56 protein-coding genes, 1 tRNA gene, 1 pseudogene and 1 riboswitch (2 of these 59 only partly in view) are annotated in these 54,698 nt (G+C 69.1%); of the genes and pseudogenes, 30 read left to right on the top strand and 28 right to left on the bottom strand.

The genetic code is table 11. The features are described 5' to 3' along the window. Positions 1-841 carry the beginning of a MinD/ParA family ATP-binding protein gene (locus tag OHA25_RS06105; protein WP_327586618.1) on the bottom strand. It extends 1,154 nt beyond the left edge of the window, so 841 of the gene's 1,995 nt are visible here — the first part of the coding sequence; the start codon lies at positions 839-841; its stop codon lies off the left edge, out of view. Between the two features lie 114 nt (positions 842-955). Between OHA25_RS06105 and OHA25_RS06110 the strand changes: the two genes are divergently transcribed. Further along, entirely contained in the window at positions 956-1,912 is a 957-nt protein-coding gene (locus OHA25_RS06110) for an NAD(P)H-quinone oxidoreductase (RefSeq protein WP_327586619.1), read from the top strand. Positions 1,913-1,917: 5 nt separating this feature from the next. Then, positions 1,918-2,433: a bacterial proteasome activator family protein gene (locus tag OHA25_RS06115; protein ID WP_305914068.1), complete on the top strand. Its 516-nt coding sequence runs from the start codon at positions 1,918-1,920 to the stop codon at positions 2,431-2,433. Here the strand turns inward: OHA25_RS06115 and OHA25_RS06120 are convergent. Beyond that, positions 2,430-3,200 (bottom strand): HAD family hydrolase, encoded by a 771-nt coding sequence (locus OHA25_RS06120; protein WP_327586620.1) that lies wholly within the window; start codon positions 3,198-3,200, stop codon positions 2,430-2,432. The genes OHA25_RS06115 and OHA25_RS06120 overlap by 4 nt on opposite strands. Before the next feature lie 250 nt (positions 3,201-3,450). Between OHA25_RS06120 and OHA25_RS06125 the strand changes: the two genes are divergently transcribed. Together OHA25_RS06125 and OHA25_RS06130 are read left to right on the top strand one after the other, a co-directional pair. Next, complete coding sequence (locus OHA25_RS06125) at positions 3,451-3,654, top strand: cold-shock protein (protein ID WP_127938141.1); 204 nt, start codon at positions 3,451-3,453, stop codon at positions 3,652-3,654. Positions 3,655-3,819: 165 nt separating this feature from the next. Beyond that, the gene (locus OHA25_RS06130) at positions 3,820-5,202 is read left to right on the top strand and encodes a hypothetical protein (protein ID WP_327586621.1); all 1,383 of its coding nucleotides are present in this window, start codon (positions 3,820-3,822) and stop codon (positions 5,200-5,202) included. Between the two features lie 39 nt (positions 5,203-5,241). Here the strand turns inward: OHA25_RS06130 and serS are convergent, their stop codons facing one another. The 4 genes from serS to OHA25_RS06150 form a co-directional block, all read right to left on the bottom strand. Then, on the bottom strand, positions 5,242-6,504 hold the full coding sequence (gene serS / locus OHA25_RS06135) for a serine--tRNA ligase (protein WP_327586622.1): 1,263 nt from the start codon (positions 6,502-6,504) through the stop codon (positions 5,242-5,244). Positions 6,505-6,864: 360 nt separating this feature from the next. After that, a complete protein-coding gene (pheA, locus tag OHA25_RS06140) occupies positions 6,865-7,785 on the bottom strand; it encodes a prephenate dehydratase (RefSeq protein WP_327586623.1) in 921 nt (306 codons plus the stop codon). 191 nt (positions 7,786-7,976) lie between these two features. Then, the gene (locus OHA25_RS06145; protein WP_305914063.1) at positions 7,977-8,396 is read right to left on the bottom strand and encodes a DUF4446 family protein; all 420 of its coding nucleotides are present in this window, start codon (positions 8,394-8,396) and stop codon (positions 7,977-7,979) included. Between the two features lie 18 nt (positions 8,397-8,414). Next, positions 8,415-9,623, bottom strand: coding sequence for a glycosyltransferase 87 family protein (locus OHA25_RS06150; RefSeq protein WP_327586624.1), 1,209 nt, complete (start codon positions 9,621-9,623; stop codon positions 8,415-8,417). Between the two features lie 99 nt (positions 9,624-9,722). On the opposite strand from OHA25_RS06150, the gene OHA25_RS61130 reads away from it, so the two are divergent. Then, complete coding sequence (locus tag OHA25_RS61130) at positions 9,723-12,053, top strand: hypothetical protein (protein WP_442942064.1); 2,331 nt, start codon at positions 9,723-9,725, stop codon at positions 12,051-12,053. A 130-nt stretch (positions 12,054-12,183) separates the two neighbouring features. Here OHA25_RS61130 and mptB read toward each other — a convergent pair. From mptB to OHA25_RS06165, 3 genes and pseudogenes are all read right to left on the bottom strand, one after another. Next, positions 12,184-13,158, bottom strand: a pseudogene (mptB, locus tag OHA25_RS61135) (polyprenol phosphomannose-dependent alpha 1,6 mannosyltransferase MptB); the annotation flags it as partial. A gap of 453 nt (positions 13,159-13,611) precedes the next feature. After that, positions 13,612-14,340, bottom strand: coding sequence for a glycosyltransferase family 2 protein (locus tag OHA25_RS06160; RefSeq protein ID WP_327586626.1), 729 nt, complete (start codon positions 14,338-14,340; stop codon positions 13,612-13,614). 215 nt (positions 14,341-14,555) lie between these two features. Next, on the bottom strand, positions 14,556-14,903 hold the full coding sequence (locus tag OHA25_RS06165) for an STAS domain-containing protein (protein WP_305914059.1): 348 nt from the start codon (positions 14,901-14,903) through the stop codon (positions 14,556-14,558). Positions 14,904-15,075: 172 nt separating this feature from the next. Between OHA25_RS06165 and OHA25_RS06170 the strand changes: the two genes are divergently transcribed. Beyond that, positions 15,076-15,519, top strand: a complete 444-nt coding sequence (locus tag OHA25_RS06170) for a hypothetical protein (protein ID WP_327586627.1) — start codon at positions 15,076-15,078, stop codon at positions 15,517-15,519. Here the strand turns inward: OHA25_RS06170 and OHA25_RS06175 are convergent. Beyond that, entirely contained in the window at positions 15,509-16,603 is a 1,095-nt protein-coding gene (locus OHA25_RS06175; protein ID WP_327586628.1) for a sensor histidine kinase, read from the bottom strand. The genes OHA25_RS06170 and OHA25_RS06175 overlap by 11 nt on opposite strands. Beyond that, complete coding sequence (locus OHA25_RS06180) at positions 16,600-17,298, bottom strand: response regulator transcription factor (RefSeq protein WP_327586629.1); 699 nt, start codon at positions 17,296-17,298, stop codon at positions 16,600-16,602. Before OHA25_RS06180 ends, OHA25_RS06175 begins: the two co-directional genes overlap by 4 nt. 94 nt (positions 17,299-17,392) lie before the next feature. On the opposite strand from OHA25_RS06180, the gene OHA25_RS06185 reads away from it, so the two are divergent. The 3 genes from OHA25_RS06185 to OHA25_RS06195 all read left to right on the top strand — a co-directional run bounded on the left by OHA25_RS06185 (position 17,393) and on the right by OHA25_RS06195 (position 18,482). Then, positions 17,393-17,566 (top strand): hypothetical protein, encoded by a 174-nt coding sequence (locus OHA25_RS06185; protein ID WP_327586630.1) that lies wholly within the window; start codon positions 17,393-17,395, stop codon positions 17,564-17,566. Next, entirely contained in the window at positions 17,563-17,763 is a 201-nt protein-coding gene (locus tag OHA25_RS06190; protein WP_327586631.1) for a DUF6412 domain-containing protein, read from the top strand. Before OHA25_RS06185 ends, OHA25_RS06190 begins: the two co-directional genes overlap by 4 nt. A gap of 77 nt (positions 17,764-17,840) precedes the next feature. Further along, on the top strand, positions 17,841-18,482 hold the full coding sequence (locus OHA25_RS06195) for a YidC/Oxa1 family membrane protein insertase (protein ID WP_327586632.1): 642 nt from the start codon (positions 17,841-17,843) through the stop codon (positions 18,480-18,482). Here OHA25_RS06195 and OHA25_RS06200 read toward each other — a convergent pair. Together OHA25_RS06200 and OHA25_RS06205 are read right to left on the bottom strand one after the other, a co-directional pair. Then, positions 18,466-18,897 carry an ATP-binding protein gene (locus tag OHA25_RS06200; RefSeq protein ID WP_305914052.1) on the bottom strand — a complete coding sequence of 144 codons (432 nt, stop codon included), beginning with the start codon at positions 18,895-18,897 and terminating at the stop codon, positions 18,466-18,468. The two genes, OHA25_RS06195 and OHA25_RS06200, sit on opposite strands and share 17 nt — an antisense overlap. Positions 18,898-19,039: 142 nt before the next feature. Further along, positions 19,040-20,908 carry a sensor histidine kinase gene (locus OHA25_RS06205; RefSeq protein WP_327586633.1) on the bottom strand — a complete coding sequence of 623 codons (1,869 nt, stop codon included), beginning with the start codon at positions 20,906-20,908 and terminating at the stop codon, positions 19,040-19,042. Positions 20,909-21,004: 96 nt separating this feature from the next. Here OHA25_RS06205 and OHA25_RS06210 point away from each other — a divergent pair, with 96 nt between their 5' ends. Further along, complete coding sequence (locus OHA25_RS06210; RefSeq protein WP_305914050.1) at positions 21,005-21,580, top strand: methylated-DNA--[protein]-cysteine S-methyltransferase; 576 nt, start codon at positions 21,005-21,007, stop codon at positions 21,578-21,580. Here the strand turns inward: OHA25_RS06210 and OHA25_RS06215 are convergent. The 3 genes from OHA25_RS06215 to OHA25_RS06225 form a co-directional block, all read right to left on the bottom strand. Further along, positions 21,543-22,877, bottom strand: coding sequence for a purine-cytosine permease family protein (locus OHA25_RS06215; protein ID WP_327586634.1), 1,335 nt, complete (start codon positions 22,875-22,877; stop codon positions 21,543-21,545). The genes OHA25_RS06210 and OHA25_RS06215 overlap by 38 nt on opposite strands. Continuing rightward, a riboswitch (TPP riboswitch) is annotated at positions 22,868-22,981 on the bottom strand. Its footprint overlaps the gene before it by 10 nt. A 40-nt stretch (positions 22,982-23,021) precedes the next feature. Continuing rightward, on the bottom strand, positions 23,022-23,345 hold the full coding sequence (locus OHA25_RS06220; RefSeq protein WP_327586635.1) for a rhodanese-like domain-containing protein: 324 nt from the start codon (positions 23,343-23,345) through the stop codon (positions 23,022-23,024). After that, positions 23,342-23,782 (bottom strand): winged helix-turn-helix transcriptional regulator, encoded by a 441-nt coding sequence (locus OHA25_RS06225; RefSeq protein ID WP_327586636.1) that lies wholly within the window; start codon positions 23,780-23,782, stop codon positions 23,342-23,344. The genes OHA25_RS06220 and OHA25_RS06225 overlap by 4 nt, the downstream gene beginning before the upstream one ends. Before the next feature lie 75 nt (positions 23,783-23,857). Here OHA25_RS06225 and OHA25_RS06230 point away from each other — a divergent pair, with 75 nt between their 5' ends. Next, the gene (locus tag OHA25_RS06230) at positions 23,858-25,258 is read left to right on the top strand and encodes an MFS transporter (RefSeq protein WP_327586637.1); all 1,401 of its coding nucleotides are present in this window, start codon (positions 23,858-23,860) and stop codon (positions 25,256-25,258) included. Between the two features lie 268 nt (positions 25,259-25,526). On the opposite strand, the gene OHA25_RS06235 is transcribed toward OHA25_RS06230, so the two are convergent. Both OHA25_RS06235 and OHA25_RS06240 read right to left on the bottom strand, forming a co-directional pair. After that, positions 25,527-26,405: an Fpg/Nei family DNA glycosylase gene (locus OHA25_RS06235; protein ID WP_327586638.1), complete on the bottom strand. Its 879-nt coding sequence runs from the start codon at positions 26,403-26,405 to the stop codon at positions 25,527-25,529. A 46-nt stretch (positions 26,406-26,451) separates the two neighbouring features. After that, positions 26,452-27,057, bottom strand: coding sequence for a TenA family protein (locus tag OHA25_RS06240; protein WP_327586639.1), 606 nt, complete (start codon positions 27,055-27,057; stop codon positions 26,452-26,454). Positions 27,058-27,080: 23 nt separating this feature from the next. Between OHA25_RS06240 and OHA25_RS06245 the strand changes: the two genes are divergently transcribed. Then, on the top strand, positions 27,081-27,731 hold the full coding sequence (locus OHA25_RS06245; RefSeq protein ID WP_327586640.1) for a GOLPH3/VPS74 family protein: 651 nt from the start codon (positions 27,081-27,083) through the stop codon (positions 27,729-27,731). Positions 27,732-27,745: 14 nt separating this feature from the next. Here OHA25_RS06245 and OHA25_RS06250 read toward each other — a convergent pair whose 3' ends face one another. Continuing rightward, positions 27,746-29,008 carry an LCP family protein gene (locus OHA25_RS06250; RefSeq protein WP_327586641.1) on the bottom strand — a complete coding sequence of 421 codons (1,263 nt, stop codon included), beginning with the start codon at positions 29,006-29,008 and terminating at the stop codon, positions 27,746-27,748. Positions 29,009-29,271: 263 nt separating this feature from the next. Between OHA25_RS06250 and OHA25_RS06255 the strand changes: the two genes are divergently transcribed. Together OHA25_RS06255 and OHA25_RS06260 are read left to right on the top strand one after the other, a co-directional pair. Further along, positions 29,272-30,627, top strand: coding sequence for a hemolysin family protein (locus OHA25_RS06255; RefSeq protein WP_327586642.1), 1,356 nt, complete (start codon positions 29,272-29,274; stop codon positions 30,625-30,627). Continuing rightward, positions 30,624-31,631: a hemolysin family protein gene (locus OHA25_RS06260; RefSeq protein WP_327586643.1), complete on the top strand. Its 1,008-nt coding sequence runs from the start codon at positions 30,624-30,626 to the stop codon at positions 31,629-31,631. The genes OHA25_RS06255 and OHA25_RS06260 overlap by 4 nt, the downstream gene beginning before the upstream one ends. Before the next feature lie 432 nt (positions 31,632-32,063). Here the strand turns inward: OHA25_RS06260 and OHA25_RS06265 are convergent. Then, a tRNA-Leu gene (locus OHA25_RS06265) sits at positions 32,064-32,146 on the bottom strand. A 201-nt stretch (positions 32,147-32,347) separates the two neighbouring features. Between OHA25_RS06265 and OHA25_RS06270 the strand changes: the two genes are divergently transcribed. The 7 genes from OHA25_RS06270 to pknB all read left to right on the top strand — a co-directional run bounded on the left by OHA25_RS06270 (position 32,348) and on the right by pknB (position 41,025). After that, positions 32,348-33,088 (top strand): FhaA domain-containing protein, encoded by a 741-nt coding sequence (locus OHA25_RS06270; RefSeq protein WP_127938101.1) that lies wholly within the window; start codon positions 32,348-32,350, stop codon positions 33,086-33,088. A gap of 17 nt (positions 33,089-33,105) precedes the next feature. After that, entirely contained in the window at positions 33,106-33,576 is a 471-nt protein-coding gene (locus tag OHA25_RS06275) for an FHA domain-containing protein FhaB/FipA (protein WP_305917726.1), read from the top strand. Next, entirely contained in the window at positions 33,573-34,865 is a 1,293-nt protein-coding gene (locus OHA25_RS06280) for a Stp1/IreP family PP2C-type Ser/Thr phosphatase (RefSeq protein ID WP_327586644.1), read from the top strand. Before OHA25_RS06275 ends, OHA25_RS06280 begins: the two co-directional genes overlap by 4 nt. After that, positions 34,866-36,248: an FtsW/RodA/SpoVE family cell cycle protein gene (locus OHA25_RS06285; RefSeq protein WP_327586645.1), complete on the top strand. Its 1,383-nt coding sequence runs from the start codon at positions 34,866-34,868 to the stop codon at positions 36,246-36,248. Beyond that, positions 36,245-37,705 (top strand): peptidoglycan D,D-transpeptidase FtsI family protein, encoded by a 1,461-nt coding sequence (locus OHA25_RS06290; protein ID WP_327586646.1) that lies wholly within the window; start codon positions 36,245-36,247, stop codon positions 37,703-37,705. Before OHA25_RS06285 ends, OHA25_RS06290 begins: the two co-directional genes overlap by 4 nt. A gap of 21 nt (positions 37,706-37,726) precedes the next feature. Continuing rightward, positions 37,727-39,091, top strand: a complete 1,365-nt coding sequence (locus OHA25_RS06295; RefSeq protein ID WP_327586647.1) for a protein kinase domain-containing protein — start codon at positions 37,727-37,729, stop codon at positions 39,089-39,091. A gap of 83 nt (positions 39,092-39,174) precedes the next feature. Beyond that, positions 39,175-41,025, top strand: a complete 1,851-nt coding sequence (pknB, locus tag OHA25_RS06300) for a Stk1 family PASTA domain-containing Ser/Thr kinase (protein ID WP_327586648.1) — start codon at positions 39,175-39,177, stop codon at positions 41,023-41,025. 145 nt (positions 41,026-41,170) lie between these two features. Here the strand turns inward: pknB and OHA25_RS06305 are convergent, their stop codons facing one another. Next, positions 41,171-41,743 (bottom strand): anthranilate synthase component II, encoded by a 573-nt coding sequence (locus OHA25_RS06305; RefSeq protein WP_327586649.1) that lies wholly within the window; start codon positions 41,741-41,743, stop codon positions 41,171-41,173. Between the two features lie 267 nt (positions 41,744-42,010). Between OHA25_RS06305 and OHA25_RS06310 the strand changes: the two genes are divergently transcribed. Continuing rightward, complete coding sequence (locus OHA25_RS06310) at positions 42,011-42,256, top strand: cell division protein CrgA (RefSeq protein WP_127938089.1); 246 nt, start codon at positions 42,011-42,013, stop codon at positions 42,254-42,256. Between the two features lie 35 nt (positions 42,257-42,291). Here OHA25_RS06310 and OHA25_RS06315 read toward each other — a convergent pair whose 3' ends face one another. Next, positions 42,292-43,170, bottom strand: a complete 879-nt coding sequence (locus tag OHA25_RS06315) for a rhomboid family intramembrane serine protease (RefSeq protein WP_327586650.1) — start codon at positions 43,168-43,170, stop codon at positions 42,292-42,294. A 345-nt stretch (positions 43,171-43,515) separates the two neighbouring features. Continuing rightward, the gene (locus OHA25_RS06320) at positions 43,516-44,052 is read right to left on the bottom strand and encodes a peptidylprolyl isomerase (RefSeq protein ID WP_327586651.1); all 537 of its coding nucleotides are present in this window, start codon (positions 44,050-44,052) and stop codon (positions 43,516-43,518) included. A gap of 254 nt (positions 44,053-44,306) precedes the next feature. On the opposite strand from OHA25_RS06320, the gene OHA25_RS06325 reads away from it, so the two are divergent. Together OHA25_RS06325 and OHA25_RS06330 are read left to right on the top strand one after the other, a co-directional pair. Continuing rightward, complete coding sequence (locus tag OHA25_RS06325; RefSeq protein WP_327586652.1) at positions 44,307-44,711, top strand: hypothetical protein; 405 nt, start codon at positions 44,307-44,309, stop codon at positions 44,709-44,711. A 92-nt stretch (positions 44,712-44,803) separates the two neighbouring features. Beyond that, positions 44,804-45,880, top strand: coding sequence for a hypothetical protein (locus OHA25_RS06330; RefSeq protein ID WP_327586653.1), 1,077 nt, complete (start codon positions 44,804-44,806; stop codon positions 45,878-45,880). On the opposite strand, the gene OHA25_RS06335 is transcribed toward OHA25_RS06330, so the two are convergent. Further along, positions 45,881-46,339, bottom strand: a complete 459-nt coding sequence (locus tag OHA25_RS06335; RefSeq protein WP_327586654.1) for a hypothetical protein — start codon at positions 46,337-46,339, stop codon at positions 45,881-45,883. It abuts the gene before it with no gap. Positions 46,340-46,462: 123 nt separating this feature from the next. Between OHA25_RS06335 and OHA25_RS06340 the strand changes: the two genes are divergently transcribed. From OHA25_RS06340 to OHA25_RS06350, 3 genes are read left to right on the top strand one after another with little or no spacing between them, the layout of a single operon-like run. Beyond that, entirely contained in the window at positions 46,463-47,134 is a 672-nt protein-coding gene (locus OHA25_RS06340) for a response regulator transcription factor (RefSeq protein ID WP_305917713.1), read from the top strand. Next, positions 47,131-48,441, top strand: a complete 1,311-nt coding sequence (locus OHA25_RS06345; RefSeq protein WP_327586655.1) for a sensor histidine kinase — start codon at positions 47,131-47,133, stop codon at positions 48,439-48,441. The genes OHA25_RS06340 and OHA25_RS06345 overlap by 4 nt, the downstream gene beginning before the upstream one ends. 45 nt (positions 48,442-48,486) lie before the next feature. Further along, a complete protein-coding gene (locus OHA25_RS06350) occupies positions 48,487-48,861 on the top strand; it encodes a QcrA and Rieske domain-containing protein (RefSeq protein ID WP_327586656.1) in 375 nt (124 codons plus the stop codon). 10 nt (positions 48,862-48,871) lie between these two features. Here the strand turns inward: OHA25_RS06350 and OHA25_RS06355 are convergent, their stop codons facing one another. The 4 genes from OHA25_RS06355 to OHA25_RS06370 form a co-directional block, all read right to left on the bottom strand. After that, positions 48,872-49,219 (bottom strand): hypothetical protein, encoded by a 348-nt coding sequence (locus OHA25_RS06355; protein WP_327586657.1) that lies wholly within the window; start codon positions 49,217-49,219, stop codon positions 48,872-48,874. A 156-nt stretch (positions 49,220-49,375) separates the two neighbouring features. Next, positions 49,376-49,939, bottom strand: coding sequence for a PadR family transcriptional regulator (locus OHA25_RS06360; RefSeq protein WP_327586658.1), 564 nt, complete (start codon positions 49,937-49,939; stop codon positions 49,376-49,378). Between the two features lie 46 nt (positions 49,940-49,985). Further along, positions 49,986-50,783: an MBL fold metallo-hydrolase gene (locus OHA25_RS06365; protein ID WP_327586659.1), complete on the bottom strand. Its 798-nt coding sequence runs from the start codon at positions 50,781-50,783 to the stop codon at positions 49,986-49,988. A gap of 19 nt (positions 50,784-50,802) precedes the next feature. After that, positions 50,803-52,584 carry a flavin-containing monooxygenase gene (locus tag OHA25_RS06370; RefSeq protein WP_327586660.1) on the bottom strand — a complete coding sequence of 594 codons (1,782 nt, stop codon included), beginning with the start codon at positions 52,582-52,584 and terminating at the stop codon, positions 50,803-50,805. Between the two features lie 152 nt (positions 52,585-52,736). Between OHA25_RS06370 and OHA25_RS06375 the strand changes: the two genes are divergently transcribed. The 3 genes from OHA25_RS06375 to OHA25_RS06385 all read left to right on the top strand — a co-directional run. Continuing rightward, positions 52,737-54,083, top strand: a complete 1,347-nt coding sequence (locus OHA25_RS06375) for a hypothetical protein (protein WP_327586661.1) — start codon at positions 52,737-52,739, stop codon at positions 54,081-54,083. A 70-nt stretch (positions 54,084-54,153) separates the two neighbouring features. Next, positions 54,154-54,495, top strand: a complete 342-nt coding sequence (locus tag OHA25_RS06380) for an ArsR/SmtB family transcription factor (protein WP_327586662.1) — start codon at positions 54,154-54,156, stop codon at positions 54,493-54,495. After that, positions 54,495-54,698: the 5' portion of a hypothetical protein gene (locus OHA25_RS06385; protein WP_327586663.1), read on the top strand. It continues 63 nt past the right edge of the window; only the first 204 of its 267 coding nucleotides appear in the window; it begins with the start codon at positions 54,495-54,497; its stop codon lies beyond the right edge, outside the window. The genes OHA25_RS06380 and OHA25_RS06385 overlap by 1 nt, the downstream gene beginning before the upstream one ends.

Here is a 54,698-nt window from a genome sequence, read left to right on the forward strand (position 1 = left end):
CGGGACGCCGTTCCAGCGGCTCGGCTCGCTGCTGGGGCGGGTCGGGACGCGGCTCCACCGGCTCGGGACGCTGCTGGGCCGGATCAGGACGCCGCTCCACCGCCTCGGGACGGAGCTGGAGCGGATCGGGACGCCGTTCCAGCGGCTCGGCTCGCTCCTGAAGCGGCTCGGCTCGCTGCTGGAGCGGCTCAGAGTCCTGGGGAGGCACGTCCTTGAGCGGCGGGTCCGTCCACTGCGGGCGCTCGTTCCTGGGGAGGGTCTCCTCCCAGGCCTCGTCGTCGTCATCCGCCTCAGCGGGGCCGGGCTTGTCGCCCTCGGACTGCTTGGGCTGCTCGGCGGCCGGCGACTCCTCGGCCGGGCGTGACCAGTCGGCCGGCGGCCACGAGGCGTCCTTAGCCTCCTCCGCCACCTGCTCGGGCGTGCTGGTCTCCAGGGGCGGCGTGAACGACAACCTGAACGTGTCGGTGTCGTCCGGGCGCGGCAGCGGCTTGAGCGGGGCGTGGAACGGGTCGTCCGCACTCGGGCCGGCCGGGCTCGCGGGCTCCTCCCTGGTGGTCGCCTTGCCGAGCCACTCCCCGGCCTCGCTCTCGGCCTCGGGCAGATCCTCGGCCGCCGAGTGGCCGTAAACCGAGTCGACGGCGGCCCTGAACAGCGGCGGTGTCGGCGTCTCGTGCTGCGTCGGGACGAGCAGCCACGGGTCCTTGGGGTACGGCGAGGCGATGGGCTCGTCGGCAGAAGCACTCGAGGCGCTGACCGCGACCGGAGCTTCTTCCGTCTCCTTGATCGCGTCCAGCCAGGCGAGCTGTTCCTCGAGCGATTCTTCTCGATCGTGTCTTGCCACCGTGTTCCCCCTCGGGTGGGTCTAAAGGGGCAGCAAATATCTTGCAGGGTAACGCCACGCGTTGCCGTGCAGCCCGGCAACCCACAACTTCTTTGCCCGGCTACCGTGGTTCGCATGCGAGCCATTGAGATCACCGAGCCCGGCGGCCCTGAGGTGCTGGAGTGGCGCGAGGTGCCGGAGCCACGTGTCGAGCGCGGAGACGTGCTCATCGACGTGGCGGCCTCGGCGGTGAACCGCGCCGACGTCCTGCAACGCAACGGATTCTATGACCCACCGCCCGGCACGCCGCCTTACCCGGGGCTCGAAGTCGCCGGCGTTGTGGCCGAGGTCGGCGCGGATGTGGAGCAGTTCCAGGTCGGGGACGAGGTGTGCGCACTGCTCGGCGGCGGCGGTTACGCCGAGCGCGTAGCCGTGCCCTGGCAGCATGTGATGCCGGTGCCGGACGGCGTGCCCCTGACGGTCGCGGCGGCGCTGCCGGAGGCGGCCTGCACGGTCTGGTCCAACGTGTTCATGGTCGGGCGGCTGCGCCGCGGCGAGACACTGCTGGTGCACGGCGGCGCCAGCGGCGTGGGCACGTTCGCCGTCCAGCTGGCCAAGGCGCTCGGCTCGCACGTGATCGCGACCGTCGGCACCGCGGAGAAGGCCGAGCAGGTCCTGCGCCTGGGCGCCGACGAGGTCGTCAACTACCGCGAGGAGGACTTCGCGGAAAAGATCAAGGCGGACGTGATCCTCGACATCATGGGCGCCAAATACCTCGCGGGCAACGTTCGGGCGTTGCGCACCGGCGGCCGGCTGGTGATCATCGGGATGCAGGGCGGCCGCAAGGCCGAGCTCGACATCGGCGCCCTCATGGCCAAGCGCGCCGCCGTCCACGGCACCACGCTGCGCTCGCGGCCGGTGGAGGAGAAGGGCGTCATCGTCCGGAGCGTCGTGGACAACGTCTGGCCGCTGGTGGCCGCGGGTGCGGTGCGTCCGGTGGTCTACGCCGAAGTTCCCCTGTCCGAGGCGGCCGAAGCACACCGTATGTTGGATTCGGGACAGCACGTCGGCAAGATCCTCCTAGTACGGTGAGTCATATGAATGCTGAGGACAACAACACCCCCCACATCGTGGTGGTGGGCCCGGACTTCCAAGGTCAGGGCGATAGCGGCGACGAGGACCGCTCGGTCACGCAGCTGGTCGAGCAGCCCGCCAAGGTGATGCGTATCGGCAGCATGATCAGGCAGCTCCTGGAGGAGGTCCGCGCCGCTCCCCTCGACGAGGCCAGCCGCAAGCGCTTGAAGGAGATCCACGCGTCCTCCATCAAGGAGCTCGAGGACGGTCTGGCGCCGGAGCTGGTCGACGAGCTGGAGCGGTTGTCGCTGCCGTTCACCGACGACAACGGCACGCCGCCGAGCGAGGCCGAGCTGCGCATCGCGCACGCTCAGCTGGTCGGCTGGCTCGAGGGGTTGTTCCACGGCATCCAGACCACGCTGTTCGCGCAGCAGATGGCGGCGCGCGCCCAGCTGGAGCAGATGCGCAGGGCGTTGCCCGGCGTGCCGCACGACGAGCCGGGGCATCGGCCGCCCGGCGGCTCGGGGCCCTACCTCTAGAACAGCTTCTCCAGGACCTGCGCGACCCCATCGTCGTCGTTCGCGGCGGTCACGTGATCGACCGCCGCGATCACGTCGGGGTGCGCGTTCGCGACCGCGTACGACGTGCCTGCCCAGCTCAGCATGGGCAGGTCGTTCGGCATGTCACCGAACGCGATGACCTGCGACGGCTTGATCTCGAGCTGCGCCGCGAGCGCCGCCAGGGCGGTCGCCTTCGTCACGCCCTGCGCGCTCATCTCGATCAGGCCCCTGCCGCTGGAGTGGGTGGCGGTCACCAGGTGCCCGACCAACTCGTGCACGACGGCCTGCAGCTCGTCCGGGCCCATGTGCGGGTGCAGGGCCAGCAGCTTGGCGCAAGGGTGGGCCGTCACCGACTCGGCACGAACCGCACCGGCGCCTACGCGGTCCAGGCCACCCAGCAGGAAATCGGACTCATGCGCAAAACCAGCTTCATACTCGACCGAAAATACGAGATCGGACACGTTCGCTCTTAGCTGAGCGACGACTTCCTCGAGTACCTCGACCGTGATGAGGTGAGATTCCACTATCCGCTCAGTATGGAGGTCGTAGATCAGCGCCCCATTCGCACAGATCGCGAGCCCGCGGTGACGTAGCGCATTCGCGACCCCGCCCATCCACCGCGGCGGCCGTCCGGTCACGAACACCAGCACAGCGCCCGATTCCTCGACCCGGCCGAAGGCCGCGACCGTACGGGGAGAGACCGTTCCGTCCGGACGCAACGCGGTGCCGTCGAGGTCGGTGGCCACGAGACGGGGCATGAGAAGGCTCTGCATAACAGGTTCCAGTTTGCCCGGTCATGCTGCCCGAGAGAAATCTTCCATGGGAGGGGAACACCAACGCGCCAGAATGGTGTTAGATGTGATGGCGTTGTATTAGCTGATCCCGTAGTGAAAACCAGCATGACTTTGTCTGAGCCACCCCGGGTGCTTGCTGTACGACACACCGGGACCCACGAGGTGTGGGTCCCATAGATTCACATCCTGAGGGAGAGCTTTTATGGCTCAGGGAACCGTCAAGTGGTTCAACGCCGAGAAGGGCTTCGGCTTCATCGCCCCGGACGGCGGTGCGCCGGACGTGTTCGTGCACTTCTCCGAGATCGTCGGCAGTGGCTACCGCAGCCTTGAAGACGGGCAGCGGGTCGAGTTCGAGATCACGCAGGGTCAGAAGGGGCCGCAGGCCTCGCAGGTCCGCGCCGTCTGACCTGTAATCGGCAAGCAAGACCGGGGTTCGTTTCCAGCGGGCCTCGGTCTTTTGCTTGTGTCGGGTTGGTCACGGGTGGGGCCACACCTCAACCGCCGGGCCGTCCGCACCGTCCACACCTATATGAGGTACGCGTGGTTATGTCATCCCGTGACCGTTGCCGGGGTGATCGTGCTCTTGGTCAACGACCACCTGCTCAAGCAGGCCTGGCCCGGGTTCGTGACGGGCAAGCTCAGCGACGCGGCCGGCCTTGTCGTGGCGCCCGCGCTTCTGGCCCTGTTCTTCTGGCGGCGGGCCGACCTGGCCGCCACCGTGCTGACGGGAGTGCTGTTCGCGCTCGTGAAAACGACGGAGACGGGCGCTGAGGCCGCCTCCCAAGCTTGGACCCTCATAGCGGGCCCTTCGCGCGTCCTGGCCGATTCCACGGACCTTCTCGCCCTGCCGGCGCTCGCGCTGGCCTGGTGGGTACGTCGGCGCAGCCTCGCGGCAGGTTCCTCCCCACGCTGGCGGATCATCGTGACGATGCCGCTGGCCGTCCTTGCGGTCACCGCCACCTCCGCCGCGCCTGGCCCGCCCACAGCCGCTGCGGTCGAGGTGAAGGACGACCGGATCCTCGTGTACACCGACGACTTCACCATCTGGGAGTCCGAGGACCATGCGGCCACCTGGTCGTCGAGCAGCGTCCCCTTCGACGACCTGCCTCCAGACATCCGCAGCCGACTCCAGGACGTCAAGTCGCCGCAGGCCGCCGCGTGTGTGCCCTACCAGGCGACGCGCTGCTATCGGGTGGTGCCCGGCCTGATGGCCGTGGAGCAGTCCGACGACGGCGGCGACACCTGGCACCCCTCGTGGTCCCTGTCCGACGGCGACGAGCGAGAGCGCCTCGTCAGGACGTACGACGACGAGTCCGGGCTGCGCTCGATGGGGCTCGCCGTGCAGGCCTGGCGCGGCGGGCACGTCGTGGTCGTCGCGAACGGGCTGGACGGCATCGTGGTCCGCGACGAGGCGGGCACCTGGCGGCGGCTCGGCTGGCCGGGCAACGACCCGGAGAGCCCGTCGGTGGACCTCTCTCCCGAGATGCACGTGGCGATCTTCCTGGCCGCGTGCATGTTGTTCGGCTGCGCCGGAGCGGGGCTACGCCGATACCACCGCCTCTACCTGGGCTTCGCCGCAGCCGCCTGCCTGAGTTATCTGGCTGTGGTGAATGCGCCGCGCTTCGCCGGCCCGATCGCCGATCTCGACGTCGTGGTGCGGCTCCTCGGTCTGATGACCATCCCGGTGGGGTTCGCGGTGTGCATCGCGCTGCTCTTCACGGGGCGGGCGCGGCCGGCGCCCCTCGCCGTCGGGGTGCTGGGCGCGCCGCTGGTCTACCTGAGCGTCTACACGCCCTTCCACGGGTGGGCGGCGGGCACGCCTGCGGCCTACTGGGCGGCGGTCGTGCTCGCGGTGCTGCTGACCGCGCTGGTGCTGCTGCCCGCCCTCACCCTCATCAGGAGGGACGCCCGCCGGGCAAGCTCGCCGGCGGACAGTCCTCCCTGGACTCCTTGAGCCCTGCTTGGCCGACGTGGGCTGCTCGGCCGGCGAGGGCTACTTGGCCGGCGTGAGCACGTCGAGGCCCACGTAAGGGCGCAGCGCCTCGGGAACCACCACGGAGCCGTCGGCCTGCTGGTGGTTCTCGAGGATCGCCACGATCCAGCGGGTCGTGGCGAGCGTGCCGTTGAGCGTGGCCAGGTGGCGCGGCTTGCCGTCCTTGTCGCGGTAGCGGGTCCCGAGCCTGCGAGCCTGGAACTCGGTGCAGTTGGACGTGGAGGTCAGCTCCCGGTAGCGGCCCTGGGTGGGGATCCAGGCCTCGCAGTCGAACTTGCGGGCGGCCGACATGCCGAGATCGCCCGCCGCCGTGTCGATGATCCGGTAGGGGACCTCGATCTTGGCCAGCATCTCCTTCTCCCAGGCCAGCAGGCGCTGGTGCTCCTCGTGGGCATCCTCGGGGCGCACGTAGGAGAACATCTCGACCTTGTCGAACTGGTGGACCCGGATGATGCCCCTGGTGTCCTTGCCGTAGGAGCCCGCCTCGCGGCGGAAGCACGACGACCAGCCCGCGTAACGCAGCGGCAGCTCGCCGGCATCGATGATCTCCTGGGCGTGGTAGCCGGCCAGCGAGACCTCCGAGGTGCCGACCAGGTAGAGGTCGTCCTCCGGCAGCCGGTAGATCTCCTTGTCGTGGGCCACGTGGAAGCCGGTGCCCTGCATGGTCTCCGGCTTGACGAGCACCGGTGTGATCATCGGCGTGAACCCGGCCTCGATCGCCTGCTGCATGGCCATGTTGAGCAGCCCCAGCTGCAGGCGCGCGCCCACACCCTTGAGGAAGAAGAACCGCGAGCCGGACACCTTGGCGCCCCGCTCCATGTCGATGGCGCCGAGCACCTCGCCCAGCTCCAGGTGGTCCTTGGGCTCGAAGTCGAACTTCCGCGGCTCGCCGTGGGTCTCGAGCACCACGTAGTCGTCCTCGCCGCCGGGCGGCGCGCCCTCCTCGACGATGTTGGGCAGCGTCTGGACGAGCTCGTCGAGCTCGGCCCCGAGCTTCTCCGCCTCCGCCTCGGCCGCCTTGACCTGGCTCGCGAGGTCCTTGGCACGCTGGAGCAGCGCCGCCTTCTCCTCGCCCTGCGCCTTGGAGACCGACTTGCCCATGCTCTTCTGCTCGGCGCGCAGAGACTCGAACGAGGTCAGCGCGGATCGGCGGCGCTCGTCGAGGTCGAGCAGCGTGTCGACGACGGAGTCGTCCTCACCGCGGGCACGCTGCGACGCCCGTAGCCGGTCGGGATGCTCACGAAGGGTACGCAGGTCAATCACAAGGAAAGGCTACCGGCGCCCGGCTGCGTCTCGCCCCCGGATTACCTCTGCCCGCCATGACCGTCCCCCGACCTGCCGCTCACCTGCCCGACGCGGTCGCGGTGACCACGCACCGGGCCTCATGTCCCGAACGGCAGTCTCGGCGGCCGCGGCCCCTCGTCGGCGACCCCGACACACCCGCCTGACCGCCAAAGGACCCGGGCAGGGCGAGCGTCGCTCAGGGCGAGCGTCGCTCAGGGCGACGGGATGCTGGGACGCTCAGACTCGCGCACGCTGAGACGCTCGGACTCGCGGGCGCCGGACTCGCGGACGCCGGACTCGCGGACGCTGAGACACTCGGACTCGCGGACGCTGGGACGCTCAGACCTGCCCGGCGCGGATGCGGGCGAGCCAATCGCCTGCCTCGGCGAACTCGGCGTCGGCCGTGCCTCGCTTGATCTGCGGCGCGATGCCGTCGGCCCGCGGGTAACTGCCCAGGAAACGCACCTCGCCGCAGATGCGGTGCAGCCCCGAGATGGCCTCGCCGACCCGGGCGTCGGCCACGTGCCCCTCGAAGTCGAAGTGGAAGAAGTAACGCCCGATGCCGTCGCCGGTGGGCCGCGACTCGATGCGCGTCAGGTTGACCCCGCGCACGGAGAACTCGGTCAGCATCTCCAAGAGCGCGCCCGGGTGGTCGTCAGCCAGGAAAACGACCAGCGTGGTGCGGTCGGAGCCGGTCGGCTCGGGCAGCGGCCCGGGGCGGCCGACTTTGACGAACCTGGTCACGGTGTCCGACCTGTCGCCGATGTCGGTGGCCAGCTCGACCAGCCCATAGTGCTCGCCGGCGATGCGGGCGGCGATGGCGGCGTCGTATGGGGCGCCCGGCAGCGACACCTCCTGCGCCGCGGCCGCCGTCGAAGGCGCGGCCACCACGACCGCGTCGGGCAGCTCTCGGGCGAGGAAGGCGCGGCACTGGGTGATGGCCGCAGGATGCGTGTAGACGCGCTTGATGTGCGGGATCTCGGTGTCGGGCCGGGCCAGCAGCGAGAACTGCACGGGCAGCAGCAGCTCGGCCGTGATCAGCAACGGCTCGCCCCAGGCGAACTCGTCGAGCGTCGTGGTGATCGCGCCCTCGATCGAGTTTTCCAACGGGACCACGGCCCCATCGGCCTCGCCGGTGCGAGCGGCGTTGAGCGCGGCACTGACCGTGGCGCAGGGCAGCCGCTCGGCGGTGGGGTCGAGGAGCCGCAGGGCCTCTTCGGTGAAGGTCCCCTCCGGCCCGAGATAGGCGAGTCTGGGCATGCATCTAGAGTATCCGCAGGTCGGCAGGCACGCGCGCCCTTTCGCCACGGCCTGCACCGTCCCACGCCCTCACCCGAGGCCGACCGCCCGACCCGCGCCCTCACCCAGGGCCGACGGTCCGTCCCACGCCCTCACCCAGGGCCGACGGTCCGTCCCACGCCTCACCCAGGGCCGACGGTCCGTTCCGGCCGTCAGAGCGGGCCTGATGCCCGAGACGGGACCAACGGGCCGAGCCCCAGCCTGGCCGCGCGCACCGCCTCTTCCTCCTCCGGCGACAGCGGCTGCTGCCCCTTCCCGCCCACCACCGGCCGCACGTACGTACGGGTCTCGCTCCGGCCGTTGATCGAGGTCAGGACGATGCCGTCACCCAGCCCGTTGATCATCGCGATCGAGAATGACAGCCGCCCCGTCATCTCGGAGAGCGCGTCGTACCGGCAGACGGCCACGTCCCTGATGGCCTTGAGATCGCCCCTGCCCTCGCTGGTCTGTCTGGCCAGCATCCGCTGGCAGTCCTCCACGACGGCTCTGGCCTGCCGGAGCGCCAGATAACCGATCATGACGCCACTGACCCCGGCGACGACGCCCACGATGATCCAGGTGGTAACGAGCACGGCACAGAGGGTAATGGTTCAGTCAGGGGATCTCCGGTGTTTCGGCAACCAGGACACCAACATCCACACCAGAGCCAGCGCCCCCAGCCCGAACCCGTTCTGAACGATCTTCCCCAGCACCACGCTGACCCCCGGTATGTCCGCGGCCTTCAGCGAAACTCCCCACCACGGGATCGGCACCACGTAGTACAGCCACACCCCCGCCGCCACCCGCAGCCTGGCCGGATCCCGCCCGTCGCCGACGATCGCGCCGAGCACCACGACCACCCAGGCCAGGTGGTGGATCCACGCGACGGGCGAGAGCAGCACGGCCATCAGGCCGACGAGCGCGACCGCGGTGAGCTGGTCACCCGCCCGGTACGCGTCACGGGCGCCGCGGAAGCCGTACCAGCCGACCCCGGCCACGATCGCGAGCCAGAGAACGGACGTCAGCGCGTCCGGCAAGTAGAGGCGGATCAGCATGCCGCGGATCGACTGGTTGGTGGTGGCCGCGTTCGAGCCGAGGCGCTCGGGATCGAGCAGCGCCGAGAACCAGAAGTCGGCCGCGTCCTGCGGGATCACCGCGAACGGCACCAACGTGAGCACCGCCGCCGCGAACGACGCCATGAAGAACGTGCGCCACTGCCTGGTGATCAGCAGATAGATCAGGAAGACGCCGGGCGTCAGCTTCACCGCCGTGGCCAGCCCGATCAGGAACCCCCGAGGCCACCACGGCCGCCTGGCCACGCAGTCGGCCAGGCACAGCGCGACGAGCATGATGTCGACCTGCCCGAAGCGCACCTGGTCTCTGATCGGCATCAGGTAAGCGCAGGCCACCATGAGCAGGGCGAACGCCCACGGCACGTATTTCCGCACCGCCGGTCCGCTCAGCGCCTCCCTGAATGCGAACCACACCGTCACGGCCAGCGCCACGAAGATCCCGGCCGTCCACACCCATTGGGCCGTCTCCCAGGACATCTTCGCCAGCACCACCGCCAGCATCGCGGCGACGGGCGGGTAGGTGAACGGCAGCAGTTGCGGCGCGGGCGTGAAGTAGTCGTAGACCCGTCGCCCCTCGAGCAGCATCTGCCCACCGGTGCGGTAGACGTCCAGGTCGACCAGCCGTTGATCGTCCGGGTTGGTGAGCCACGCGTGCACCAACGGCGCCACGGCCGCCACGACGACGAGCGCCGCGACCGCCCACGCCCACCACTGCCGCCGGATCACCCGCACCTCGCCATCTATCACGAGGTGGCACGTTACCCGGCGACCGCGTTTCGCGCGTCCGTGAGCATAAGCTCTGAGATCAGGTTTGCTCCCGCTCAGTCTTGAGGAACGATTCCGTCCATGCCGAACGACGCCATGCCAACCCCGGCACGCCACGAGCGGCGCTCGCTCGTAGGTCGCGGGTCCCGCCTTCGCCGGTTCGTCGTGGTGCTCCTGCTGGGCATGGTGATCGCGGGACCGCTTGCCCTGACGAGCGCGGCCGGAGCGGCATGGGCGACCACGGCCGAGGGGCGCGTGGCCCTCATCGGCGTGCCTGGGCTCGAATGGAGCGATCTCGACCAGGCCCGGACGCCCAACCTGTGGCGTCTGGTGAGCCAGGGCGCCTCGGCCTCGCTTTCGACCCGGGCCGTGCCCCCGCCGGACCGCGGCATAACCTGCCCCGTCGCCGGCTGGATGACGGTCTCCGCCGGTCAGCGGGCCGGCACGGCGGGCAAGGGCTGCCCGGCCCCTGCCGCGCCCCAGTCGGCGGGCGCGGGTGCGGCCGTCCCCAACTGGTCGACGTTGACGGCGCATCAGTCGGAGACCGGCTTCAACGCGCGGCTCGGGACCTTGGGGCAAGTGGTGACGGACGGGGGTGGCAAGGTTGCGGCCGTCGGACCGGGCGCCGCGATTGCCGGGGCCGACAGGTCCGGAAATATCGCCAAATACGCCCCCAATCTCGATGCCCTGGGCGACCCTGCCCCGTACAACCTGATCGTTTTCGAGGCCTCCGACCTCGCGGACGCCTGGGCCGGCCAGCCCCTCGACGAGTACGGCGTCCCGGTCCCCTTGTCGGCCCCGGCTCGCCAGGCCGCCGTGGCCCGGGCGGACCAGCAAATCGGCGCCCTGGTCGGCAAGGTGCCGTCCGGCACGACGATCCTGGTGGCCGGAATCTCGGACGTGACCCCGAACGCGCACCTGCACGTGGCGATCGCCGCCGGCCCGTCCCCGAGCGGGGAGCCGTACCCGCGCGGCCACCTCACCGCCACCTCCACCCGCCAGGACGCCCTGGTCACCATCACCGACCTCACCGCCACCACCATCCAGCTCCTGGGCCTGACCGCCCCGCGCGAGGTGGTGGGCCGCCCCTGGCAACCGGGTGGTCCCGGGCCGGCAACCGCGGCGGGCACGGTGGCGGAGCTGGCGGACGGCGATCTGGCCAGCCAGGTCCTCCGCGAGGTTCGCGGCCCGTTCTTCACCGTCCTGGTGACGGTCCAGCTCCTCTTCTACGCCTGGGCCGCCCTGGCACTCCGCCGCCGCCGCACCCCCGCCCAGCCACCGCACCTCAGCGCTTCCACCTCCTCCGCCGCGACCGACCAGCTCGCGAGCACCTCCAAGCTCCTGCGTGCCGTGCAAGTCGTGGCGGTCGTCAGCGGAGCCATCGCCGTCTCCACGTTCCTGGCACAGTTGGTGCCCTGGTGGGCACTGCCGGTGCCGATGCTGTCCGTCATTGTGACGATCTTGGCCATCGCCGGCCTGATCACCGCCGTCGCCTTCGCCGGCCCCTGGCGGGCGCACGTCCTCGGCCCGCTCACCGCCGTAGCCGCGATCACCTCCCTCGCCCTCCTCATCGACGTCATGACCGGCTCCAGACTCCAGGTGAACGCCGTGACCGGCTACGAGCCCGTGACCGGAGGGCGGTTCTACGGCTTCAGCAACATCGCCTTCGCCGTCTACGCCACGGGCACCATCCTCGGGCTGGCCGGGGTGGCGCAATGGTTGCTGAGCAGGGGCGTGTCCAGGTTTGTCGTGGTGGGGGCGTGCTCGCTGTATGGGGGCTTCGCGGTGTTCGCGGATGGCTGGCCGTCGTGGGGTGCGGACTTCGGCGGGGTGCCGGCGTTCGTGGTCGGGCTGGCCGTCTTCCTCATCCTGCTCTCGGGCAGACGGGTGTCGGTGCTGCGCCTTCTGCTGGTCGGCCTGGCGGGGGCGGCGCTGGTCGGCGCCTTGTCCGTGGTCGACTGGCTGCGGCCCGAGACCCAGCGGACCCACCTGGGCACGTTCGTGCAGCAGGTCATCGACGGTCAGGCGTGGTCCGTCGTCGGCCGCAAGTTCAGCGCCATGATCGGCGTAACGGTCGGCAACTGGTCACTGACCCTCCTGTCGGTGGTGGCGCTGGCGTTCCTGTTCCTGGTCCTCACCCGGCCCTCGCGCTGGGGGGCGCCGGCGCTCGGCCAGGCGTATGGACTGGCCCCGACGCTCAGAGCAGGCCTGTTCGGCGCCTTGACGTGCGCCCTCGTCGGCTTCCTGATGAACGACTCGGGCATCGCCATCCCGGCTATGGCGCTGACGGTCGCCGTCCCGCTGACGCTGGCCGCCTGTGTGCGCGCCCTGCAGCTCGCCACGCCCACACCGCCAGCGCCACGGTCAGGGCGAGCAGCACCCACGCGATCTGAGGCCGGACCACCGTCCTGAGCCACTCGAGATCGGCGGGCTGCGCCTCGACCCGGGCAGGCAAGTAGGCGAGGGACAACGCCAGCAGGTGAGCGACCATGAACCCGTCCACGGCGGAGGCCGCCACGAGCGCCAGCATCCCGAACGCCAGCCCGTCATACCAAGGCAGGATGTACGGCGTGGCGAACAGGTATGCCACCACCAGCCCCGCCGCCACCACGGGCGCCTCCCCGCCGGCCCAGTGCGTGCGGGAGGCCCAGCGGAGCAGGCACCAGGCGACGAGCGCGAGCACCAGCAACGAGCCGACCTGGATCTCGCCCCGGTAGGCGCTTCCCGTGCCCACGATGGACTGGAGCCAGCCCTGGACGAGCTTCCAGTAAGAGGCATGCGAGATCGACTTGCTGGTGCGCGTCACCGGCGTGATCGCCTCGGCCCCGACGATCGCGTAGCCGGCGACCACCAGCGCCAGGGCGCACCCGGCCATGAGGGCCAGCCGGGCGGGGCGCCTGCGCAGCTCCCAGGCAGGCCCGAGGGCCACGAGGCCAGCATTGATCTTGATGGCCACCCCCAGCCCGAGCAGGGCGCCCGAGCCCACGGAGCGGCTCCTGGCCAGGAGCGCCGCGACCATGCAGGCGACGGCCAACGTGTCCACATGCATGCCCGCGACCAGGTGATAGAGCAAGAGCGGGTTGGCCGTCCACAGCAGGGCCGCCCGAAGCCGCCGGTCCGGGTCGTCCTTGGTGAAACGGTCGATGAGGAGGCCGGTCGCGATGAAGGCGGCGGCGTTGAAGAGCGCCAGAACGAAGATCGTCAACCGGAGCGAGTCCCCGCCGACCCAGCTCGCGGCCGCTTGCAGAGCCGTCGCCATCGGCCCGTAGACGCTGGCCTCCTCACGCCACGGCTCCTCGACCGCGTCGGCGACGGGGTCGCCGGCCAGGTCGGCGGCACCGTGGGTGTAGGGGCTGAGGCCCAGCGTCACCATGCGGCCGTACGCGGCGTAGTTGAGGTGGTCGGCGGAGCCCGACGGAGGCAGGAACGCCAGGATCCCGGCGGCGAGGCAGCCCATGAGCACCAGCAGGCGCGCGCTCGGCAAGCCCCAGCGGCGTCGGCCGGGCCGCCGTGCCATCGCCTGGGTCTCTTGGCCGGGTGCGGCTTGAGTCCCGGCTGAGCCGGAGCCGACCGAAATCGGAACTTCGGCATTGGCCGCGGGGGTCCAACGCAGGGAGAGAAGGGCGGCCAGGAGGCCGAGCCCGCCCAGGATGAGCGCGACAGCGGCGAGGGCGACGGTCAGATGAGGCGCGGGGTGGACGTCGAGAGAATAGGGCGGGTGCCAGGCCGGACCACTCAGTGCGGGCACCACGGGGGACGGGCCGAGCAGGCCGATAATGATCGTCAGCAGGATCGAGACACCGATCGCCCCCGTGGCCGCCCCTGCCAGCCGGCCTCGTGCCTTGTCGTGCCGCGTCTGCGAAGTCACCCGCAAATTCCAGCACACACGCCGACCCGCTTCGGCCGGATGGCCGTTGCCTGTGGATAACCGGCGGAGCACGACAACGGCCCGGGCCGGAGGCGCAGGTGGTCAGCGATTGGGGTGAAGTTTGTGGAGGTTTTGGGTGACCAGAGGGTCGCGAATCGCCAGGGCGCGGGCCACATCACGGAGTTGGATCGCGCGGTGGAGCTGCGCCCGCCAGTCCGTCCCTGTCGCCCGATGTGCCATGTCCACCTCGACCTCCGTCACCCGAAAGCCCTTGCGCACCAGGTCGATCGTCAGCGCGGTCTCTACGCCGAACCCGTGCGCCAGCGGCCGGGCCGCCTCGAAGGCCGCTCTCGTCAGGCAACGCTGACCGTTGAGCGGCTGGGCGAGCTCCAAGCCGGTGGCCCGGCGGATGCCCTCCCTGGACAGGCGTACGACTAAGCCGTGGCCGCCGAGCTTCACCCTCGTCGTGAACACGGCGATGGTCATGTCGGCCTCGCCCGCGCGCACGGGCTCGACGAGCGGCGCCGCGGCGGCGGCCGTCCGGCCCAGGTCGGCGTCGAGGAAGAGCAGGTGGCGGGGGGTGGCGTCCTCGTCCAGGAGGCGTACGGCCTCCGCTCCGGTCTCCATCGCCGCGGCCTTGCCCCTGTTGCGGCTGTGCCGCACCACCCGGGCTCCCGCCGCGCGCGCCACCCTGCCGGTCTGATCCCGCGAGCCGTCGTCGACGACCACGACAAGGTCCACGCCGGGCAGTGCCGCGGCGGCCTTGACGGTGGCCGCGATGCGGTCAGCCTCGTTGGCGGCCGGGATGATGACCGCGGTGTCACCGGTCACTGACCGTCACCTTCCATGAACAGGACAACATCGTCCTCCAAGGTAGTCGCCCCAGGGAGAGAACATCACCCGAACGGGACGTCGCCATCACCGCCCAAGCCGTAGGACGCTCCACCTCACGCCTACCCGGCACTGCACATCGACGCGCCGGACACGGGGGTGCGGCCGGGCAGCACACACCGGCAGCACCGCCCCGCGTCCGCGTACGGCTCGCGTCACGATCCCTCGGCGATGAGGAACTCCTCTGGCACCTCGTCATGCACGATGAACACCGAGTCGAGCCCGGTGACCTGCAGGATCTTGCGTACGGCGGGACGTGGCGCGGCCACCTCGAGCGTCCCACCCTGTTCTTTCATCCGTTTGAGCGCCGAAAGCAGCACGTTCATCCCCGTGGAGTCGCAGAAATCCACGGCGGACATGTCGATGACCACCCGGCTTGGCCCCTCCTGCAGCAGCCGAGTGAACTCGGACTGCAGGTGAGGCGCCGTATAGAGGTCGATTTCCCCGGTGACCGCGACGACCGCGCACCCGGCATGTGATCGAGTCGAGACCTTGAGCTCCACAGGGGCAGGCTAGCGGCGCGAAGCCATTCGGTCACGTTGTCACGCCGAGAGGGCAACGACAGGTTTTTGTCCGTCGTTTGGGCTCCACGGAAACAGAGAGTACGCAAAGCTTGACAGTGTGACACCGAATCAGCCGCCGCGGCGTCGAGCAGGAGGGGCGGATCCCGTATCGATGAAGGCAGAAAACCCTGAAGATCTCCAGCGTCAGGGGCTCCGAGAACGCCTGGAGTCCATCCTCATCCGCACAGAGAAGGCCACCTCATGGCATGACGAAGCAGGACGGCTCCGTGGCCTGGTGAACCACGAGGGCTACGTCCCCATCCGCACCCGGCTGGCGACCGAGGACCTGGAGTTCCTCGCCGGCGCCCGCAGCGATTTGCTCAAATTTTCCGAATTGGGGCTCAGGCTGCTCGATCTCCACCAGCCGAGGGACGCGGGCGGCATCACCAGCGACGCCGCGCACCCGATCCTGCGGTGCAGGAGCTGCATGTGGCGCTGGCCCTGCCCGACATTTCGGGCAATGTCGGAGTCGTTCGGCACCCAGCCGGACATACCCGATACGACTGCCGCGAACGGCGCCGGGCCGCACGAACCGACTAAGGGCGTCAGCCGCTGACCAGGGGAAGCCGGATCTCGAACCGGCACCCAGGCCCCTCGTTGACCACCCCGATCAGCCCGTCGTGCGCTTCCACGATGCCCTGCGCAATGGCCAGCCCGAGCCCCGCGCCGCCGTCCGCGGTGGGAGTCCGCGCCGCCTCCCCACGGAAAGCCACCTCGAACACCCGAGGCAGATCCTCGTCGGGAATCCCCCCGCAACAGTCCGTCACGGACAGGCACGCCATCCCCTCCTCCACCCCGGCCCGCAACACCACGGTCCGGTCCGACGGCGTGTGCCGGATGGCGTTGACCACGAGGTTGCCGAGGGCCCGCCCGAGCGCCCCGGCGTCGGCCTCCACCGGCACGGGCTCCGCCGCCTCGGCGGTGAGCACCACGCCCTTGGCCCTGGCGAGCGGCTCGGCTCCCGCCAGAGTGTCGGCCACGAGGTCCGTCAGCCCGATCCGGCCCCTGGACAGCCGCAGGGCCCCGGCGTGGATGCGGGACAACTCGAACAGGTCGTCCACCATGGCGGACAGTCGCTCCACCTCCAGCTTGATCTGGCCGTGATAGCGGGCGACCGTCTCGGTGTCCGACACCACCCCGTCCTCCAGCGCCTCGGCCATGGCCCGCATCCCGGCCAGCGGCGTCCGCAGGTCGTGGCTCACCCAGGCGACGAGCTCGCGCCGCGCCCCTTCCAGGGCCCGCTCCCGCGCGTACGCCTCCTCCAGCGTGTTCGCGATCGTCTGCAACTCGGCGGGCAGCCCTTGCGGCGCCACGAAGGGCAGCTCCCGTACGGCGTCCACGAGCCGCTTGCTCTCCCGCACCACCCGCTTGGCCAGCACGAACGCGACCCCGAGACCCACCAGGCCCCCGACGGCCACCACGACGAGCACGAAGTCCCTGACCGCTCCCTCGAGGAGCATCTGCATGATGATCGCCACGATGCCGGCCAGCGTCGCGGCCACGGCGACCACCACGACCACGGCCATCATCGCCCCGATGGACCTGGTGCGCAGCCGCCCCATCAGCCAGATCCCCGCGAGCGCGACCAGCAGCCCCAGCCCGGCCGCCACGGCGACGACCATCCACAGAGAAGGCATCATGAGCCGTCCTCCAAGGGCTCGTACCGGTAGCCGACCCCCCACACGGTGACGATCCTGCGCGGGGCGGTCGGATCGGGCTCGATTTTCTCCCGCAGCCGCCGTACATGCACGGTCACCGTGGACGAGTCGCCGAACGACCACCCCCAGACCTGGTTCAGCAGCGCCGAGCGGCTGAACGCCTGGCGCGGATTGCGCATGAGGTATGCCAGCAGGTCGAACTCCCGGGCGGTCAGCATGACCTCGTTCCCGCGCAGCCGCACCTCGTGGGCTCCCACGTCCACCACGAGGTCCTCGTCACGCAGCACCCCGGTCCCGCCGGTCACGGAGGCGCCCCTGGCCCGCCGCAACACGGACTGCACGCGCAGCGCCAGCTCACGGGGGCTGAACGGTTTGGTCACGTAGTCGTCGGCCCCCGTCTCCAGGCCGACCACCCGGTCGATCTCCTCGCCGAGCGCGGTCAGCATGATCACCGGGACCGGCCAGCGCTCCCTGAGCTTCCTGCACACCTGCAGCCCGTCGATCTTGGGCAGCATGAGGTCGAGAACCATGAGGTCCGGCGGGTGCGCCAGCGCCCTGCGCAGCGCCTCCGCGCCGTCGCCCACACACTCGACCTCGTGCCCGTCGCGCTCCAGATAGCGGGCGACGACCTCGGAGACGGTCGGATCGTCATCGACCACCAGGATGCGCGTGTTCACGTCTTCACGGTACGGCCACGCCCCGCGGAAGTGGCATGGACGTCATCACTCTGTAAGCCTCGCGGATCATGCTCGGAGGACGTACGGTGGCTCCATGGGTAAAGTCGTGATGCTCGTCATAGGGACCCTGCTAGGTCTCTTCGTGCTGTTCAACTTCTTGCTGCCGATGCTGGCCTTCCTGGTGAAGATCGCGCTGATCATCGGCGTAGTCGCCCTGGTCTTCTTCATCGCGGTCACCGTCGTCGGCAAGTCCTCCCGGTCACATTGACGCTTTTCCTGCTTGATCCGTGGCTGGTCGGGATCACCATGGTGGCGATCCTGCTGCTGGCCACGTGGGCGGCCACGTTGCTGCCCGTCCTCAGCGGGGAGCCGCCGAGCTTTCCGCTGAGTTACGCGCGCCGTATTGCGTTCCAGCGCCAGCGCGACCCCGACGCGGCCGGTCGCCCGCGTCCACGAGCCCCTTAGGCATGCCCCGCTACCACTCGTCAGCGGGGCTCGCCGGCACGTGAGCCCTCTCTCACCTCCTGTTGATGGAAGGGCTCATGATCGATTCTCTTGTCACGTTCATCATCGGCATGTCCGGGGGCAATGCCGCGCTCGCGATCGTTTTGTTCACGGTGACCGTGCGGCTCCTGCTGCTGCCGCTCAATGTCCGCCAGGCCCGTACGGTGAAGATCCGCGAGCGGCTCGCGCCCAAGCTTCGCGAACTGCAGAAACGCTTCGGGCGGAATCCGGAGCGGCTGGCCAAGGAGACACGCGCGCTCTACGCCAAGGAAGGCAGCTCGCCGTTCGCCGGGTTCCTGCCGATGCTGGCGCAGCTGCCGTTCATATGGCTGATGTACCGGGTGGCCACGCATCCGACCGCGCTGGCCGGTCACGACCTGTTCGGGGCGCCTCTGGGGCACCAAGTGGCCGGACTGGTCGCCAATTACGGTCTGGTCAGTGCACCGGTTTTGGTCTTCGTTCTGGTCATTGCACTGGTCACAGCGGTGGCGTGGCTGTCCGCACGGCAGATCAAGGTTTCCGAGGAACAGCCTGAGGTGATGCGGAGGATCATGCGGCTGCTGCCGTACGGCTCCGTGCTGGCCGCGCTCGTGCTCCCGCTGGCGGCCGGGCTCTACTTGCTGGTGTCCACGGCATGGGCGACCGGAGAGCGGGCCGTGCTGGCTAGCCGGCCTCTTTGAGTGCTGCGACCTGCCCGTTCATCGATCCCTTGGGGGCGGGCAGGATGGCCCACACCGTCGTGGTGTCCCCGTCGTGACGCACTCCCCAGCTCTCAGCCACGTATTCCACGATGCCGAGCCCCCGGCCCCCTAGCGAGGACAGGGTCGGGCGGCCGGCCCGCGGCTCGGTCGCCGCGCCCCCGTCGCTGACCGCAACCTCGATGTGATCGTCGCTACGCAGCCAGGCCACCCTCACCATGCCCGACGGCAGCGGATGCGCGTGCCGCAGCGCGTTGCTCAGCAACTCGCTCACCACGAGCACGGCATCGTCGATCGCCGTGGAAAAGACCCCGCTTTCCTGCAGGTCAGTGCTCAGACGCTGGCGGGCGACGGCAACGCTGGACGGCGCGTACGGCAGTAGCACCACGCTTGACACACCCACCTCCCCGTTCCCTGTGCCCCCCGCGGGAACACTCCCCGGTACGACCGAAATGCCCCGTTACTCGATCCCAGAAACCGCATCTCGATCACAGCTTGTACACATTGGACGATAGGTCAGCGGAACCGTGACCACCTCGTTACCGCATCGGTGTGTCGGATCCGATAGGGGACGGGCACCGCAGGACGAGCCGCATCCTGGTGCCACCTCCGGGTCGCGGATGAGCGCTCACGTCGCCTCCCTGTGCTCGGGCGAGGCTGCGGACGATGTAGAGACCCAGCCCCACTCCACCAAACCTTCTCCGGTCGCCACTGTCCACCTGGACGAACCTCTCGAAGATCCGCTCGCGGTCCGGCGGGGCGATGCCGACGCCCTCGTCGTCGACCACCACGACGACGTTCTGGTCCTCCAGCCAGGCCTCGACGCTGATCAGCCCGCCCTTCGGCGAGTACTTGAACGCGTTCTCCAGCAGCTGCCCGAGGACGATGTCCGTGGCCAGCGCGTCGCCGAGCACGTCAGGCAGCTTGTCGGGGAGCACGACCTCCACCCGGTGCTTGTCCGACAACGCCGGCAGGCCCAGGGTGGCCGCGTGGATGCGCTCGGCCAGGTCGAACGTCTCGATCCGTACCTTCAGCTCGTCCGCGCCCGCCCGTGCGCCGAGCAGCAGGTGGTCCATGAGCTGCCCCAGGGACCTGGCCCGCTCGGCGATCGTGTGCACGGCCGAGCGGCGCTCGGGGTCGCTCATCTTGTCCCAGCGCGAGTCCAGCGTGCTCGCGAACCCCCGCACGATCGTGATCGGTGTGCGCAGTTCGTGGCTGGTCGTGGCCAGGAACAGGTCTTTGGCCTCCTCGAGTTCCTTGGCCGTGGTCACGTCGCGGAAGTCGACGACGACCTCGCCGGTCTCCTCGACCCGCGCGCTCACCACGTCCAGCCAGCGCCCGCTCTCCATCTGGAACGTGAGCTTCTCCCCCGCCTCGGGCAGCGGGAACGGCGGCGGCCCGCCGATGACGGCGTCGGCGGGGAAGGCGGTGATCTCGGCGGCGGCCGGGTTCCACCGCACCACGCGCCCGGCCTGATCCAGCACGGCGATCCCGTCGGCGCTGGCGTCGAACACCGCCTGCTCGTGCGCCCGCTGCCGGACCGCCTCCTGGTAGGCGACCGCGTTGCCGACGGCGATGCCGGCGTGCCCGGCCAGGAGCTCCAGCAGCTCCAGTTCGAGATGCCCCGGCGTGCGCCGGGCGAACAGCGCGTAGAGCGCGCCGTACGGCCGCCCGCCGACGGCGGCCAGGCCCAGCGCGATCGTGTGCAGCCCGTTCAGCTTCGCCCACACCAGGTCGTCGAGCTCGTTCGACTGCAGCAGGACGGTCTTGCCGGTTCTTAAGAGCCGGTCCACCAGGCTCGTCCGCAGGTCGGAGGTGGTCCCCCTGATCGACTCCGGCAGCTGGTACGTGCTGACCAGCCGCAGCCGCTCCCCCTCGATCAGCACGAACCCGCCCGCGTCCGCCCCGGTCAGCTCAGTGAGGCTGGCCGAGATCCGGTCCAGCACGGCCGGCAGCTCCAGCTCGGAGTTGATGTCGCCGACCACGTCGGTCAGCTTGCGCACGAGCCTGGCCCGGCGCGCCATCCGGTTCTTGGCGACCTCGTCGGTCCTGGCCAGGTGGTGCACACACACGTAGCCGGCCACGGCGCTGCCCAGTCGCAACGCGCTGATGTCGACCCGCAGGTCCAGCACGCTGCCGTCGCTGTGCAGGCGTTTGGTGCGGAGCGACACCTGGCCCCCGGTGCGCACGCGTTCGAGCACGGCGTTGAGCTCGGCGGTCAGCTCCGCGGGCACGATCGGCGCCCTGCGCCCGAGCATCTCCTCGGCCGTCCACCCGAAGAGCCGCTCGGCGGCCTCGTTCCAGACCAGCACACTCTGGTCCCTGTCGAGCGCCACGACGGCGTTGGGTGAGCTGGCGAGCACCGCGCGAGCGATCTCATCGTCACTACCGGCCCATTGGTCCCCCACACCTCCATAGTGCCCGTGGCGAGCTGGGTGCGTCGGGCGATCCGTCCGATACGCTGCGGTCACGGCGATTTCTCAGTCGCGGGGAAGGGTGGAGGCATGACGAGCGGCGATCTGGATGCCCTGCTACGTGTGACCTCCACCACCTATCGGGGCGAGACGCCGCCGGACATCGCCTTCGGCACCTACGACGGCGCGCTGGGCCGTATGGTGCTGGCGGTGACCGGCAAAGGCATCGCCGCGTGTTCCTTCGAGCCGGAAAACGCCGTCTTCGAGCTGGTCACCAAGCATGTGGGCAGGTTCATCGGCCCGGACCCGCGCCGGCTCGACCCGGTGCGCAGGGAGCTGGACGCCTACTTCTCCGGCCGCCTGCGTGCCTTCGCCACGCCCGTGGACCTGGCGCTGGCCACTTCCTTCGCGCGCACGGTGCTGCAGAAGACCATGGCGGTGCCGTACGGCACGACCACGACGCTGGAGGAGATCGGCGCGAGCATCGGCCGGCCGCGCGCGTTGCGGGCCATCGGCAACGCGCTGGCCTCCAACCCCGTCTGCGTGATCGTGCCGTGTCACCGGGTGGTGCGCGAGGACGGCGCCCTCGGCGACTACGCGGGCGGCCCGGCCGCCAAGCAGCACCTGCTCAACGTCGAGCAGCGCGCCGCAGCAGCAGGCCGATGACCAGCGCCACCAGCGCGGCCACCAAGGCCCCGCCGAGCGCGCCGTTCATCCAGGGCTGCCGGGTGAAGCCGATCACCTCACGGGCCGACGCCCAGAAGCCGTCCCACGCCGGCACAGTGGGAGTCGAGGTCGTCAGCCAGTAGGCGACGAAACCGAGCGCCCACGGCACCAGCATCGTCCAGCGCGAGGGCGCGTTCTCGTCGGTGTTCCAGCGGTCCGCGCCACCCAGCACGAAGTAGTCGACGGCGAGCACCGCGAACATCGGCACGAACACCGCGCCGATCACGCCGAGGAAGGCACCGTACGAGGTGACGTCCACGACCAGCGCGATCGCGATGGTGAGCACGCCGATGCTGGTGGAGAACACCCTGCGGTCCACGCGCGGCATCAGGTTCTGCAGCGACACGGTGGTGGAGTAGACGTTGGCGAAAGACTGGTCGGTCTCACGCAGCACCAGGATCGCGAAAAACAACGCGCCCAGCGGCGCGGCCACGAATGGTCCGAACACCGCCGTGCCGTCCGCGAGCACCGCGTCCGCGCCCGCGATGGCCACCGCGTACACGCCCAGCCCCAGGCAGGCGACCTGGGCCAGCGTGTAGCCGCCCACCACGCCGGTGAACGCGGCCTTGCTGGACCTGGAGTGCCTGGCGAAGTCGGCGGCCATGGGCACCCAGGACACCGAGAGCGCGATCACGTAGTCCACGGCCGCGGGGAAGGCGGTCCAGCCGCCGCCTGTGTGCGCCGGCGCCTCGGACACGAGGTACCAGGTGAACCAGATCATGGACACGATCACGCCGATGGTGACGTACCGCCGAATCAGGCGGACCGCCCCGAGCGGCCAGATCGTGAGCGCCGTGGTCAGCACCCCGGCCGCGATCACCCACACCTGGTACGGGACGCCGCTGAAGATCGCGCTGGCAGCCTTGGCGATCACCCAGAGCTCGAACGCGCCCCAGCCGAGCATCTGGACGATGTTCAGCACCGTGGGCACGTAGGACGCCTTGGCCCCGAAGAGCCCGCGGAGCAGCACCATCGAGGGTTGCCCCGTCTGGGTGCCGGGGATGGCGGCCAGGCCCACCATAGACGTGCCGATCAGGCTGCCCACCACGGTGGCGGTGAGCGCGGCGATCAGGCTGAGCGGTGCGTTGCCGAGGGGGTCGAGCAGGTAGAGGGCGCCCGAGAAGCCCAGGAGACTGACGCCGAGGTTCGCCCAGAGCGCGCCTTGATCGAGGACGCCGAGCGTTTTCGGGGGCGTTCCCTGGAGGGTCAGCGGAACTTCGTCGGCGACATGCGTCATCGCACACTCCCTACGCCGGCATTACCCGGACAGGTTCAGGCGGTCGGCAGCGGATGAATAGCTGCCCTCTCAGCCCGGCACCCCGAGCTCCCGCGACAATCTGAAGTTAGCGCCCTCATGATGCCATAAAGGGCGAACTGCGCGTTAGGCCACGAAAGGTTGCTGTCCGGTCTCGCTCACCATCGGGCGGCGCGCGGCCTCCCACGACTGCATGCCGCCGCCGACGTTGACCGCCTCCCGCCCGAGCTGGTTGAGCCAGGCCGCGACCTGCAGCGACCGTCCGCCCACCCGGCAGACGACGTAGACCGTCCGGTCTGCCGGCACCTCGTCGACCCGCTGCTGGATCTGGGTCATGGGGATGTGCGCGGCGTCAGGGGCGTGGCCGGCCACCCACTCCTCCTGCTCACGCACGTCAAGCAGGTAGGCGTCATCGGGAAGGGCACTGGCCTCGATCTCAGGAACGGTCATGCCTCCATCATCTCTTGCCTCGCGTCGTACTCCGCACGCGCCGACGCGATCTCCGCCTGATGCTCCTCAGTCCACGTGACCAGGGATTTGATCGTCTGGTGCAGGGTCCGCCCGAGCGGCGTCAGCGCATAGTCCACCCTGGGCGGCACCACCGGGTGGACCTTACGGGACACCAGCCCGTCACGCTCGAGGTGACGCAGGGTCACGCTGAGCATGCGCTGGCTGACGCCGTCGATCTCGCGGCGCAGCTGGGAGAAGCGCAGGCTCTGGCAGTCGAGCAACGCGATGACGAGCAGCGACCACTTGTCCGCGATGCGGTCGAGTATCTGGCGGACCTCGCAGTCCTCGCGGGTGTCCCACTGCCGCACGTCGTAGTCGTCGTCGTCGTCCACGGTGCTGTCGCAGTAACTGAGTGATCTGAAAGTGCCGTCTTCCATGACATTTCATGCTGGCCCAAGATGTGGACGGTTACAAGAGAGAACCGACTGCCTATTCATAACCGGGGGTTTGTCATGCCTGCCCGTTCCTGGGGCGTCCTCGCCGTCTTGTGCGGCGCCATCTTCCTCGAGGGCATCGACGTGGCCATGCTGAACGTCGCCCTCCCGTCCATCCGGGCCGACCTGGGGTTGTCCACGGGCATGCTGAGCGGGGTCGTGAGCGCGTACGTGCTCGGCTACGGCGGTTTCATGCTGCTCGGCGGCCGCGCGGCCGACCTGCTGGGCCGCCGCCGCATGTTCCTGCTCTGGCTCGGAGTGTTCCTGGTGTTCTCCGGCCTCGGGGGCTTCGCGGACGAGGGCTGGGTGCTGCTGATCGCCCGCTTCGTCACGGGTGTGGCCGCCGCCTTCATGACCCCGGCCGGCCTCTCCCTGATCACCACGACGTTTCCCGAGGGCCGGCTGCGCAACCGTGCCCTGCTCATCTACGCGGGGACAGCCGCAGGCGGCTTCGCGCTCGGCCTGGTGATCGGCGGCCTGCTCACGGCCTTCGGCTGGCGCTGGGTCTTCTTCGCGCCGGTGCTGATGTCGGCGGTGATCCTGGCCATCGCGATCCCCCTGATCAAGGAGCCCGCCGCCGAACGCCCTCCGGCCACGGGGTTCGACCTGGCGGGCGCCGCCACCATCACGGGTGCGATGATGCTGTTGGTCTACGGCGTCGTACGCCTGGAGCAGCCAGCCGACGGCTGGCCGCTGACCGTCGCGGCCTTCGCCGGCGGCCTGGCCCTGCTCGCGGCGTTCGCCGCCGTCGAGCGCCGCTCCGACGGCCCGCTGGTGCGACTCGGCATCCTCAGGTCAGGCTCCCTGGTGCGGGCCAACCTGATGGCCGCCCTGCTCACGGCCTCGTTCTTCGGCTTCCAGTTCCTGATCACGCTCTACCTGCAGGAGTTGCGCGGCTGGTCCACCATCCAGACGGGCCTGGCCCTGCTGGCGGCCGCCACCGACGTGGTGCTGGCCCCCACGCTCACCCCGTGGCTGGTCAACCGGTACGGCAACGCGAAGGTCGTGCTGGGCGGCCTGCTGTCGGGCCTGCTGGCGTACGCGTTGTTCCTCGGCGTCGGTCTGGACTGGACGTACGCGGCCATGCTGCCGTCGATGCTGCTCATCGGCCTGATGTTCGCCTTCGTGTACGGCCCGCTCACGATCGTGGCCACGGACGGCATCGCCGAGCACGAGCAGGGCCTGGCCGGCGGCCTCATCAACTCCTCGTTCCAGTTCGGCGCGGCCCTGGGCCTGTCGGCGGTCACCGCGATCAACGTCGCGGCTCTCGGCACCGACCCCACCCCCCAAGCATCCCTGACCGCCCTCCGCACAGCCCTCCTCGCCCCGGTGACCGCAACCCTGCTGGCCGCCATCATCGCCACCATCGGCCTCCGCACCCGCACACGGACAAGGGACCGCGTCCCGGTCAAGGCCTGACCCACCCTCGGCCGAGCGCCATCGACGCAACGTCAGGCGGGCCGAGCCGCATGGACAGGCGGAGGCGGCATGGGCGCCGGGTCGGCGGGACGGGGTGCGGCGGAGACCGGCGCAACGGACACGGCGGCCCAGCCCCGAACCACGAAAGCCGGCCAAGCATGCGCTCCGTCACGGCGAGCAACCCGTGAGCCTTCACGACCGGCCATGACAGACGGAAACGGAAGTCGGCGCGTGCGGTGACGCTGGGCGACCGTAAAAGAAAAGGGGGTTATTTAAGAAGACGGGAAAGCCTCCGGTCGGCGAGGGGCTTGCCGCCGGTCTGGCAGGTGGGGCAGTACTGGAGCGCGGAGTCGGCGAACGACACCTCGCGGATCGTGTCACCGCACACGTCACACGGCTGCCCCGCCCGGTTGTGCACCCGAAGCCCGGACTTCTTCTCCGCCTTGAGGTCCTTGGCCGCCAGCCCGTGCGCCCGCTCCACCGCCTCCCTCAGCGTGGTCACGATGGCCTCGTGCAGATCGGCGATCTGGGCGTCCGTCAAGGTCGCCGCGATCTTGAACGGGGACATCTTGGCCGCGTGCAGCACCTCGTCGGAGTAGGCGTTCCCGATGCCCGCGATGACCTTCTGATCGCGCAGCAGCCCTTTGATCTGGGTGCGGCTGCCGCCCACGATCCGCTTGAGCGCCTCCACGGTGAAGGACTCGTCCAGGGGATCGGGGCCGAGGGCGGCGATGCCGGGGACATCGTCCGGATTTTTCGTGACATAGACGGCAAGGCGCTTCTGCGTCCCCGCCTCGGTGAGCTCGAACCCGGGCGCCAAGCCCTCGTCATCGGGCGCCAGCCGCAGCCGCACCGCGAGCGGCCCCTTCCCAGGACGGACCGGCTTCGCCCCGGACAAATCCTCGCGCCAGCGCAGCCATCCCGCGCGGGCGAGGTGGATGACCAGATGCAGCCCGTCGCAGTCGAGGTCGAGGAACTTGCCGTGCCTGGCCACGCCGGTCACGGTCAGCCCGCCGAGCGCGGTGACCGGCGGATCGAACGTCTTGAGCGCCTGGATGGCGACCACGTCGACACCCAGGATGGTGCGGCCCACCGCCCGGTCGCGCAAGAAGTGGGCCAGAGACTCCACTTCGGGAAGTTCCGGCATGCCACCAGGGTACGGCGCACACCCGGCCGTCCACAGCCTGTGGAAACTACGGAACGTCCCAGAAGGCCAGCTCGTGTGCCATCCCTTCCCTGAACAGCACCTCCGCCCGCGCCGGATCGGGGTCGGCCTCGTCGATCATCTGCGCGATCCGCACCGTCAACGCCGCGAACTCCGGATCCGCGTACGTGTCCACCCACGCCCGGTACCGCGGCTCGGCCGGCGGATTCTCCGCCAGGATCCGCCCGAGGCTCGAATACCCCCACATACACGGATAGAGCGCCGCCAGCCCCTCCCCGTACGACGCCGCCGAATCCAGCAGGAACGCCGTATACGCCGCACACGCCAGCCCCTTCACCGCCCCGTCCAGATCGGCCCCGAACTCCGCCGACAACGACCGATGCAAGCTCAGCTCGTCGTGGTACGTCGTGTGCGCCAGATCCACCAGGTCGCCCAGATGCGCGTCGGGCGCCTGCCAGGCCAGCCGGGAGAACACCCGCACGTAGTCGAGCAGGAACAGGTAGTCCTGCTCCAGCCACGACCTGAACACCGGCTCGGCCAGGTCGCCCCGCGCGATCCCGGCCACGGTGGGATGCTCCAGCTGCGCCTGGAGCAGCGGACGACCGACGGCATGCAACGTCTCCGACATAGTCATGGCTGGGAGATTAGTGTCGAACCATGACGGTGACGATCGCCGAGGAACTCCTCCTGTTGGCTTACAAAGAAGACGGCAAGCCGCTCATCAACTCCACGCAGCTCGACCCGGCGCTGGCCGGCGCCATCCTGGCCGAGCTCGCCGTGGCGGACCGCGTGGAGCTGTCGAACAAGAAGCTCACGCTCAAGGACCCGGCCCCGGTCGGCGACGACGAACTGGACGCCACGCTCACCCGCATCGCCGCCGAACGCAAGGACCGCACACCGCAGTGGTGGGTGCAGCGCCTGCACTCGGCCAAGCTACGCACGCGCCTGCTCACCAAGCTGGCCTCGGCAGGCGTGCTGACCGAGGAACGGGGCAAGGTCCTGGGCCTGTTTCCGATCACCCGCTGGCTGGAGGCGCAGCCGGGAGTGGAGGCGAACGTCCGTGAACGGATCTCCGCCGTGCTCGCGGGCGCGGACCCCGACGCCCGCACCGCCGTCCTGATCGCGATCATGCACGCGGCCAAGCTGGATCGCAAGGCGTTCCCGGGAACGAGCAAGGCCCGCGTCAAGGAGATCGCGGAGGGCGCCTGGGCGGGCGACGCGGTCGCCAAGACCATCGCCTCCATCAACGCGGCGGCCATGGCGGCGATCACCGCCGCCACAACCGCCACAGCCGGCTCCTCGGGCTAGCCCCGGCCCGGGAATCAGCCGGCGTCGACAACGGTCTTCGGGACCGGCTTGTCGTTCTTCAGCGCGTCGAAGAGCGCCAGGGCCTTCGTCCGGTCCCACTTGACCGCCGTGCCCCCGCTCGGGACGGGCTCCTCCCCACCGAACGGCACCACAGTCGTCACCGGGCTGTCACCCATGGCCAGCCCGAGCGAGAGCATGTCGAACGCCCCGGTGCCGCCGTCGACCTGGACCGCGTCCGTGGCGCTCATGGCCAGCGGGATGGAGGTGAACGGGTTGATCAGCACTCCCGGGCTGGCCGCCTTCTTCACGACCGCGCCGAGGAACTGCCGCTGCCGCTTGGTCCGCTCGAAGTCGGGCAGCGCGCCGCCCTTCCGGGTGCGGACGTACCCCAGGGCCTGGGCGCCAGTGAGCACCTGCGTGCCCTTCTTCAGTTTCAGCCCCGCTTTGGGGTCGTCCACGTCGGCCCGGACGTTGATCTCGACGCCGCCGACGGCGTCGACGATGTCCACGAATCCGGCGAAACCGATCTCCATGTAGTGGTCGACATGGATCCCCGTGACCGTCTCCACCGTGCGCGCCAGCAGCTTCGGCCCACCTAGCGAGTAGGCGGAGTTGAGCTTGTCGCGCCCCTTGCCCGGGATGGTGACCGCCGAGTCGCGGGGCAGGCTGACCAGCGTCGGCTTGTCGCTGCCCTCGGGGATGTGCAGCAACATCATCGAGTCCGTACGCTGCCCCACGGCACGCCCGGTGCGGAGCTTCTTACGCTCGGCCGCCGACAGACCCTTGCGGCTGTCGGAGCCCACCAGCAGCCAGTTGGTGCCCGGGGTGTCGGCCGGACGGCCCTCGTAGTCGTCGAGCACCGCGTCGATCCCGGCCAACCGGGAGTCGATCCAGAAGAACATACCCACGGCCGCCACCAGCAACACCACCAGCAGCCCGGCAACGATCTTCAGAACCGTCTTACCCGACGGCCGCTTGCGGGGCCCTCTGGGGGCCATCTCCGACGGCCCAGCTCCGTCCCGCCTGGACCGCAGCGGCTTGACCGGACTGCTGCCCGACCGCGCCCTCCCATAGACCCGCGAGCCGGCCTTGGGCGGAGCCGGCGCCTCAGGATTCTGGGAAGCGACAGGGAGCTTGTGCGTGGGCGCTCCCGCCCCGCCGGACGGCACCTGGTAGGCGGGCGCACCGCCGGAGCGCAGGCCGTCAGCGGGCCTCAGAGGCAGCGGGCGGCCGTCGCCTGGCGAGCGCATGGCCCTCGTCCGGTCGTCCTCAGTCACTTCGCCCTCTTCCCTTCGCTTGTCATAGACGGTACGTCGAACCCCCGGCAAGTGCAGACCCTCGCCCAACCTTTGTCTAGGGAAAACTACCGAGAACCAGCGGATCCGCCAGAAGCCGTCACGCACAGTGACCGTGGAAACATAGTCGCCACTTGTGTCGTTACGTTGGTGACGACCTCTATCGAAGGGATGATCGTGTCCGCTCCGGACCCGTGGAGTCTTTGCCCGTGCTCTGGCACGGGTTCTTCTGAAAGCTCACTGCGGTGAGCGCCTATTTCGGGCTCCTGGCCCTGTTCCTCCTGACCGCGGCAACGGGTTTCTTCGTCGCTCAGGAGTTCGCGTACGTCGCCGCGGACCGCGGCATTCTCCGTGAGCAGGCCGCGGCGGGCGACAAGTCCGCCGAGAAGGCACTCCAGGTGACCTCGCGGCTGTCCTTCATGCTCTCCGGCGCCCAGCTGGGCATCACGGTAACGGCCCTGCTGGTCGGCTTCCTGGCCGAACCGGCGATCTCCGTGATCGTCCGCCCCTGGCTCGAGAACACCGGACTGTCCACCACCATGATCTCCGGCATCTCCGTGGCCGCCGGCGTGTTCGTGGCCACGGTGGTACAGATGGTCCTGGGCGAGCTGGCGCCGAAGAACCTGGGCATCGCCCGCCCCGAGCCGGTGGCCAAGTCCCTGGCGAGCGCGACCCTGGGCTACCTGGCCGTGGTCGGCCCGTTGGTGCGCCTGTTCGACTCGGCCGCCACGGGCCTGCTCAGGCGCGTCGGCGTCGAGCCCGTGGAGGAGGTGGAGCACGGCGCGACCCCGGAGGAGCTGTCCCGCATCATCGAGGAGTCGACCAAAGCCGGAGAGCTCCCTCCGACACTGTCAGAGCTTCTCGAACGAGCCCTGGAGTTCGGCGACCGCACAGCGGAAGAGATCATGGTCCCCCGCCCTCGAGTCGTCGTGCTCCGCGACACGCAGCCGATCTCCGACCTGCTCGAGGTCATGCGCCGGCGCGGCCACTCCCGCTACCCGGTGCTCGGCGCCGACGGCGACGTGCTCGGAGTGACGGGCGTCCGCGAGCTCCTCGCATCACACATGAACGAAGGCGACATCAAAACCATCACCCGCCCGGCTCTCCTGGTCCCAGATTCCCTCCCCCTGCCGGCCGTACTGGACAAACTGCGCACGGCCAGGGACGACATCGCCCTGGTCATCGACGAGTACGGCGGCCTGGCCGGTGTGATCACCATCGAGGACCTGGCCGAGGAGCTGGTCGGCGAGCTGCTGGACGAGAACGACCCCGAGCCGGCGGGCGCCGTGGAGCGCGGGCCCGGCGTCTGGGAGGTGCCAGGCTGGCTGAGGCTGGACGAGGTAGAGCGCGCCACCGGCATCTCCCTCCCGGAGAGCGACGACTACGACACCCTCGCCGGCCTGGTCCTGGCCCAACTGGGCCGCCTGCCAGACCCCGGGGACGAGCTGACGGTCCCGATCAACCACCCCACCGACGACCCGTTCGCAGAGACCGACAACAACCACGTGGCGCACGTGACGGTCATGTCCCTGAACCGACGCGTCCCCGAATGGGTCCGCCTGGTCCACGCAAAGCACGCGCCCGCGGAGGCGACCCGATGACGATGCTCCTCATCAGCCTCGCCCTCCTGGCCTTCAACGCGCTGTTCGTCGCCGCCGAATTCGCCTTCGTCTCCGCCAGACGCCACCGCCTGGAGGAGATGGCCACAGGCAGCAACCGCGTGGTGAGATTCGCCGCCAAATCCGCCGTATCCGGTGGAAGGCAACTGTCTCTCATGCTGGCCGGCGCCCAGCTGGGCATCACCCTGTGCACCTTGGGCCTGGGCCTGGTCTCGGAACCGGCACTGGAACACGCGCTGGAGCCGGTCTTCGCCGCCGTGGGACTCCCGGAGTCCCTCCGCCTCCCCATATCCCTCACCATCGCCCTGGCGCTGGTGACGTTCCTCCACATGGTGATCGGCGAAATGGCCCCCAAATCCTGGGCCCTGACACACCCGGAACGCGCGGCTCTCCTCCTGACCCTGCCGTTCCGCGCCTTCACCCACGTGATGCGCCCCCTGCTCACGACCCTGAACGCCCTGACCAACGCCATCCTCCGCCTCTTCGGCGTACAACCGAAAAACGAACTGGCGACGACGCGCACACCGCGACAACTGGCCATGCTGGTAGGCGAGTCAGGCCGCATGGGCCTCCTGGACAGAGACGAACACGACCTCCTGACCAGAGCCCTCCGCCTCCAGGCAGAAGGCATAGAACGCCTCATGGTCCCCATAACCCAGGCGGTCATGGTCCCGCCAACAGCAACAGCGGCCCAGATCAGATCAGCCGCAACAGAAAGCGGCCACCTGAGACTCCTGGTAGGCACCCCCACCTCAGTGGAAGGCGCCCTCCACGCAAGAGACGCCCTCCTCAACCCAAGAGACAAAGCAGGCGACCTAACACACACCCTCCCCCACCTGCCATGCGTAACCCAGGTCCCAGAAGCGGTAACAGCCCTACAAGAGGCAAGATCCCACCTGGCCCTGGTAACGAACCAATCAGGATCAGTCATCGGAATGGTGAGCCTCACCGACCTACTGGGCGAGCTGCTGGATACCAGGCTGTGACGTAAAACACATTGGCAAGCGCCCCGAAAGCACCTTGCAACCACCCTGACCCACGCTCCAAGGGCGCCCCACCCCCAGAAAAAGAGCCCCCACAACCCTTGCGATCCGCCGACGACTTCGTCAGGGTGGGACCGCACCCAACGACGAACAACCACAGCAAACAAAGGGGATCTGGGGGCAAAGCCCCCAGAAGACGAAGGCCTGAGGGCAACAGCCCGAGAAGAGAAGATGGGGCTCTGAGGGCAACAGCCCAAGAAGACGGGAACCCGAGAAGATGGGGGTCTGGGGGCACAGCCCCCAGGGACGGGGGGTCTGGGGGGCCATGCCCCCCAGAAGACGCTGGGGGTCCGGGGGTTATCCCCCGGGTAAACACGACGAGGGGACCCGCGGGAGGAAGCGAATGCTTCCGACCAAGAGTCCCCAGTCACCGAGTGGGCGAGGAGGGATTTGAACCCTCACGTCCTTTCGGACACACGGACCTGAACCGTGCGCGTCTGCCGTTCCGCCACCCGCCCTTTTTTGGGTGCGGAGAAACAGTAGCACGGAACAGCCACTGGTACTGAACCCGGATACGATCGCATAAGACACGGGAGCGGAGGAGCTGGGCGCGACAGCCGACGGGCGCCGGGAAACGCCGCGACGTGGGACTAGCGGAAACCGGGCGCCGTACGCGTCTGGGGAACGCGATCATATGCACGGAGGAAGGGAGGTACCCGGTGGGAGTCCTTCAGCGCTTCGAGCGAAGGCTCGAAGGCTTGGTTGAGGGGGCCTTTGCGCGGGCGTTCAAATCTGACCTTCAGCCGGTCGAGGTCGCCAGCGCGGTTCAGCGGGAGATGGATGAGCGTGCGGCGATCGTCGCTCAAGGTCGCACGCTCGTGCCCAACGATTTCGTGGTCGAGCTGTCCACGACCGACAGCGAGCGGCTTGAGGTCTACGCCGACAGCATCAGTCACGAGCTGGCCAACCTCGCCAGGGAGTACGCCAAGGAGCAGGGCTACTCTTTCGTGGGACCGGTCCGGGTTCGCTTCGAGACCGCCGCCGACCTGGCTGTGGGTTTGTTCCGCATCAGGTCCGGCGTCATCCGCGGCGCGACGGTGGAGCAGGACGAGATTCGCCAGCCGGCGAGCGACCTGCCTCCATCCCGGCCGCACGCGTTCAACGGGCGGCCCAGGCTGCTCGTCTCCACCCAGGACGACCCGCAGGGGGACCGCTCCTACGAGCTCACCACTCCGGTGACCTTGCTCGGCAGGGGCACCGACTGCGATCTTCGTCTAGTCGATCCCGGCGTTTCGCGGCATCACGCGGAGTTGCGCGTCGAGGGCCAGAATGTGGTTCTCGTCGACTTGGGATCGACGAACGGCACTTTCGTCAACGGCCAGCCGGTACGCAGGATCGAGCTCCAGAACGGCACGCGAGTGACCCTGGGGCGCACGACTCTGGTGTTCCGGCGCGATTAGAGGTAGACAAACGGTCCATGTCCGAGCTCACGCTGCTGCTGATCCGGCTCGCCTTCCTGGCGGTGCTGTGGTTCTTCGTCATTGCCGCAGTCGGCGTGATCCGGACTGACTTGTTCGGTTCACGCACGGCTCCCGCGGGTCCACGCAAGTCCGCCAAACCCGCCAAGGCCGTGGCGAAGCCCAAAAGCAAGAAGGGCGAGCCACGCCAGCTCATCGTCACCGGTGGCCCGCTGCAAGGCACCACCATCACTCTCACGGAGACGCCCATCACCATTGGCCGGGCGAACGACGCCACGCTGGTAGTCACTGACGACTACGCTTCCAGCCGGCATGCCCGGCTCTTTCCTCAGGACGGTCAGTGGATCGTGGAAGACCTCGGGTCGACCAACGGGACCTATCTCGACCGCTCGAAAGTCACCCGCCCGACCCCGGTGCCGCTCGGTGTTCCGATCCGCGTCGGCAAAACAGTCATTGAATTGCGCAAATGACCATCGCACTCCGCTACGCCGCCCGCTCGGACGTCGGCCTCCTCCGCGAAGGAAACGAGGACTCGGCGTACGCTAGCGGCCGCCTGCTTGCCGTCGCCGACGGCATGGGCGGGCACGCACACGGCGAGGTGGCCAGCTCAGTCGCCATCGCCGCCATGGCCTCTCTCGAAGAGGCCCAACAGGGGGGTGACCTGCTCAACGCCATCGAGGCAGCGGTACGCGACGCCAACCGCAAGCTGCATGAAATGGTGGGGCGGGATCCCAGCCTCAAAGGCATGGGCACGACTCTCACGGCCATGTTGTGGCACGGCACCCAGGTCGCCCTCGTGCACGTCGGCGACTCGCGCGCCTACCTGCTCAGGCGCGGGGAGCTCTACCAGATCACCCATGACCACACACTGGTGCAGCAGCTCGTCGACGACGGGCGCATCACGCCGGAAGAGGCCGCCACGCATCCGCAGCGCTCGATCCTGCTGCGCGCTCTCGACGGCAGCGGCGAGGTCGATCCCGATCTCACGCTCCGGGAGGCGCAGGTAGGTGACCGTTACCTGCTGTGCTCGGACGGGCTGTCCGGTGTGGTGAGCGCGGAGACGCTGCACGCCACGCTCACCAACATCGACGATCCGGAAGAGGTCGTCCGCCAGCTCATCGACCTGGCGAACAGGGGAGGCGGGCCGGACAACATCACGTGCGTCCTGGCCGACGTCCTGGAGATCACCGATGGGCAGCAGGTGCCTGCCGAGGTGGCCGTTGTGGGCGCCGCGGGCATGAACCGGCTGCGCGGGAATCCGCAGGACACCTCGCCGGGGCGACCTAGTGCGGTGACCGCACCCCAGCCGGCGATCGCCGACGACGACTTCGACGAGCCGGTCGCGCAGGCGTCCCGGCGGTCGGGCAAGCGTCGTCGTGTGTGGCCCGTGCTGGTCACCGTGCTCTGCATAGCCATCGCCGCCGTCGGCGCCGGTGGCTATTTTGGATACCAGTGGACCCAGGACCAGTTCTTCGTCGGTGCTAGGGACGGCGAGGTGGTCGTGTTCAAGGGGATCCAGAAGGAGGTGGTCGGATTCCAGCTCTTCAGCGTCTCCAAGCCCACGGGACGGCAGCTCTCCCAGCTGTCCGAGGCTGACCAAGCGCTGGTCAGGAGCGGCATCCCCGTCCTGTCCGTCGACGAAGGCGTGGCGAAAATCAACGCGTTGAAGTTCTCCGGAGATCAGCCGAGCGATACGACGGCGACCACGAGTGCGTCGCCCACGCCATCCGCCACCGCGACCAAGACGAAACAGCAGTAAATGAGCGAAGTCGCCGAAGCCCCCATCCCGATGCCGGCCAAGCGCCGCGTGGCCCAGCTGGTCATGCTGGCGCTCGCGGTGGGCATCGTCATGGGCGCCTACGCCAACGTCGGCCTGGCGATCGACGGCCGGATCCCGGCGGGCATGCTGACGTACGGCCTGGGTCTGGGCGGCCTGATGGCGGTCGCCTACATCGTGCTGGCCAAGTTCGCCCCGTGGGCCGATCCGCTGATCCTGCCGCTGGTCACCGTGATCAACGGTCTCGGCCTGGTGATGATCTACCGGCTCGAGTCCGCGAAGATGCCCGGCGCGTCCGCCGCCAACCAGATCATGTGGACGGCGGTCGGCGTCGTCATGTTCACGGCCACGCTGCTGGTGATCCGCGATCATCGGATGCTCCAGCGCCTCACCTACACCGCCGGCGCCGTCGGCCTGGTCCTCCTCGCCATCCCCGCGATCTTGCCCGCCTCACTCAGCGAGGTGCAGGGCGCCAAGATCTGGATCCGCATCGGCGGATTCTCCATCCAGCCGGGCGAGTTCGCCAAGCTGGCGCTGGTGGTCTTCTTCGCCGGTTACCTCGTGGCCAAACGGGACGTGCTGGCGCTGGCCGGGCGGCGGCTGCTCTTCATCGACCTGCCGCGGGCCAGGGACCTCGGCCCCGTCCTCGTCACCTGGGCGCTCAGCCTGCTCGTCCTGGTCTTCGAGAAGGACCTGGGCACGTCGCTGCTGCTGTTCGGCACGTTCATCGCGATGCTCTACATCGCCACGCAGCGCACGTCGTGGGTGCTGATCGGCGTGCTGCTCTTCGCGGGCGGCGCCTTCCTGGCGGGCATGGCCTTCGACCACGTCGGCGACCGCTTCCAGATCTGGCTCAACCCGAGCTCCGACGAGTTCTACAACCGGGAGATCGGCGGCAGCTACCAGATCATGCAGAGCCTCTTCGGGCTCGGCGCGGGCGGCATCCTGGGCACCGGGCTCGGGCAGGGCAATCCCGACCTGATCCCGCTGTCGTTCTCTGACTTCATCTTCGCCGCGATCGGCGAAGAGCTGGGCCTGACCGGCCTGATGGCGCTGATCATGCTCTACGCGCTGCTGGTCGAGCGGGGTCTGCGCACCTCGCTGGCGGCCCGCGAGCCGTTCTCGAAGCTGCTGGCGGGCGGCCTGTCGTTCATCCTGGCCTGGCAGGTGTTCATCATCGTCGGCGGGGTGACGAACCTCATCCCCCTGACCGGCCTGGTCACCCCGTTCATGTCCCAGGGTGGCTCGGCGTTGCTGGCTAACTGGATCCTTATCGCGCTTTTGGTAAGAATGTCGGATTCGGCGCGAAAGCCCCCGCCTCAGGCGATCCAGAACGAAGGACTGACGCAGGTGTTCCAGCGATGAACAAGACCCTGAAGCGCGCGGCCGTGGCCTGCCTGGTCATGTTCGCGCTCCTGATGATCAATGTGAACATCCTGCAGGCGGTTCGCGCGGAAGAGCTGAGCGGCGACTCCCGCAACACCCGCAACTACTACGCGCGGTACGCCATCGAGCGGGGACGCATCGTCGCGGGCGGCAAGGTGATCGCGCAGTCCGTCGAGACCGAGAGCAAGAAGTTCAAGTTCGCCAGGGAATACCCGGACGCCAGGCTCTACGCGCACGTCACCGGCTTCTTCTCGCCCGAGAGCGAGAGCGCGATCGAGAGGTCCGAGAACGACCTGCTCGACGGCTCCAGCGCGGACCTGCTGCTGCGGCGGAGCATCGACCTGTTCACCGGCGAGCCGACCAAGGGCGCCAACGTCGAGGTCACGATCAACCCCAAGGCGCAGAAGGCGGCCTACGACGCGCTCCGCAGCAGCGGCAAGCGCGGCGCCGTGATCGCGCTCGACCCGAAGACCGGCGCGATCCTGGCGATGGTCTCGCTGCCGACCTACGATCCCACCGAGCTGTCGGGCACCGACAAGGGCAAGGTCTTCACGCGCTACGACGTGCTGGCCAAGGAGAAGAGCCAGCCGCTGCTCAACCGCACCATCGGCCAGACGTACCCGCCGGGGTCGACGTTCAAGGTGGTGACGATGGCGGCGTACCTGGAGGACGACTCCGGGCGCGGCCCGGACACCACTGTGGATGCGCCACAGCGGCTGCCGCTGCCCAACACCAACATCAGTCTGCCCAACTACGGCGGCGCGGCCTGCGGCTCCGGCTCGGTCACGCTGACGTACGCGCTGGAGAAGTCCTGCAACACACCCTTCGGCAAGATGGGCATGGAGCTGGGCTACGACAAAATGAATGAGCAGACGGAGAAGTTCGGGATGGGCACGCAGATCGCCGTGCCGATGTCGGTGGCCGACAGCGATTTCGGCCCCAAGGAGGATCAGGCGGCCGTGGCGATGGCCTCGATCGGACAGCGCAGCAACCGGATGACCCCGCTGCAGATGGCCATGATCGCCGCTGGCATCGCCAACGAGGGCGCGGTGATGAAGCCGTACCTGGTCAACAAGATCACCGACGCCAAGGGCGACACGGTCGACGAGGCCAAGCCCGAGGAGCTGTCGGAGGCGGTCAGCACCGAGACGGCGGGCAAGCTGCGCCAGATGATGGTGAGCGTCGTCAACAACGGCACGGCCAACCTGGCGCAGGTGCCAGGCGTCCAAGTAGCGGGTAAGACGGGCACCGCGGAGACGGCCGACGGCCAGCCGCCGCACGCCTGGTTCATCTCCTTCGCGCCCGCGGAGGACCCGAAGGTGGCGCTGGCGGTGATCGTCGAGTCCGGCGCCGCGAACGTCGGCGCGGAGGCGACAGGCGGCCACACGGCCGCGCCGATCGCAAAAGCCGTGCTGGAGGCGGTGCTGAACAAGTGAGTGACGGTACCCTGCTGGACCATGCGGCTCCGTAACCGCTACCTCCTGGTCTCCCGCATCGCCACGGGCGGTATGGGCGAGGTGTGGCGCGCCCGTGACGAGCTCCTCGGGCGCGAGGTGGCGGTCAAGATCCTGCACAGCCACATCTATGCCGACCCCACCTTCCGTGAGCGCTTCCGCAACGAGGCCAGGCTCACGGCGGCCCTGGCCGACCCCGGGATCGCGCAGGTCTTCGACTACGGCGAGCAGAGCGACCTCGCCTACCTGGTGATGGAGCTGGTCCACGGAGAGCCGCTGTCGGCCATCCTGGCCCGCAACGGCGCCCTCGGGGCCGAAGTGGCACTGGACGTGATGCACCAGACCGCCAAGGCACTGCACGCGGCGCATTCCGCCGGGATCATCCACCGCGACATCAAGCCCGGCAACCTCCTGGTCACTCCCGAGGGCGTCATCAAGGTGACGGACTTCGGCATCGCGCGGGCCCTGGAGGCGGCGCCGGTGACGCAGACCGGCACCGTGCTGGGCACCGCCCAATACGTCAGCCCTGAGCAGGCGCAGGGCTTGCCGCTCACGCCCGCGACCGACCTCTACTCGCTGGGCATCGTGGCGTACGAGAGCCTGTCGGGCCGCACGCCGTTCCGCGGGGACACCCAGGTAGCGATCGCGCTGATGCACCTCAACGAGCCGCCCCCGCCGCTCGGCGTGGACGTGCCGGCGCCGGTGCGCGAGCTGGTCCTGGCGCTGCTGGCCAAGGACCCGGCGCAGCGCCCGGCCACGGCGCTGGAAGTGACCGACCGGGCATACGTGCTGCGCGAGTCGCTGGTCGGTGGCGAACAGGGCGCCGACCTGAGCATGTTCACCGACCCGTCCGGCTTCGAGGTGCGCGAGCCGTCGCCCGAGGACGAGCGGGACACCGACGATCTCACCCCGGCGATGGCCATGGAGGAGCAGCGGCCGGGCGGGCAGGGCAAGCGGCGCAAGGGCGCGAGGACGCTGGCCGCCGTGGCCACCGCCGGATGCGTGGCCGCCGTGGGGCTCAGCGCCTTCTCCCTCGCCGGCCGGTCGCCGGTGGAGACGCCGCCCGACGTGGCGGATCCCACAGAGTCGACGGTGTCGACGCCTGAGCTGCCACGCCCGAGCAAGACCAAAACACGTACCCGACGCCCTGCGGTGGTTCCGGTCAAGTCGCCGAGGCCTATACCCTCACGGTCGGCTACGGTAAGCAAGTCGGCAACTCCTACGAAGAAGCCGACACCGAAACCGACACCGACGACCCGGACCCCGACACCCACCCCCACTCCAACGCCTACCAGGACACCGACGACTTCGACACCGACCGCTTCGCCAGACCCGGGTGAGACGAACCCGCCCAAGGAGGAGACGTGACGCGCCAGGGGGTCGATGATGGACACCGGCGGCCCCCCGAGCAGGCCGGCACCCAAGATGAACGGTAAGGGACAGTGCAGGAAATGACTCAGCCTCGGCTACTCGGAGGTCGTTACGAGCTCGACGGTGTCGTCGGGCGCGGCGGCATGGCCGAGGTCTATCGCGCCCGAGACATCCGGCTGGACCGCATAGTCGCGATCAAGACCCTCCGCTCCGATCTGGCGCGTGACCACACCTTCCAGGCCAGGTTCCGCCGTGAGGCGCAGTCGGCGGCCTCACTGAACCACCCGGCCGTCGTCGCGGTCTACGACACCGGCGAGGACGTCACCGACGGCGCCCCGGTGCCCTACATCGTGATGGAATACGTCGACGGCAGGACGCTGCGCGACCTGCTGCGCCAGGACCGGCGACTGATGCCCGAGCGGGCGGTCGAGCTGGTCGACGGCATCCTGCGGGCACTGGACTACAGCCACCGCGGCGGCATCGTGCACCGCGACATCAAGCCGGCCAACGTGATGATCACGCGGGCGGGCGACGTCAAGGTGATGGACTTCGGCATCGCGCGCGCGATGGCCGACTCCGCGGCCACGATGACGCAGACGGCTCAGGTGATCGGCACCGCGCAATACCTGTCGCCCGAGCAGGCGCGGGGCGAACGGGTCGACGCGCGGAGCGACATTTACTCCACGGGCTGCCTGCTTTATGAGCTGCTGACCGGGCAGCCGCCGTTCACCGGCGACTCGCCGGTCGCGATCGCCTACCAGCACGTCCGCGAGGAGCCGATCCCGCCGTCGCAGATCGACCGCGACATCCCGCCGTGGGCCGACGCGATCGTGCTCAAGGCCATGGCCAAGGACCCGGCCCAGCGTTACCAGAGCGCGGCCGACATGCGGGCCGACATCCAGCGGGCGATGTCCGGCATGCCGACCGACGCCCAGACGATGGCGATGACGGGCAACTACGGCCAGGGCACGCGCATGATGACGGCCACGCAGGCCGCCACCGGCCCGGCCACGCAGCGCACCAGCGCCATCCCGCCATACGACTACGGCGATGGTGAGGGCGGCGGCGGCCGTGGCGGGCGGCGCAGGGCCTCCGGCGGTGGCGGCAACGGAGTCAAGACCGCGTTGTGGATCATCATCCCCCTGCTGATCATCGGCGGCTTCGTCACGGCCGGCTACCTGATCTTCGGCACCGGCAACACGCCGGCGCAGACGACTGTCGCGATCCCGTCCCTCGTCTCGCAGGATCAGAAATACGCCGAGAGCCAGCTCACCAGCCTGGGGTTCAAGGTCGAGGTGGTGAAGGAGCCCAGCTCCGAGATCGACAAGGACACCGTCATCAAGACGGATCCCCCTGAGGGCACCAAGGCACCGAAGGACTCGACCGTCAAGCTCTACGTGTCCACGGGCCCGAAGAAGGTCAAGGTGCCTGACGGCCTCATCGGCATGTCGCAGGCGGAGGCCATCGCGGCCCTGGACAAGGCCGGCCTGAAGGCCACGGTCCAGACCAGGGTCTCCTCCAAGCCGCAGGGCACGGTCGTCGCCACCAAGCCCAAGTCCGGCGAGTCGATCGAAGAGGACGGCACGGTCACCCTGTGGGTTCCCAAGGAGCTGGGCGAGGTCCCCAGCCTCGTCGGGCTCACCGTGGAGGACGCCACCGCGCAGCTGAAGGCGGCCGGGTTCAAGGCCAAGGTCGTCCCGCAGCCGAGTGACCAGCCCGAGGGCACGGTCGTCCAGCAAAACCCGGGCGAGGGCACCAAGCTGCCGGCGAACACTACGGTGACCATCGTGGTGTCCACGGGTCCCGACCAGCAGCCGACGGAGCAGCCCACCGACCCGTTCCCCACTGAACAGCCCACCGACGACCAGACGGACTTCCCTGAGGACCCGCCGTCTGACAACCCGATCGACGACGACCCCCTCGGCGGCTGAGGTCTCCTCGTCCAAGCGGAAAGGGCCGCCCGTCCCATCGTGGACGGGCGGCCCTCCGTTTGCTCGTGAGACGAAAAAACGCCCCCGCCGCTCGGGGGCAACGGCGGGGACGCTCACTAGTTAGTCGCCGTACGCGCGGCGTTTGTTACACGGTTCCGCGCAGCCAATTCTCGAGCAATGTGTGGCCGTGTTCAGACAAGATCGACTCGGGGTGGAACTGGATGCCCTCAAGGGGCGCCCGGCGGTGGCGCAGGCCCATGATGACGCCGTCCGCGGTCCGCGCGGTCACGTCGAGCACCTCAGGCACGGTCTCGGGCAACACGGCGAGCGAGTGATAGCGGGTCATCCGCACCGGCGAGGGCAGCGTCTCGAACACGCCCTTGCCGTCGTGGAGGATGTCGCTGGTCTGGCCGTGAAAGAGCTCGGGCGCGCGGGACACCGTGCCGCCGAAGGCGATGGCGATGGCCTGGTGGCCCAGGCAGACGCCGAGCAGCGGCTGCTCGCGCGCGGCCGCGTGGCGGACCAGGGACACGCTGACGCCGGCCGCCTCGGGCGTACCGGGTCCCGGGCTGATGAGCACGCCGTCGAAGCCGTCGGCGTCGCCCACGCGTACGTGGTCGCGCGGCCGCACGTCACAGTCCGCGCCCAACGCACGCAGGTATTGGACGATCGTGTGGACGAAGCTGTCGTGGTTGTCCACGACCAGCACGCGGCTCATTTCCTTATGGTCACCTCGTCGAGCGTCACCAAGGACTCAGTTGCGGAAGGATGACATTCCAGACTACGGCGACCGCCACCGCGACCAGCACACTTGGAGCAGCGCTAGCCTGCCAGTCCGTCTTCGATCAGGCTCTTCGGGCATCCGCGGCGACCAGGGATCGCCACGACATGCGCTTGGCGACTATTCTGGACCCCACTTCAATTAGGCTAATCGGAGAGCCTGCGGACGATCCGGATGCCCCAGGCCCTCAGCAGGAGTTACCCAGTGCCCAAGTCCAAGGCTCGCAAGAAGGCGGTCTACACCCCGCCGCAGAGGTCTCAGCAGGTCAAGGTCAGCCCCCGCTGGCTGGCGCCCACGATGGTCGTCGCGTGGATCATCGGCATCCTCTGGATCGCGGTGTATTACGTCGCGCCGCAGACACCCTTCATCGGCGACCTCCAGAACTGGAACCTGCTGATCGGGTTTGTTTTCATCATCTTCGGTGTGGTTCTTTCCACACGCTGGAGGTAGTTCTTTCCACAGCTTTTTCCACACCCTGTGGGGGATCAGGCGGCGGCCAGGATGGCCGACGCCCGCACCACCACGAGCACGGCCAGCAATGCCAACGCTCCCACGATCGCCAGGCCCTGCCACAAGGACTGGTTCTTCCTGGGGGCGTAGGCCATGGCCGCTCCCAGGAGCGTGCCGGTGATCAGGCCGCCGATGTGGCCGGTCCAGCTGATGCCCGAGAACACAAACGTGAACACCAGGTTGATCGCGATGACCACGGCGATGCCGCGGACGTCCATGTTGAGCCGGCGGCCCACCACGAAGATCGCGCCGAACAGGCCGAAGACGGCTCCCGACGCCCCGATCGTGGGCTGGTTGGGCAGGTCGAGCCAGAGGCCGAGCACCGAGCCGCCGAGCGCGCTAATCAGATAGAGCGCCACGAAGCGCAGGTGTCCGAAGGCCCGCTCCAGGTAGGGACCGACGACGAAGAGCGCCCAGCTGTTGAACAGGATGTGCACGGGCACAGGGCCGCTGGTGTCGTGGAGGAACGCCGCCGTGATGAGCCGGTAGTACTGGTCGAGCACGGCGACGGCCTCAGGCCACATCATCAGCGCCCGAGTGACCAGCCCGCCCGTAAGGTATTGGGCTCCAAACAGCAGGACGTTGATGACCAGGATGGCGTACGTCACGAACGGCGTGCGCACGACGCTGCCGCCGAAGGTGGACTTGGCCTGGCGGATCCCGCGGTTGCCCTCGGCCACACATTCTGGGCACTGGAAGCCGACTGCCGCGTCGCGCATGCAGTCGGGGCAGATGGGACGCTCGCAGCGCTGACAGCGGACCCAGGTTTCCTTGTCGGGGTGCCGGTAGCACGTGGGCACGGCCTCAGCCGGCTGCTCGGGCTGTGGGGGCGGGCTGGGCGGCTGGCTGGTCATGACCAAAAGCCTAAGGCGTGCACGGGCCTGCCGCGTGCCGCCCGATCCGGCCCATCGAGCGCGACGATGCTCCCTTGACGCAGCCCCGCAAGCTCGACGACCGCTTCGTCGGCGTGTGCCGCGACTTCGCGCTGCTGTTCTGCTCGTTCCCGCGGCAACCCGCTCCTCGACACCGCCACCTCAACACGGCAGAGCCGCTGGTGTGGGACATCTGCGGCGCGATCGCGGTGAGCCGGCCACTGTCGGCGCGTGGGCGCCGCCGTGAGCGCCACGTGGACGGCGCCCGAGAGCGCGGCGATGGGCGCGTGGCCCTCCGGCGGAGGGCCCGTCCCCTTCAGTGTCCCGTCAGGACTGGACGCGCTCGATGGTGACCGACTCCACGACCACGTCCTCCACCGGACGGTCTCGGCTGTCGGTGCGGGTCTTGGCGATGGCGTCGACCACCTCCTGCCCCTCGATCACCTCGCCGAAGATGGTGTGCTTGCCGTTGAGGTGCGGCGTCGGCACCACGGTGATGAAGAACTGCGAGCCGTTGGTGCCCTTGCCGAAGCGGATGCCCGCGTTGGCCATGGCCAGCAGGTATGGCCGGTTGAACCACAGGTCCGGGTGGATCTCGTCGTCGAACTCGTAGCCGGGCCCCCCGATGCCCTGCCCCAGCGGGTCACCGCCCTGGATCATGAAGCCGGGGATGACCCGATGGAAGATCGTGCCGTCGTAGTAGCGGGCGGTGCTCTTCTCACCGGTGCCCGGGTGCGTCCATTCGCGGGTGCCTTCGGCCAGCTCCACGAAGTTGCGCACCGTTTTCGGGGCCTTGGTGGGAAAGAGTTCTACCTTGATATTGCCGCGATTGGTCTGCAGGTTTGCGATCAGCTTCTCAGCCACGAGACAGCTGCCCCCCTCTATGCACAGGGTTGGTTCTGTGGTGTTTTGTGGACTATGGCCGTACGGCCTTCTGAGCCATCCTCCCATGGACGGCCATGATTGAGCCGCCTTGCCCAGGGAAGGTCAGGCTCGGGGCTCCAACGACAGGGGAGGTTGTCGTGTCCCTCACACTGAGAAGACGCCGCGTGGTCATAGATGTACCGGCCACGTGGATGGGCCGAATGCGGGCCCAGGCCGTGCGAACCGGCCACCGTATGGCACCGATGGCGGACCAGGCCAGGACGGCCGCCGCCCATCGCTTCGAAGACGCCCGCTACTGGGCGGCGCCGCGGCTGGAGTCCGCGGCGCACGGGTTCGAAGACGAATTCGCCCCCAGGGTCAGCCACATGCTGACCACGGCGGCAAGGAAGATCGACCCGACGCCCACGCGGTCGCGGCGGTGGCCGATGCTCGTTCTCATGACCGGGATTGCGCTAGGGGCGATGGGCTACATGGCCTACCGCCGCAACGCCCAGCAATGGACCGAGCACATGAAGGAATCCGCCTCCGATGCCTCACGATGGGTCAACGAGAAGGCGGAACGGACCGCCGAGTCCGCGGACCGGATCGCGGCCAACGTGTCGAAGAAGGCGGACGAGGCATCCCGCAAGATGCCCTGATCTCGCCGGGAAAGCGCGCCCTCGACCTTGTGCGAGGGCGCGCTTCTCTTTCTGCCGTTGACGTGTTACCAAGCGCTTGCTACAAACCGGGCATGGCGCTGTCACCCCTCGACGACTACCCCGTCCATCAGGCGGCCCAGGTCATGCGGCACGTGGCCACGTCCGACCGTAATTTCTACGACCGCTACTACTTCAACTGCCACGCGGGCACCGGCGAGTTCATGCTGATCGTCGGCCTCGGCCAGTACCCCAACCTGGGCGTCACCGACGCCTTCGCCTGCGTACGGCACCGGGACCTGCACCGCGTCGTCCGGGCCTCGCGCGAGCTCGGCGCCGACCGGATGGACACCGGGATCGGCCCCTTCCGCGTCGAGGTCGTCGAAGGGCTCAAGCGGCTCAGGGTGGTCCTGGAGCCGAACGAGCATGGCCTGTCCTTCGACCTGCTCTGGGAAGGCACGATCCCGGCGACTCTCGAACCCCGGCACTTCCTGCGGTGGCAGGAGCGTGTCATGTTCGACTCGGTACGTCTGGCGCAGACCGGCCGCTGGTCCGGACATATCAGGATCGGCGGGGAGGACATCCCGGTCTCCCCCGACCGCTGGCAGGGCACCAGGGACCGGTCCTGGGGCATCAGGCCGGTCGGCGAGCCCGAGCCGCCCGGCATCCAGGCCAAGAACCCCGGCACCTTCTACTGGCTCTACGCGCCCATGCAGTTCGACGACCACGCCATCCTCTGCATCGTGCAGGAGGACGAGCGGGGCCGCCGGCTCCTGGAGGAGGCCGTGCGCGTGTGGCCGGACGGGCGGGAGGAGGAGTATCTCGGCCGGCCTGACTACCGCCCCGTCTACGCCCCCGGTACCCGGGACGTCGTCGAGGCCGTGATCACCTTCTCCCCACCCGGAGGTAAGCCGTTCGACGTGCACTGCACCCCACTCCTTCCGGTGCACCTCATGGTGGGCACCGGCTACGGGCTGGAGCCGGACTGGCGGCACGGCATGTACCAGGGTCCCGGGCCCGTGGTGCAGGGCGTGACGTACCGGCTGCCTGACGACGCCGCCAGGATGTGGGGCCTGGTGGACGCCGTCGGGCGCTTCGAGTACGACGGGCTCGTCGGCCACGGCCTGTTCGAGTACTGGGCGCTGGGGCCGCACCCGTCGTTCGCCGGGTGACTACTCGGGCTTCTTGCAGACGATGGTGACCGCCTTGCCATGGTCGCCCTCGGGGCCCTTGGCTGCCTCCGGGGGCACGGGCAGAGCCTCGGCGGGCTGGGCGGGAACGGCGGGCACCGCATCGCCATCGGCGAGTTCGATGGCCACCGCACCGGCCTCGACCTTCTTCCCCATGATGGGCGGCTCGGCTCCTTCGGGCAGCTTCTCCGCGGGAACGGCACGATGCATCACCATCTCGCCCGGATCGACCTGCGTCACCTCCCCTTCGGAGGTGACCAGGACGCCCATCGGCTTGCCCGGCTCGACCCCGGGCAGCTCGATGGTCTTGCCGTCACTGGTCGTGCACGTCACCTTGGCGCCCGCCGCGGAAGGCGGCTCGTCGGCCAGGGCGGACCCGGCCAGACCGGTCAGCGCGAGCGCGCAGACCGCGCCGAGCACCGCAAGACGTCGCTTGAACATGGGTTCTCCTCACTGGGATCGTTCGAACAGCCCGAGACTGACCCGCCGTACCTGAAACGATCCTGAAGAGGCCCTAAATGATCTTCAGGTTGGCTTTAGGTCACCTGAGAGATCCTGGACGGCGTGCGAGTCTTACTGGTGGAGGACGAGGAGCGGCTGGCCGACCTGATCAAGGGTGGGCTGGCGGGCGAGGGCTTTGCCGTGGACGTGGCCCACGACGGGCGCGACGGGCTGTGGATGGCCACCGAGAACGTGTATGACGTGATCGTCCTGGACGTGATGGTGCCCAGGATGAACGGATATGCCGTCTGCTCCCGGCTGCGCGAGGCGGGCGACTGGACGCCGATCATGATGCTCACGGCCAAGGACGGCGTCTACGACGAGGCCGAGGCGCTCGACAACGGGGCCGACGACTACCTGGCCAAGCCGTTCTCGTACGTGGTGTTGCTGGCCCGGCTGCGCGCGCTGGTGCGGCGGGGCGGGCGCGAGCGGCCGGTGTCGATCACCGTGGGTGACCTCGTGATCGACCCGGCCGGGTTGCGGTGCCGCAGGGGCGAGGTGGAGATCGGGCTGACGCCGAAGGAGTTCGCGGTGCTGCACGCGCTCGCGCGGCGGCCCGGCGAGGTGGTCTCCAAGAGCGAGCTGCTGGCCCAGGCCTGGGACTTCTCCTACGACGGCGACCCGAACATCGTCGAGGTCTACATCAGCGCCCTGCGCAGGAAGATCGACGTACCGTTCGGCCGGACGACGCTCATGACGGTCCGCGGGGCCGGTTACCGGTTGGAGGCGGCGTGATCGGGTGGCGGCGGATGGCCGTGGGGCTCTCGTCCGTGCGACTGCGGGCGACCGCGGCGGCGACGCTGGTCGTGGCGCTCACCCTGGGGGTCGTGGCGCTGCTACTGGTGATCTTGTTGCGCGGCAGCCTGGAGAGCAGCGCGGGAGCCGAGGCGGCCAGGAAGGCTGAGGCCGCGGCACCGCTCGTCGCGACGATCGAGATGGCGCCCGGCACCCCGGACACGGTCCCCGCGGAGAAGAGCAAGGCAGGGGTGGTGCGGTTGCAGGACGGCACGGTGACCGCGGTCGCCGACCCCGATGTCGTACTGACCGCCGACAAAGCCGAAGCCATCAACCAATGGGCTGAGCCCGGCGCGTACGCCGTCGCCGGGATGAAGGTGACGACCCAGACCGGCCCCGCCATGTTGTGGTCGAGGGCCTCGCTGGCCGGCGCCTCGGACGCCCTGCGCACGCTGTACGGCGCGCTGTTGCCCGGCATGCCCGCGGTGCTGCTCGTGGTGGCCGCCATGACCTGGTTCTCCGTGGGCCGCACGCTGGCTCCCGTGGCCGCGATCAGGGCCAAGGTCGCCGACATCACCGCGCGTGACCTGCACCAGCGTGTCCCCGTACCGAGTTCCAAAGACGAGATCGCGGCGCTGGCCATCACCGTGAACGGCACGCTCGACCGCCTGGAGACGGCCGTGGAGACGCACAAGCGGTTCGTCGCCGACGCGGCGCACGAGCTGCGTAGCCCCATCGCCACCTTGCGCGCCCGGCTGGAGCTGGCCGAGCCCAGCGAGCTGACCAGGGAAGCGCTGGCCGACATCGAGCGGCTGCAGTCCCTGGCCGCCGACCTGCTCATGCTGGCCAAGCTGGACGCGGGCGAGCCGCTGCGGAGCGCGGAGCTGGACCTGGGCCAGGTGGCGGCCGAGGAGTCGCTGCGGGTACGGCGGCGGCCCGAGGTGCGGGTGGAGCTGGACATCGAGCCCGACGTGGTGATGAAGGGCTCCCGGGCGCATCTCGACCGCCTGGTGACGAACCTGACCGACAACGCGGTACGTCACGCCGCCTCGACGGTGTGCGTTCGCGTGCACGCCGAGGCGGACGAGGCCGTGCTCGAGGTGCTCGACGACGGACCGGGGATCCCGTTCGAGCAGCGCGAGGCGGTGTTCGACCGCTTCACCAGGCTGGATGAGGCCCGTGCCAGGGACGCCGGCGGCGCCGGGCTCGGGCTGCCGATCGCGCGGGACATCGCGGCTCTGCACCAGGGCTCTCTTGTGTACGCCGGTGGCGGGTTCATCGCCAGATTTCCCTTGTGTCACATGTGAACCACCAGTGCTCGGTGGACGTGAGAATGGTTGAAGGAGGCAACCATGCTCACACGCCGTGCATTGATCGTCCGAGGTGGCGCCACGGGCGCCGGAGTCGTCTTCCTGTGGCCCGGCAGGGCCGAGGCGGCGGCAGGTCCTGTGCTCGCCACGACCAAGAGCATCCCGCTCGGCGGCGGCCGGATCATCAAGGGAAAGTACGTGATCACCCAGCCGAAGAAGGGCGTCTACCGGTGCTTCAGCGCCAAGTGCACCCACCAAGGCTGCGCGGTGGCGAGCGTGAGCCGTGGCACGATCAACTGCCCGTGCCACGGCAGCAAGTTCAGCGCCTCCACCGGGGCTGTGATCCAGGGTCCGGCCAAGCGCCCGCTCCCACGCAAGAAGATCAAGGTGTCGAAGGGGAAGATCAGCCTGGCTTGATCGCGGCGGCTTAGGCGAGCCGCGCGGAGCAGCCCAACTGGTTGGCGATCCGCGAGATGCCCTCCGCGAACGACCGGCGCGTACGCTCGGGGAAGCCGATGAACAGCTGGTTGGCCAGCGCCACGGCCCAGTACGGGCCGGCCACGCTGTAGACGCGGTGGTCCACCCGCGTGCCCTCGGGGTGGCCGGTGACCGACCATTCGCCGCGATACCACCAGCCGCCCTGGTAGGCGACGGTGTGCTCGCCGAGCTCGGTCTTCATCTCGTGGGCCGGCCGCTCGCCGAGCAGAGCCTGCCACACCTGCTCGACCGGCGCGGTCACCACCCCGGCAACCTCGGTGATGAGTCGTTTCGTCATGGCTTGGCCGCCTGGCCGAGCAGGCGGACGATCTTTGTGGACATGGCACGGCTCCCTTGGTCGCGGCGCCTATCCTGTGAATGCGCGTTCGGGCAGGGCAGGCGCCTTGTTCGGATGTCCGGCCGCTGAGGTGTTGGCGCACCTCGGCGGCCTCCTTCACTTGGGGGTCCAGTCGAGCTCCCCCTTGTCGAGCCGGCCGAGCAGGTCCTTGATCCAGTCCAGCTCGGCCTGGTGCAGAGCTTGCTCGTACTCGACCTCGAGCATGAGCACCGCGGGCAGGCCGCTGTCGGCCATGGCCCGCCGGTGGGCGTCCATCCCGGCCAGGGCGCCCTCGATCGTGGCCGCCCGGCCGCGGAGCGCGCGCTGGGCGTCGGGCAGCGGCAGGCAGCCGATGAGCGAAACGGCCGCCACGAACGTGCGCCGGTCGGGGTCGGGCCGCTCCAGCAGCTGCTTCAGCCGGGCGACCAGCTCCTCGCGGCCCTCCTCGGTGATCTCGTAGACCGTGCGCTCCGGCCTGCGGCCCTCGCGATCGGTCTTGGCGGGCACGATCAGCTCGTCTTTGGCCAGCCGCTCGACCGCGTGGTAGAGGCTGCGCGGCAGGCCGGTGATGTAGTCCTTGTGCGTCTCGACGATGAACCGATGCAACTCGTACGGGTGAGCGGCGCGCACCGTGAGCAAAGCCAGCACGGTCAGGCCGACCAGGTCGTGGCGTCGCGCCATGATGCCTCCCTCTATATTGCAAAATGCAATATAGCTCGGCAAGAGGTCAGGCGTCGAGCTGCAGGAAGGCGCGGTCGATGGCCTGCCTCACCACGTCCTCCGGATACGGGAAGTGCTTGATCAGGTCGCGCAGCCCCTCCACGTGCGCCCGCTTGGCCAGCTCCGCCACGAGCGCCAGCTCGGCCTGCTGGCCCTGCGCGAACGCTCGGTCCACCACCGCGCCGTGCCCCGGCACGATCACCGGCTCCGGCATCTCGTCCAGCATCGCGGCAACAGTGGCTGGCCAGTCCAGCGGGTACGAGTCGCTGAATGCCGGCGGCGCGCCCTCCTCGACCAGGTCCCCCGCGAACACGACCCCGGCGTCGGGAACGTGCAGCACGACGTCGTTGCTGCTGTGCCCGAGCCCGAAGTGCCGCAAATGCACGATGCGCCCGCCGATGTCCAGGCTGGCCGCGGCTGTGAACGTCTGGTCAGGCGGCACGATCGTGATCTCCTCCAGCTCCTCCCGCCGGTCGGGCAGCTGCGCGATCACGTTGGCGCGTTGTTGCTCGCCGTACCGCTCGATCTCCTCGGCGCACCTGGCGTGCCCCCAGATCTCGGCGGGCCGGAACAGCGCGTTGCCGAAGTAGTGGTCGAAGTGGGAGTGGCTGTTGACGACCGTCCACGGGCCCGGGGTGATCCGCCTGACGGCCTCGATCAGGTCCGCCGCCTCCCGGTGCGAGGTACGCGTGTCGAGCACCAGGCAGTGCCCGTCATCACCGACGATCAGACCCGTGTTCATGTCGAACGACCGGTGACGCCGGACATAGACCCGGTCGCCGATCTCCTGCCACTGCTCGTTCATGCCAACGAACCCTACATTTCTAGCGGAATTCGAGTCCGTCAAACGCGTTCGAAGATCGCCACTGATCGATGTAGGCGAAGTACGCCGTCGCGCCCAGCGGGTAACCGACGTTGAGCCAGCCGCGCAGCCCGAGATCCTGGCCCTCGTTGTTGTAGTAGCCGGGCGTGCAGTCCGGCCCGCCGAGCAATGAGCCCGGCCCCGACTGCAGCAGCTCGATCCACGCGTCCTCGGCCTCCTTGGTCACCTCGACCTCCGAGAAGCCGTGGTCGAGGGCATGTTTGACGATCAGCGCGATCGTCCGGGCGGCCTCGGTGAGGTTGTGCGGGATGTTGGAGAGCAGGTTCGCGCCCTGCGTGTGCTGCACCAGGAAGGCGTTCGGGAAGCCGTGCACGTGGATGCCGTGCATGGTGCGCATGCCCTCGGCCCAGCGTTGCGACAGCCTGGCCCCGTCGCGGCCGGTCAGGTCGTACCCGGCCCGGCGGGTGTAGTCCGTGCCGACCTCGAAGCCGGAGGCGTAGATGACGCAGTCGACCTCGTACTCCCTTCCCGCGGCGACGACGCCGGTCTCGGTGATCCGCTCGACGCCCTTGCCGTCGGTGTCGACGAGATGCGTGCCGGGGAGGTTGAATGCCTGCAGGTATTCGTCGTGGAAGCAGGGGCGTTTGCAGAGCTGGCGATACCACGCCTTGAGGTTTCGCGCGGTCTCCGGGTCCGCCACGACGGCGTCGACGCGGGCGCGGATCTCCTCCATCTTCTCGAAGTCGGAGTCCTCGAAGGCGGCCCGCATCGTCTCAGGGGTCAGCTCGTCCAGCTGGCTGATCTTGGCGCGGACCCGGCGGGCGATGTCGGTCCAGCCGTCCATCACCAGGTCCTCCTCGGCCGCCGCGCCGGTCTGCATGGCCGTGAAGTTCTCCAGCCAGCGCTGCTGCCAGCCGGGCGTGGCGATGCCGGCGAACCACTCGGGGTCGGTCGGTCGGTTCCCGCGGACGTCCACGGACGACGGGGTGCGCTGGAACACGTACAGCTCCCTGCACGCCCGCGCCAGGTGGGGGACGCACTGCACGGCCGTCGCGCCGGTGCCGATGACGGCCACGCGTTTGTCCGCCAGCCGGTCCATGGGCGCGCCCGAGGCGTCGCCGCCGGTGTAGTCGTAGTCCCAGCGGCTGGTGTGGAACGCATGCCGCCGGAAGTCGTCGATGCCCGGGATGCCGGGCAGTTTCGGCACGTGGAGCGGGCCGATGCCCATCGCCACGAACTGGGCGGTGAACGCGTCGCCCCGGTTCGTGCGCACGAGCCAGCGGTCGCCGAGCCATTCCAGGTCCACGACCTCGGTGTGGAACAACGCGTGGTCGTACAGGCCGTAGTGCTTGCCGATGCGGCGGCAGTGCTCGAGGATCTCGGGCGCGTGCGCGTACTTCTCGGTCGGCATGTGGCCGGTCTCCTCCAGGAGCGGCATGTACACGTACGACGCCGTGTCGCACTGCGCTCCCGGGTAGCGGTTCCAGTACCAGGTGCCGCCGAAGTCGCCGGCCTTGTCGATGACGCGCACGTCGTCGACGCCGGACTCCTTCAGCCGCGCGCCGGTGACCAGGCCGGCGAACCCACCGCCGACGAACGCGACCGTCACGTGGTCGGTCTTCGGCTCGCGCTCGGTCCTCGGCGTGTAGGGGTCCTCGAGGTAGTGCGCGAGGCGGCCGGTGAGGCGCAGGTACTGGTCGTTGCCGTCCGGGCGGAGCCGCTTGTCGCGCTCCTCGCGGTATTTGCGGCGAAGGGCCTCTTTGTCGAGGACGGGGCGGGTCATGCAGCCTCCGGGAGCGAGACGTGGCGCCTGGATGACCGGGACAATTCCAGAATGTCATTCGGAAATGGCCTCCGACAACCCCTTCCGGTGGCCGGAGCACCACCGGTCCGGACTATGGTGAGAAACCCGGCACACGAGGAAGCAGAACCGCCTTGGGTCACCGCGCACTGGTCATCGCCATGCTGCCCGCCATCGGGCTGCGGGTGCTCGCCGTGCTCGGATTCCCGCCCGCGCTGCTGTTCTACGGCGACTCCTTCGCCTTCCTGCGCGAGGAGCTGACGCCGGGAACGGCCAGGCCGTCCGGATACTCCCTGCTGCTGGCGCTGTTGCGTCCCGCGCACAGCCTGACGCTGGTGACGGTCCTGCAGCACCTGCTGGGGCTGGCGCTCGCGGTCGGCGTCTACGCGCTGCTCAGGCGGCGCGGCCTGCCCGGCTGGGGCGCCACGCTGCTGGTGACCCCGCTGCTCTACGACGAGTTCCTCGTCCTCCTCGAACACATGATCATGGCCGACGCGATCTTCATCGTGCTGGTCACCACCGCCATCACCCTCATCGTGTGGCGCGTCACGCCGGCCACGGCCGCCGTGGGCGGGTTACTGCTCGGCCTGGCCGGCATCACGCGCACGATCGGCCTGCCGCTGCTGCTGCTCACGGCGGCCTACTTCCTGATCAGGCGGTACGGCTGGCGCCCGCTGCTGGCGCTCGTCGTGGCCGGGGCGATCCCGCTGGGCGCGTACGCCACCTGGACGAAGGCGGAGAAGGGCAAGTTCGCCCTCACCGAGGCGGACGGCAACTTCCTGTGGTCCAGGACGATGAGCTTCGCCGACTGCGACGTGATCAAGCCGCCGGAGCGGCTGGCCGTGCTCTGCCCCCGAATGCCCGTCGAGCAGCGTCCCTATCCGCCGCACTGGTTGTGGGAGAGCTTCTCCCCGCTGCTCAAGGTGCCGGGGACGGCCAACCGTAACCAGCTGGCCGGAGAGTTCGCCAGGCAGGCCATCCTCGCCCAGCCCGGCGCCTATGTGGGCACGGTCGCGACGGACCTCACCCAGTTGCTGCGCTGGGAGCGTACGGCCGCGGACGAGAAGACGCCGTACAAGTTCCCGGCGGCCGAACGGCCGATCAGCGCGTCGGTGCGGGGCGTCGCGGAGGCGTACGAGGCGGGACCGGCCGCCACGCGGGTCGTCGAGCCGTTCGCCGGATGGCTGCGTGCCTACCAGCGATTCGGGTATGTGCCTTACCCGCTGCTGATGGTGGGTTTGGTGGCCTCGCTGGCGCTGGCCGTGACGCGACGGCGATGGGACGCCCTGCTGCCGGCGCTGGCCGCGCTCGCGCTCGTCGCGGCGCCGCCGTTCCTGGCGGCCTACGACGTGCGGTACGTGATTCCGGCGATCCCGCTGATCTGTCTGGCGCTCGGATTGACCGTGAGCGCCAGGGCGCCGGGGGACGCCGCGGTCCGGCCCGCGACGGAGCCGGAGGCCGTGGCCGGCCGCACGGCCTGACCATTGCCGCCGCGAACGACGACTGCTACCGTGCCATGTGTAAAGAAATTCTTACAGGTGATGGGACCCTATGACCACGGCCGGGCCGACGGGCGACGACCTGGTCGAGATGCTGGCCGCGCTGGCCAACCCGCTGCGGCTGCGCATCGTCGCCAGGCTGTCCGACGGCCGTGACTACGTCAGCCACCTGGCGCGCGAGATCGGAGTGAGCCGCCCGCTTCTCCACATGCACCTGCGCAAGCTCGAGGCCGCCGGACTGATCGTCGGCAACCTGGAGCTGTCGGAGGACGGCAAGGCCATGAAGTACTACGAAGTCACGGACTTCAGCTTGCACCTGACCGCCTCGGCGCTGGCCGAGGCGGCGAAAACGTTGACCCCGGAGAAGGGTCCCGGAGCCGAGGAGCACTCCTGATGCTGGATTCCTGGCCAGAGGCGATCTTCTACCTCGGCGTGCTGGTCCTGGTCGCCTTCCTGATCGCGCTCCTCATCGTGGGCACGTTCGAAACGCGCAAGCTCAAGCTCCAGGCCGACCAGGCCGAGGATCTGCGCCAGCTCGTGCGCCGGTTCGAGCAGCTCGCCGAGGGCACGTTAGACGCCCAGCAACGCACCGCCTCC

This window comes from Nonomuraea sp. NBC_00507, assembly GCF_036013525.1.
Lineage (GTDB): Bacteria > Actinomycetota > Actinomycetes > Streptosporangiales > Streptosporangiaceae > Nonomuraea.

Bases quoted from the DNA above. Each gene is read 5' to 3' on its own strand.
- OHA25_RS06110 (WP_327586619.1), top strand. From the start codon at position 956: ATGCGAGCCATTGAGATCACCGAGCCCGGCGGCCCTGAGGTGCTGGAG.
- OHA25_RS06115 (WP_305914068.1), top strand. From the start codon at position 1,918: ATGAATGCTGAGGACAACAACACCCCCCACATCGTGGTGGTGGGCCCG.
- OHA25_RS06125 (WP_127938141.1), top strand. From the start codon at position 3,451: ATGGCTCAGGGAACCGTCAAGTGGTTCAACGCCGAGAAGGGCTTCGGC.
- pheA (WP_327586623.1), bottom strand. From the start codon at position 7,785: ATGCCCAGACTCGCCTATCTCGGGCCGGAGGGGACCTTCACCGAAGAG.
- OHA25_RS61130 (WP_442942064.1), top strand. From the start codon at position 9,723: ATGCCGAACGACGCCATGCCAACCCCGGCACGCCACGAGCGGCGCTCG.
- OHA25_RS06170 (WP_327586627.1), top strand. From the start codon at position 15,076: ATGAAGGCAGAAAACCCTGAAGATCTCCAGCGTCAGGGGCTCCGAGAA.
- OHA25_RS06175 (WP_327586628.1), bottom strand. From the start codon at position 16,603: ATGATGCCTTCTCTGTGGATGGTCGTCGCCGTGGCGGCCGGGCTGGGG.
- OHA25_RS06185 (WP_327586630.1), top strand. From the start codon at position 17,393: ATGGGTAAAGTCGTGATGCTCGTCATAGGGACCCTGCTAGGTCTCTTC.
- OHA25_RS06195 (WP_327586632.1), top strand. From the start codon at position 17,841: ATGATCGATTCTCTTGTCACGTTCATCATCGGCATGTCCGGGGGCAAT.
- OHA25_RS06210 (WP_305914050.1), top strand. From the start codon at position 21,005: ATGACGAGCGGCGATCTGGATGCCCTGCTACGTGTGACCTCCACCACC.
- OHA25_RS06215 (WP_327586634.1), bottom strand. From the start codon at position 22,877: ATGACGCATGTCGCCGACGAAGTTCCGCTGACCCTCCAGGGAACGCCC.
- OHA25_RS06220 (WP_327586635.1), bottom strand. From the start codon at position 23,345: ATGACCGTTCCTGAGATCGAGGCCAGTGCCCTTCCCGATGACGCCTAC.
- OHA25_RS06225 (WP_327586636.1), bottom strand. From the start codon at position 23,782: ATGGAAGACGGCACTTTCAGATCACTCAGTTACTGCGACAGCACCGTG.
- OHA25_RS06230 (WP_327586637.1), top strand. From the start codon at position 23,858: ATGCCTGCCCGTTCCTGGGGCGTCCTCGCCGTCTTGTGCGGCGCCATC.
- OHA25_RS06235 (WP_327586638.1), bottom strand. From the start codon at position 26,405: ATGCCGGAACTTCCCGAAGTGGAGTCTCTGGCCCACTTCTTGCGCGAC.
- OHA25_RS06240 (WP_327586639.1), bottom strand. From the start codon at position 27,057: ATGACTATGTCGGAGACGTTGCATGCCGTCGGTCGTCCGCTGCTCCAG.
- OHA25_RS06245 (WP_327586640.1), top strand. From the start codon at position 27,081: ATGACGGTGACGATCGCCGAGGAACTCCTCCTGTTGGCTTACAAAGAA.
- OHA25_RS06260 (WP_327586643.1), top strand. From the start codon at position 30,624: ATGACGATGCTCCTCATCAGCCTCGCCCTCCTGGCCTTCAACGCGCTG.
- OHA25_RS06275 (WP_305917726.1), top strand. From the start codon at position 33,106: ATGTCCGAGCTCACGCTGCTGCTGATCCGGCTCGCCTTCCTGGCGGTG.
- OHA25_RS06280 (WP_327586644.1), top strand. From the start codon at position 33,573: ATGACCATCGCACTCCGCTACGCCGCCCGCTCGGACGTCGGCCTCCTC.
- OHA25_RS06285 (WP_327586645.1), top strand. From the start codon at position 34,866: ATGAGCGAAGTCGCCGAAGCCCCCATCCCGATGCCGGCCAAGCGCCGC.
- OHA25_RS06290 (WP_327586646.1), top strand. From the start codon at position 36,245: ATGAACAAGACCCTGAAGCGCGCGGCCGTGGCCTGCCTGGTCATGTTC.
- OHA25_RS06295 (WP_327586647.1), top strand. From the start codon at position 37,727: ATGCGGCTCCGTAACCGCTACCTCCTGGTCTCCCGCATCGCCACGGGC.
- pknB (WP_327586648.1), top strand. From the start codon at position 39,175: ATGACTCAGCCTCGGCTACTCGGAGGTCGTTACGAGCTCGACGGTGTC.
- OHA25_RS06305 (WP_327586649.1), bottom strand. From the start codon at position 41,743: ATGAGCCGCGTGCTGGTCGTGGACAACCACGACAGCTTCGTCCACACG.
- OHA25_RS06315 (WP_327586650.1), bottom strand. From the start codon at position 43,170: ATGACCAGCCAGCCGCCCAGCCCGCCCCCACAGCCCGAGCAGCCGGCT.
- OHA25_RS06325 (WP_327586652.1), top strand. From the start codon at position 44,307: ATGGCACCGATGGCGGACCAGGCCAGGACGGCCGCCGCCCATCGCTTC.
- OHA25_RS06330 (WP_327586653.1), top strand. From the start codon at position 44,804: ATGGCGCTGTCACCCCTCGACGACTACCCCGTCCATCAGGCGGCCCAG.
- OHA25_RS06335 (WP_327586654.1), bottom strand. From the start codon at position 46,339: ATGTTCAAGCGACGTCTTGCGGTGCTCGGCGCGGTCTGCGCGCTCGCG.
- OHA25_RS06350 (WP_327586656.1), top strand. From the start codon at position 48,487: ATGCTCACACGCCGTGCATTGATCGTCCGAGGTGGCGCCACGGGCGCC.
- OHA25_RS06355 (WP_327586657.1), bottom strand. From the start codon at position 49,219: ATGACGAAACGACTCATCACCGAGGTTGCCGGGGTGGTGACCGCGCCG.
- OHA25_RS06360 (WP_327586658.1), bottom strand. From the start codon at position 49,939: ATGGCGCGACGCCACGACCTGGTCGGCCTGACCGTGCTGGCTTTGCTC.
- OHA25_RS06365 (WP_327586659.1), bottom strand. From the start codon at position 50,783: ATGAACGAGCAGTGGCAGGAGATCGGCGACCGGGTCTATGTCCGGCGT.
- OHA25_RS06370 (WP_327586660.1), bottom strand. From the start codon at position 52,584: ATGACCCGCCCCGTCCTCGACAAAGAGGCCCTTCGCCGCAAATACCGC.
- OHA25_RS06380 (WP_327586662.1), top strand. From the start codon at position 54,154: ATGACCACGGCCGGGCCGACGGGCGACGACCTGGTCGAGATGCTGGCC.